The following is a 57671-nucleotide window of genomic DNA, read 5'->3' as shown; positions in this document are numbered from 1 at the left end:
AGACAATACTATCTGGACCTTTCATTTACGTCCGGGCATTACCTGGTCTGATGGCTCTGCGATTACCGCACAGGATGTTGTCTGGAGCTGGCAGCGTCTGGTCTCGCCGCAAACGGCTTCACCTTATGCTTCGTATCTGGGCAATATGCATGTTGCGAACGCGGTTGATATTGCCCAAGGGAATAAAGATCCCGCTACACTAGGGGTCAAAGCCCTGGATGATACCACGCTGGAAATTACCCTGACGCAACCGACGGCGGCGTTTCTGGCGATGCTAGCGCATCCATCGCTGGTGCCGCTGGATAAAGTTCTGATTGGGCGTTTTGGCGACAAGTGGACCCGACCAGAACATTTTGTCAGCAGTGGGCCGTACAAACTATCGCAATGGGTGGTCAATGAGCGCATCGTTGCCGAGCGTAACCCACATTACTGGGACGATCGGCATACGGTTATTAATAAAGTTACTTATTTGCCCATCAGCTCAGAGTCGGCTGACGTAAATCGCTATAAGGCCGGTGAAATCGACATTGTTTATAGCGTACCGGTCAATCAGTTCGCCCAACTGAAAAAAACGATGGGCGATGAACTGCATGTCTCTCCCCAGCTTTCAACGTATTACTATCAGTTCAATACAACCCGCGCGCCGTTTAATGATCCGCGCGTGCGCCGGGCGCTGAATATGGCGTTGGATAAAGACATCATTGCGCAAAAGGTGATGGGGCAGGGGCAGCGAGAAGCGTGGGTTATCAGCCAGCCGGAAATAGGTGGGGTGAAACTGCATGCACCGGAGTATGCGTCATGGCCGCTCGAAAAACGTATTGCTGAAGCCAAAAAACTGCTTGCTGAAGCCGGTTTTGGTCCTGAGCATCCGCTTAGCTTGAATTTGCTCTACAACACCTTCGAAACGCACCAGCGTATTGCGATTGCCGCATCGTCGATGTGGAAGAAAAACCTTGGTGTCGAGGCGAAGCTGCAAAACCAGGAATGGAAAACCATGCTTGACACTATGCACACCGGTAATTTTGACGTCGTGCGCTATGCGTGGATAGCCGATTATGATGATGCTTCAAGTTTCCTCAATATTTTCCGTACCGGTGATAGCGAGAATACTACCAAGTACAGCAATCCCGCCTTTGATGAAGCGATGCGTAATGCGGCGAAAGCAAATTCACTGGAAGAACGAGGCAAATACTATCAGCAGGCTGAAGATCTTTTAGGTGATGATGTCCCTGCGATTCCGGTTTACCACTATGTCCGCACGCATCTGGTGAAGCCGTGGGTGGGGGGATTTGCGCCGGATAACCGGGGAAATTACTACACCAAAGATATGTACATCAAAAAACATTAAGCGTTGTAGCTGGTATTTGTGCTGATTAAATGGTCAATCTGTTGTTATTTCAGTCGATTAACAATATTTTGGCTGTTTTTCAGGCAAACGAACACATTGGTGCTTTACAGGCCCGTTCGGGATGTTTATAGTGCGCCTCATTGGAAGCGTGGCCGAGCGGTTGAAGGCACCGGTCTTGAAAACCGGCGACCCGAAAGGGTTCTAGAGTTCGAATCTCTACGCTTCCGCCAAACATAAACCCCAAGCTATCAAATAGCTTGGGGTTTTTTCGTTTTGCTCGGTTTATATTTTGTCTTTCTTTACTCGTCTTAGTCGCGCAAGGGCAACAGTGCTGCTGACAGGTTGAATGCTGGTGAACTGAGTAATCCCCCGCCTCGCAAGACCTACATGAGCGAACGTCTCTTCATTCGTCGTAATATCCATAGCAGCCCCAGCATAATAGCCAGATAGCCCATAACGTAATTCCCTTGCTGTTTTCGTTCAGAGAGCGCCGGATCGGCTGTCCATGCCAGAAAGGCGGTAACATCCCTGGCGTATTGCTCCTCAGTTTCAGCTTTCTGTGACGCCGGACTCCATTGGATCTCTCCGCTATTCAGCGGTTTCGGCATGTTAATCACGCCGCCCGGAAAATAGCGGTTAGCCTTCAGTTCGGGATCGTCAGGCAGATAGCCGGTGAGTAGTGCGTAGACGTAATCAGCTCCCTGGTCCGTGTAGGGCAGAAAAGCATCTAACAGGAATTGCGGAAATCCACGATCGTATGAGCGGGCGCGGACGATATAGCTCAGGTCAACAGGTTCTGCGCCATTATTAAGGTATCGAGCTTCCCGCTCGTTTAAATATGGCGATATAAAGCTGTCATTTAGCGTCCCGTCCCGCTCACCCATCTGGCCGTCATCCTGAATCTCAGGAAACTGATAGCCGTTAGCGATACTTCTTGCTTCTTCTTCCGTAAGTTCCGGGCCGCCGGATCTGGTCAAGGTTCGAAAGGTAAGGTGCTTCATGCCGTGACAAGCGCGACACTTCTCTTCATAAACCTGCAGACCACGCCGAAGCTGCTCTTTATCATACTGGCCATTGATGCCGCTGAAACTCCATTCCTGTCGTTCAGGCGTGGTTTCTTGCGCATAGGTGGAGCCCAGTCCCAATAGAGAAAAACACAGAACACTGAATTTCAATAGTCGTTTCATTATCAGTCCTGTTTTTCCAGAAAACGACGGCAAGGTAATACGATTAAAAACCAGGCAAACCAAATCAGCGTCGAAAGCTGGGACGCGGCACGTATCCAACCTTCTTCGTTACGAAAACCGTCAAGAAGGTCGGGGCCAACCAGCGCTTTCGATCCTAACCAGCCTAAAAAGCAGGCATTGATGACCCACAGCCAGAATCCGCATTTGACCAGCTTGCTGTAATGGCGAAAACGAGCCCGGGAGGTATCAAGCCAGGGAAGAAAATAGAAAATCAGTATCGAACCGCACATCGCGGCTAGTCCTACGAATTCATTCGGGAAGCAGCGCAAGATGGAGAAGAAGGGAAGGAAATACCATTCTGGCGCAACAATTGCCGGTGTAATCGTTGGGTCTGCGGGAATAAAGTTATCGGCGCTGCTCAGATAGTGCGGAGCAAAGAATAAAAACCAGGCGAAGAGCATCATAAAAAGGGTGATTTTGATGGCATCGAGATCGGTAATTTTGTAATCGAACAACAGGCTCCTGGACTCTTTCTCGCTGAACCTCTTTTTCATCGCCTGGGCAAACGCTGACTGTACGGTTCGTATATGAAAAACCGTTGCCACGACAATCACAAAAGGAAGAATAAAGTGGATAACAAAAAAGCGGCCAAGCATCGGTGTTCCCGGCGTATGGCTACCGACTAAATATGCGTATAACGTATCACCCACTAGCGGAATGGCCTGGGCAAAGCGAGTAATGACCGTTGCCGCCCAGTAGCTTTTTTGCCCCCAGATAAGACTATAACCAAGAAATGCGGTTATCATCAGGAGGATATACAGCGTGACGCTAATCAACCACATTGTTGTCCAGGGCTTGCGGTACACGTTGTAGTACATACCGCGAAAAATATGCAGATAACAGGCAAAGAAAAAGAGCGATGCGCCAATAGCATGCATATTGCGTATCAGTTCTCCATGGCGAACCGCACGCATAATATGAATAATGGAGTCAAATGCCAGCCCGGCTGTCGGCACGTAAAACATCGCCAGTACGATACCTGTCAGGATCTGCACGCCGAGCATAACCAGCAGGATTGCGCCGATAGCGAACAGCCAGAGTCCGGCAATCGAACGAGGAAAAGGAATTCGCCAGCGAAGCGAATAGACGCGCTCACTCATCATGTCAGGCTTCCTTAGTGCCGATACGCACGATCTGACCATCAGAATGAAAGGCGTAATCCGGGATTGCCAGGTTGGCCGTTGCGGGGCCGCGCGTCACGCGCCCGGAGGTATCAAATTCCGAGCCGTGGCACGGACAAATCCAGCCCAGCCCTCCCGGCTGGGCGTTGGGGACACATCCGGCATGTGGACAGTACCCTTGAACCACTAGCCATTGGGGATGAACGGCAGAGACCCTCTCGCTGTCAGACTGTGGGTCAATAAGCGTATGCCAGTCGGTATTTCTGGCGGCGACAATCTCTTCCTGCGTGCGGTGGTGAATAAGAATCAGCTTTCCCTGCCATATGCGCCTGATGGTTTGTCCAGCAGCAACACCCGCAAGAGAAACATCAATCGGTTCATTTTCCCCTAGCGTTTTCTCATCCGGGCTTAAGGCCGAAACCAGCGGCCACACGGCAGCCGCGACGCCCGCCGCGCCGACGAATTTCGTCAGTTTACACAGGCATTCCCGACGCTGTTCCTGGATTTCGCCATCTGCAAGTTTTTTATCTGCCACCTTGTATTTCTCCCAGAGTAATGCGGATTATTGTTTGTCGATACGCGCGTAAATTTCCTGAAAGCGCTTATCAGCAATACCCGGCGCTTTGAATGCCCGATAGCTGTCCGGTAACGTGGTATCGCCAACCTTAATCATCATCACCATGCCCTGAGCGTAATGCGGTGAACATTTGATGCCGTAAAATCCAGGATTGTCATAAGTCACCTCGATCTCTTCATCTATTTTTCCCATGAAACCGGGATAGTCAGCCGGAGACAATTCAGCAATTGAAGCCGCGTTGTGGCTCTTATGCTTACGGATAAACTTCACCGTATCACCGGGTTGGATCTCCAGATAATCCGGCTCGTAGACCATCGGCCCCGCAGACCCACGATTCTTCATCAACACTTCGTGAGTTTGCGCGAAGGCTGAAGAGGCGAGGGCGAGTAAACACAAAACTTTCAGACTCTGTTTGAGGTATTTCATCGATTCTTCCTTAAAATTCATCAGGTCTTTGATAACGAATAAAACAGTTTTCACTACCCGCTTCATGTTCGACAATGGCGTCGATACCAAACCAGGCATGGAGATTTTCGCGGGTAAAAACGGTGCAAGGTTTACCCTGCATCGCCATATGTCCGGAGGTCATTACGATGATGCGATCGCAGAACATCGCGGCATGATTAAGGTCGTGCAGAGCAGCAATCACCGTGAGCTTTTCACGTTTAACCAGACTCAGCAGGCCAATCTGATGTTGAATGTCGAGATGGTTGGTGGGTTCATCCATCAGCAACAATTGAGGCTGCTGCGCCAGCGCCCGTGCGATATGCAGGCGCTGTTTTTCTCCCCCGGAAAAGGTATGCCAGCAGCGGTGCTGGAATTCACTGAGATCGACCTTCTCCAGCATCGTTTGTACGATATCGTCATCTTTGGCAGACCAGGGGGTGAGCAGGCTAAGCCAGGGGGTCCGTCCCAGAGAAACGGCTTGTAAAGCGGTAAGCCGCTCGCTGGTTTCAGCCTGTTGTTCGACCAGCGCCACCTGTTGCGCAAGATGACGCCGCGAATAGTGCTGGAGCGCTTTTTGCCGCAGAGTGATGTGCCCGGAAGTCGGCTTCAGCAAACCGGCCAGCAGTGAAATCAGTGACGTTTTGCCCGAGCCGTTGGGACCGATGATACCGACAAACTCGCCGGGAGTTACGCGAAGAGAAATATCATCAACAATCGTCTTACCCTTTACCTTCCAACGCAGATTGCAGGCTTCAATAACGGCTTGCGCAGAGGTAACAAGTGGCTGTACGAGGTTTACCGTCATTTGTTCTGGTTTCCTCTTATCAGAATGATTGAAAACGCAGGCGCGCCGACCAAAGCCGTGATCACCCCAATTGGCAGTACCTGACCGGGTAGTAACGTGCGGGAAATAACATCGGCGACAATGAGGAAAATGGCGCCGGTAAGCGCACTAACCGGCAGCAGTCGATGATGCTGGTTGCCGACCAGCAAACGAGCGGCATGAGGGATCACCAGACCGACAAAGCCGATCGCACCAACAATGGAGACCATAATCGCTGTCATACCGGTGACAGCAGCAATCAGTACTGCGCGGGTACGTTTGACCGGAATACCCAACGATGCCGCGGATTCAGCGCCAAAGGAGAACGCATCAAGGTGGCGGACATAACAGAAGCACAGCGCAATACCGACCAGAGCGGTAGGAATAGCTAAGACAACATCGGGCCAGCGTACACCGCTCAAATTGCCTAACAACCAGAACATAATACCGCGCGCTTGCTCGGCGTTTGCTGAGCGGGTGATGATAAGCGACGTAATCGCATTGAACAGTTGCGAACTGGCGATCCCGGCAAGAATGATTTGGGTTGTAATCCCGCCACCTTGTTTACCGCCAGCGGCCATCGCCAATAGTGCAACGAACAGAAATGCCGTCAGCGCACCAATGAACGCCCCTAAAGACATACTGATGATGCCAGCCCCCAGTCCCGTGAGCGCAATCAGCACCGCACCGGTAGATGCTCCGGCAGAAATCCCCAGTAGATAAGGTTCGGCGAGCGCATTGCGTAGCAACGACTGTAACACTACGCCGGAAACAGCCAGGCAGGCGCCGCAGCTGGCTGAGACCAGTGCTCGGGTCAGGCGGTAGTTCCAGACGATCCCGGCATCCAGTGCATCGACAGGATAGTGGGTATCGAAAAGATGATTTGCCAATGTGCTGAGTACGTGCTGCCAGGGGATAAACGTTTCGCCGATGGAAATCCCCGCCAGCAGTACGCAACACATCAGCGCACTGACCCAAACGGCATGACCACCGACTCTCACCGCAAGCTGACCAACAGCGCGACGCATCCTGCGAGAATCACTCATGATTATCTGCGTTCCTGAGTAACGGAGATGCGCTATACCGTGCCGTGATATAGCGCAAAATGTAGATTAATGAGCAGCCTGCGGATGCGCTAAGCCATATTCAACCAGAGCGTCAGCCAGTTTTTCCACTCCATCAATAGTTCTGATCCCGGCATTCATTGTCTGTACGTCAATGGCCGGCAGATGGTTTTCTTTGACGGCAGGAATCAGTTTGGTGACAGGATCGGACTGGAGGTATTCCATCTTGATCTTCCAGTCATCTGCCGGGAAGCGTCGGCGGCTCATCTCACCGAGCACAATGACAGAAGGGTTAGCTTTAGCGATGGTTTCCCAGCCCACCGTTGGCCACTCTTCAGCAGAATCAATGACATTTTTCACACCCAACGTTTGGGCTATCCATGCTGCTGGGCCAAACTTCCCGGCAACGTAAGGATCGAGCTGTAAATCGGCGCTTGAGAACCAGAACACGGCGGAAACATTCTTATCCATGCCGGTAATTTTATTTTTTGCTGCTGATTCACGTGCTTTAAGGCTGGCAATCAGCGCTTCGCCTTTATCCTGAACATCAAAAATTTTTGCCAGATCGGCGACTTCCTGATACACCATGGCAATATCAAACATGCCCTTACGAACACCATCACCCCCATCTTCGTTATCCTTAGCACAGTCAGCTGGTGCAGTGTAAACGGGCACCTTCAGTTCACTAAACTGTTCGTATGAGGCAACTGTGCCAGCAGGGCCGATTTGCCACTCAAATTGGCTGGCAACCAGATCTGGTTTTTTAGCCACAATTCCTTCAAAGCTGGGAATATTTTGCGCAATAACGGCAACTTTTTCATTTGCTGCTTTGTAAGCATCCAGTACTGGGCCAAACCACAACGAAGTACCCACGACACGATCGGCCAGTCCCAATGAATAGAGAATCTCGGTACTGTTCTGACCCACCGTTGCCACACGCGTTGGTGCCTGATTAAAGGTAATATCGCGGCCACAGTTTTTAATCGTCAGAGGATATTCGGTTTTTGCCGCGTTAGAAAAACCGGAAGTCAACAGTACAGTGGTTCCAACAATAGCCAGAAGCGTTTTTTTAGAAGAGAAAAATGTAGAATTAGCGTGCATTATCATCGTCCCGTTGATGCCAGAATCTTAAAGTCTGGTCATGGCTCATTTCATTCCATATATCGGGAGGAGACATGAAGATAGATGACATTGAATCGTGAATTTTAAGAATGAAGATATGCAACAAATGCAAATAAGCCTTACTTAGCCAAAATCTTATTCATAAATACACTACTGCTTGCGTCAAATAATTCATCCCATGGACCATCCCGTCCACTTAATGGTATACATCGTTGACAGCAGGTCTCCTGACTCACGGTAATCAGAATATCGGCCTTCCCATAAAGACGAGCTTTACAGTGACCTGTGGCTTATTAACCACACAAGGATATTCTGCATCCGCCTACAGTTGCGGGGGCAGTTATGGAATTGAATTGAATAATTCTCACCATATTCCTATTCATATACAAAAATGTAATGAAATGCTGTCAAAAGCGACTCTAACGGCAATTGTTAACGAGGTCAACCGTATGAATAAACAGGGAAAACCTCACACCTCTGGTAAAATTGTTATGTTTTACAGTTGGTTATGCTTAAATCCTTTATCTCGGATGTATACATGAAAATAACAATAAAAAGCTAAATGAGAATTGATTGATATTGATCAAGCTATAAACGCGGTTTTATTTTTTCAATTTAATCATATTGATCGTTATCAATAACGCAGTTAATTAGCGTTGGGTTAATTTAATAATGTGATCTCTGCATATGTACCAATTGCCATTCATCCTGCATATCCATAACGACGCTAAAATCTTTACGCAACCAAAAATGATACCCTCCAGGCAAGAAATGATGAGTATGAAGATATAAGGTTTTATATTTTTGCTGCTGGCAGAACATTTGAGCTAAAGCAAACAACCGGCTTCCGATTCCCTGTCTGCGGTAGCGCGCATCCACGTAGCAACGACAAATTTCTGCCGTTTCAGGCAAATTATAGTGCCCACGTAGCTCAGTGATACGATCATCATATTGACATACCGCAAGTGTAGCGATGAGCTCTTGTTTTTCACTCCATGCGCAAAGTAATAGATTTCTTTCTTGCAAAATATACTGCTGCCTGAGATCGAAGATATCTTCTTCAGCAGCAGGCATGACTCTCCCGGCATTGAAGAACAAATTAAGATGCTTAATAAGGAACGACTGAACAGCAGGTATATCGGCGTGAGTCATCTCACTAAACCTTAATCGGGTCATGGCAGGCATCCAAGCTTAGAGTGGAATACGATAATAACAATAAGACCATTTTCAAAACAATATTGACGCTGCTATGGCTACTCGCGCCAACGCGGTAGTCACCAGCGATTTGGGGGCTAATCTGTTCTTTTATTGTTCTGGGTCTTGCTTTTCCTAACTGTTGCCGGGGCATAGTTTTCCTCTGCATCCTAAGCCTGCAACTCTAACTCTCAGAAATGAGAGGCCGATCCTTTGAGCAGGACTTTTGTCCTCAATCCTCTGCAAACGTCTGGTTACAATCCCTGCATATCTCCAATACCCATAATTCAGGAATTGTTATGACTGCACATATTAATGCTAAAGCGGGTGATTTTGCGCCAACTGTGATTATGCCGGGCGATCCGCTGCGCGCAAAATTTATTGCCGAAAATTATCTTATGGATTACCGCGAAGTTACCAACGTGCGTAATATGCTGGGCTATACCGGTCTTTATTTTGGTCAACCTGTTTCGGTGATGGGACACGGTATGGGTATTCCGTCTATGACGCTATACGCCCATGAGCTGGTACATGATTTTAATGTGAAGAGAATTATTCGCGTCGGTAGCCTGGGGGCAACACAACCGCATGTCAAAATGCGCGACATTATTCTGGCTCTCGCTGCCGGAACGGACTCTGTCACAAATTTAAAACGTAGCGCGGGCTACACGATGGCGACATCCGCTCACTTCCCATTACTACAACAGGCGTGGATGCTGGCGCAGAAGGCCGGAATCGACATTAAGGTCGGTAATGTTTTCAGTGGCGATCTTTATTACGATCCTGACGAAAACCTCATTCCTGCACTGGAAAAGTTTGGTGTACTGGGTGTGGATATGGAGGTGGCCGGCTTATACGCCTTAGCACACCAATTTAATATTGAAGCACTGGCTATTTTAACGGTGTCCGATCATTGCCTGACAGGCGAAGAAACCACGGCAGAGGAACGACAATTAACTTTTAAAAATATGATTGAGCTGGCGCTAAATACAGCCGTTACGGCTTAGCATTGGCTTTTAATTGAACCAATCAGGGATGTCATTATATGAAGAATAAAATAGCACTTACACTGATTAGTTTTCTGGCAAATTTTATTATGGCGGGGTTTGCCAGTCAGTTTGGAATGCTGATTGAACCGATTGCGGTACGTTACAGTGCTGATGTGAATACCGTTGCCTCGATATTTTCGCTGCTTAACGGTGGGGCATTAGCCGGGACCATCGCCGCCTTTTTCCTGATAGAAAAAATTGGCGTCAAGCGAATGACGTTTATTATCTATTCGATAGTGTTCCTTTGTTCGCTGGCAATGCACTTAAGCCCCGACTTATGGCCGGTGATGGTTGCCATGACTTTGGTGGGCTTTTGCGGTGGGATTGGCCTGTGTGTGGCAGGAACGATTGTTGTTTCGGTATGGCAGGATCGCATTCAAAGTACAATGTTGGTGGTACAAGACGCCACCTTTAACGTCGCAGGCGTGGTTTTTCCGCTGATCACCACCTACGCCCTGACGCACAATATGTCATGGAGTTACAGCTATCTAAGTGTTGGCATGGTGGCCTTACTTACGTTAGGTGTGGTGGCGCTCACTCGTTTTACTGCCTGTGAAACCGCGTCTGCGGAAGATCGGACAGACGCGGTGAAGTCTGAGTGGAACCCAGGGATTATTAGCGGAGGTATTGGTCTGTTCTTAGGTATGCTGGCGCTGTATACCTTCCTGACCTGGGCACCATTATTTGTGAAGAATAAATTTGGCATTCCATTTGAAGAAGCCGGTAATATTATTACGCAATACTGGGGAGCGGCGTTGGTTGGGGCGCTAGTATCAACTGTCATTGTTTCTCGAGTGAGGATACATTATTTCCTGTTGAGTATTATTTTGCTCGCTTGCGTTATTACGACCATTATTGTAACGAAAGACAACATCTCGGGGCTTGATTATCTGGCTTATAGTTACGGATTCGTCTGTGCGGCGCTGTATAACTCCTTTATTGCCTACGGAGTTTCATTTGTGAAGCGCGCAAGTAGTCAGAATGTTTCATATATTTTAATTAGCGGTAGCGCCGGGGCTATGTTTAGTCCAGCGATCAGTGCGCTAATGGAAAAAACAATGGGCTTGCAGAAAATTATGTACGCAATACCAGTATTATATTTAATAATCTTTATCATGTTGATGGGTACATTAAAACTTAAACGTAATAAAGCACAGTAATAACACTTACCTCTCTAATTAGATAGTCAGTCGCCACACCATTTATTTGGTGGGGCGACACTCAACCTTGCTCAAAGGAATTGAAAATGATGAAGAATAAATCAATGATTAAAAAAACAGTTCTGGGCGCAATCGTTGCAATGAGCTGTACGCAAGCGCTTGCTGCTGATTATACCGATGGCAACGTCCGTAAAAATGATTTTAACTGGATGCAGATGAACTTAATGCAAAGTGTGGATGCGAAAGTGCCTTATGGTATTCGTAATGACACTTATCTGGAACTGGAGTTTGGGGCGCGTTCCGGAATTATCGATCTGTATGGTTATGTCGATTTCTTTGATATTTTTGACCGCAAGCAGGATGACCGCCATGGAGGCGATAACTTTTTCGCCAAGATATCCCCACGGTTTTCCCTGGATGCTATTTTTAATAAAGATTTATCCGTTGGGCCATTTAACGAATTCTATATCGCAACGGTAAATAACATTGGCGACCGGGAATTATTTGAACATTATGTCGGTCTGGGCACAGATGTTAAGGTTCCGTGGTTTGGTCTGGTGGGAATGAACATCTATGCGCATTATGTGCGTGAAAACTACGGTGCGGATAACGAAGGCAAGTGGGATGGCTACATGTTCTCGACTAACTGGTCGACGCCGTTCTATACCTTTGCCAACGGCAGCTACCTGAACTATCAGGGTTACTTTGACTATCAGTTCGCCGCTAATAAGATTGCTAATCAACCGTTATACAGCAATAACGCGATTGAATGGTATAACGGTATCTACTGGCATTCAGAGCATTATGCGGTGGGTTATGGCCTGAAGTATTTCCGCAATATGGCATTGATGGAAAATCACGGCGGAGCAGGGCGCACCACCGGACTCGGTCACTACTTCAACCTTACCTATAAATTCTGATTGCGCTGAACTGACACACCAACCTTCTCTACGGGGATGGTGTGTCAGTCAATGATGTCATTGCCGAGGAATTTACGCAGCCCATCCAGATCCTTAATTTCCAGTCCTTGCTTCGTGCGCGTTACCAGTCCGGCATCCGTCAGGGCTTTAACCGCCCGCCGATAGACCCGATCGGTGGTGCCGAACCGTTCTGCTTCCTGGTATTTTTTATGGAAACCATCCATCGGCTGTTTGTTCTGATGCTGGCGATACAGATCATACGCCACGTTATGAACGATAGGGTAGAGCATCCGGTGCAGGAAGATTTCCAGCATATCCTGATAATCAATCGCCATCGCACTGGCAAAAAATATCGCCAGTCTCGGGTGCTGGTTTAGCGCTTCTTCCAGACGCTCACAGCTGCACACCGCCACGGTCAACGGCTCTTCGGCCACGATATCAAGCTGGCAGCGATACCCGGTAAAAAACTCCATTTCACCAAATAGTTGCTCATCACATTCCATTGCGCCCAACTGAAAACGGCGACCATTTTCCGCGCTGTAACGCAGGGAAATTCTGCCTGATTGCACCATGATAAGTCGATCGATTACCTGTCCCTGGCGATAGAGATACTCATCTTCGTGGATCATCTGCGTTTCAGAGAGCAGTTCCTGGAATATCTTCTCAATTAAGGCATCATCTTGCTGCCAGATATTGTGAAAACGACCTTTTGTGAGGGGCTTAAGCTGCATGGCTCAACGTCTTATTGTTTGAGATAATTCTTATCTCTGACTGTATGCTATCTACTGCTTAATGTCATTAAGAGCGCGGGGCGGACAATAAAAGGGCCAGCACCATGCTGGCCCTGACGCACTAAGGATGGCTGATAAAACGGGACAGCCGCTGGCGCAGCAGGCGGTTTTCCTGACGCAGCTGCGCGTTCTCTTCCAGCAACGTCAATGCAACGGCAATCCCTGGCCAGTCAAGTTCCAGCTCCTGACGCAGGCGCACCGCGCGACGCATTACGGTCAGCGCATGATCGTCAAACGTCTCGTCTTCGTAGGGTTCTATCACCCCTAAGCCGACAACCTCATGCAGTTCTTCTTCTGACACACCAGTGTACAGACAAAATTCGGTAATGGTAAAAGTGACGGTAACGTTAGCCATTATGCTTTCCCCCACTCTTTGCGCGGATCAAAGGTCTTTTGTGCATCTGCCAGTTGTTGCCACAGGGCGGCACTGGTGTCGTCAGGTTTCGGTGGCATGACGATCTTGATCACCGCATACAAATCGCCTGTATGTTTTTTACTTACCAGACCCTTGCCTTTAATGCGTAGCCGCTGACCGGCCTGGCTGCCTGCAGGAATGGTCAGCAGGATGCTCTCTTTCAGCGTCGGAACGGTTACTTTCGCACCCAGCGCAGCTTCCCACGGCGCCAGAGGAACGACAACTTCCAGATCCTGATTAACGATATCGAACAGCGGATGCGGCGCAATATGAATCACCAGCCACAAATCACCGTTCGGCCCACCGTTTTCGCCGGGCGTACCCTGACCTTTCAGACGGATACGCTGACCGTTACCGACGCCAGCCGGAATTTTCACGTTCAGTGTTTTAGGAATTTCTCGTTCTACCATGCCAAACGCATTGTAGACTGGCAGGTTGTAACTGATAGTGCGGCTATGCTCAGTAAGCGTTTCTTCGAGGAAGACGGCAACTTCTATTTCGATGTCGTGCCCGCGGCTGGCAGGGCGCTGGCGCGACTGGTGCGCACGCTGACCAAAAATGGAGGAGAAGATATCGTCGAAATCTTCGGCGCTGTAGCTTTGCCCCTCTCCTTGCTGGAATTGACGGCTGAACTGAGGGTCGTTGCGATGCTGCCACAGTTGGTCGTACTCGGCTCGTCGCTGTTCATCACTCAGGACTTCCCAGGCTTCAGCAACCTCTTTAAACCGGGCCTCAGCGTCAGTCTCTTTGCTGACATCAGGATGGTATTTACGGGCGAGTCGACGATAGGCGGTCTTGATTGTCTTGAGATCGTCTGTCGGTTTCACGCCCATAATGGCGTAATAATCCTTTAATTCCATAGCGTTCTCTCGTGTAAATCAACACTTGAAGAAGGTGTACCCCGACAACAGGTAACACCGCTAAGTTTAGGGTAATCCTGATAACGGCGAATGCCAACCGGGAAGAAAGGATATTGGTCTAAATGATGTGATTGCGCACCACCAACAGCGCTTTTGACTGTTGTGTGGTGCGAAAAGTGAGATTAGAGAAACGTCAGGATTTGGTGATCAGATAGCGAACCGTATCCGCGTAGCTCTTCACAAAAGAGTTTAGGTCGTCAGATTTCAGTCCTTTTGGATTGATCATATATTTACCGTTGATAAAAATGGCGGGCACACCGGTTAAATCTACCGCTTTAGCCATTTCTTGTTGTTTCGCGGTCAGGGATTTCACGGCAAAACTGTTCCAGGCGGCATCATAATCACTGGCGCTGACGCCCGCGCTGATAAATACGTTACGAATATCATCCGCTGTTTTAACGGTTTGTTTTTTCTGAACGGCATCAAAAAGCAACGGTTTAACTTTATCTTGTACGTTTAACAGCATGGCGACGGACCAGGCGTGCGTCATGTCTTGCCCCAGCGGACCTAAAAAGTCGACGTGGTATTCGGTGAGTTTGACATCAGCAGGCAGTACTTTTTTCACGTTATCCGTGATTTCAAAAACTTCATCGTACTGATAACAGGAAGGACAGTAAAATGAGAAAAACTTCAGCGCAGCTGGGGCGGAAGCGACGGGTTTTTCCAGGGTGATATACTCTTTACCGTCGGTAAATGATGCTGCCTGAGCGCTAACTGTAAAAAGTAACCCAATCAGGGGTAATAAATATTTTTTCATTTTCATATACTCTAAATAACATTTGATAAACAAATTATCTGCTAATGAATACGTTATTCATTGCGTCTGGATATAATAAGGAAATCCCCTGAAAATGCGCTGACCCTTACTTTCATTTACGCATCAGTACGTAGCGGGCATTATTTGTGTGCTGACATTGAAATATTCTCTGGCATTCTTCGTAAATAGTGAATGATAACTTCCGTGATATTTTCAGGGGTATTTTTAGCAATGTTATAGTGTAATAAACAAAGACGAAAATATGATTAATTATCATTTCGCTTTTAAAGCGTGAATGGCAAGGTATTGCGCTAAGTATTTGCAAATACCCCTGTAGATTGTCTTTTTCTTGTCGCGCGTGAATGAATAGGGTAAGTGTCAGAGATGAGCAATCCAAATGGATATCACTATGATCGACCACCTGGATCACCTGGTACTAACCACCAATCATGAAGAGGCTTGCGTTCGTTTTTATGTCGAGCTTTTAGGCATGAGGTTGGAAACTTTCGCACAAGGTCGGAAAGCCTTCGTCTTTGGCAATCAGAAAATCAATCTCCATATTCGGGGAAAAGAGTTTGAACCTAAAGCCTACGCGCCAACGCCGGGGGCGCTGGATTTGTGTTTTATCACCACGCGTACACTGGAAGAGGTGACAGAGACGTTTCAAACCCACGGAGTCGAGATTATTGAAGGGCCCGTTGCACGAACCGGTGCGACAGGACCGATTCGCTCGGTTTATGTCAGGGATCCCGATCTCAATCTGATTGAAATCGCGGTATATCCAGCAGATGCCAGGACATAACTTTACAGCGCAAAGGTTGCCAAAAACCGGCGAGTGGTTAAGATAACTCGCATCAATGAGTGAGGGTATAATGGCGAAACGTCAACGGATGGGATGGTGGTTCCTCTGTCTGGCATGTGTTGTGGTGATGGTTTGCACCGCACAACGCATGGCGGGTCTGCACGCGTTGCAGATGGATACCGCCGTTACAAGCGTTGTCGCCAGCGCACAAGTGCAGGCCGATGAGGCTTCACCCGTTACCCCTTGTGAACTGAGCGCGAAGTCATTACTGGCTGCGCCACCCGTACTGTTTGAAGGTGCTATTCTGGTGCTGTGCCTGCTGCTGTCGTTGCTGGCGCCAGTGCGGGCGTTTCGTCTACCTTTTTTCCCACCGCGAGCCATCTCGCCGCCCACTCTCCGGGTGCATCTCCGATTTTGCGTCTTCCGTGAATGACAGAACAGCCGTTGCTGACTGTTAGATAATTATTCACGGAGAAAAACTATGATGACTGTTTTCAGGCAGACACTGCTCTGTCTGTTATTGCTATGGCTGCCCGTATCCTGGGCGGCTGAACCCGGCTGGCTGCGTTCACCCGATAACGATCACGCCAGCGTGCGGTTACGCGCTGATACGTCCGCTGGCGGTGAAACTCGTCTGTTGTTGGATGTCAAACTGGAGGACGGCTGGAAAACCTACTGGCGTTCTCCGGGCGAGGGGGGCGTTGCGCCTGCTATCGCCTGGAAAGAGGAAATGCCTGCGGTCGACTGGTTCTGGCCAACCCCAGCTCGTTTTGAGGTCGCCAATATCACTACCCAGGGGTATCACGATAAGGTGACGTTCCCGATGGTGGTGCGAGGTAGAGCGCCCGCCACGCTCAGCGGCGTTTTGACGCTATCCACCTGTAGCAACGTTTGCCTGTTGACGGATTTTCCTTTTTCCGTAACGCCCACAGCCCAGGACCCGACTTTTGCACATGACTATGCTCAGGCGATGGGACAGATCCCACTTGCCAGCGGCCTGACCGATGCTCTGAGCGCCGGCGCACGGGCGGGAGAGATAGTCGTCGAGGCTCACCGTGCGGGAGGCTGGACTGCACCAGGGCTGTATCTGGATGCTGTTGATGATGCGGATTTTGGCATGCCGCAAATCCATGTTGAGGGGGAGACATTACGCGCCACGGTACCTGTACATGACGGTTGGGGAGAAGGCGCGCCGGATCTGCGTGGTAAGTCAGTCACCCTGGTGCTGGCAGATAACGGTGTTGCCCAGGAAAGTCGTCTTGCGATTGGCGAAGCCCCGGTTGTTGAGAACGCCTCACTCCCACTGTGGCAAGTGGTGCTAATGGCGCTGCTGGGCGGTTTGATCCTCAATCTGATGCCCTGTGTGTTACCGGTTCTGGGCATGAAGCTGGGCTCGATTTTGCTGGTCGAGGAAAAAAGTCGTCGCCAGGTCCGTCGTCAGTTCCTCGCATCGGTAGCCGGAATACTTGTCTCATTTATGGCTCTGGCTCTATTGATGACGGTGCTGCGTTTAACCAATCAGGCGCTTGGCTGGGGGATCCAGTTTCAGAATCCATGGTTCATTGGCGTGATGGTACTGGTGATGCTGACGTTCAGCGCCAGCCTGTTCGGGTGGTTTGAATTCCGACTCCCTTCTGCGATGACTACCACGCTGGCGACTCACGGCGGCAACGGTCTGTCGGGACATTTCTGGCAAGGTGCATTTGCGACGCTGCTTGCTACGCCGTGTAGTGCCCCGTTCCTTGGAACGGCGGTGGCGGTGGCATTGACCGCTTCGCTGCCGACATTGTGGGGATTGTTTATCGCACTTGGGCTGGGAATGAGCTTACCGTGGCTGCTGGTGGCTCTGCGTCCCGGTCTGGCGCTGCGTTTGCCGCGGCCAGGACGCTGGATGAATATGTTGCGGCGTCTGCTCGGCGTGATGATGCTGGGTTCCGCTATCTGGCTTGCGACGTTGCTGCTCCCGCATTTCGGGTTCGTAGGGCAAAGCACCGGCAAAGAGAGCGTGAACTGGCAACCGCTAAGCGAGCAAGCTATTGAGGATGCGCTGGCGCAACATAAGCGCGTGTTCATTGACGTCACAGCAGACTGGTGCATCACCTGTAAGGTAAACAAGTTCAACGTCTTGCATAAAGATGACGTACAGGCCGCATTGCAACAGCCGGATGTGGTGGCGCTGCGCGGCGACTGGACACTCCCTTCTGAAGCCATTACCGAATTTCTAAAAAAACGCGGCCAGGTTGCTGTGCCGTATAACCAAATTTATGGCCCCGGTCTGCCGGAAGGCCAGGTGTTACCCACGTTGTTAACCCGCGATGCGGTACTGCAAACGTTGAACGATGCCAAAGGAGTTACCCCATGAAGATGATGATTGTTCTGCTGTTAACCCTGTTTTCTGCCGTCAGTATCGCGAAAGAGCCTGCACCGTTTACCCCGGAACAGGAAAAGCAAATTGAAGCATTAATTCAGGAAGCCCTGTTTAACGATCCCAACAGCCCGCGGATTGGCGCAAAGCAGGCAAAACTGACCCTGATAAACTTCACCGATTACAACTGCCCATACTGCAAGCAGTTGGATCCAATGCTGGAAAAAATTGTGCAGAAATATCCTGACGTGGCGGTAGTGATCAAACCGTTGCCGTTTAAAGGTGAAAGCTCGGAACTGGCGGCGCGGACCGTGCTGACGACATGGCATCAGCATCCGCAGCAGTTTCTGGCGCTACATGAAAAACTGATGCAGAAGAAGGGCTACCATACCGATGTCAGTATCAAACAGGCGCAGGAAAAAGCGGGGGCCAGTCCGGTGACGCTGGACGCCCAAAGTGCTGAAACGCTGAGCACTAACCTGCAACTGGCGCGACTGGTGGGTGTACAGGGAACCCCCGCAACGATCATTGGTGATGAACTTATTCCCGGTGCGGTGCCGTGGGAAACCCTTGAGGAAGTGGTAAAAGAAAAACTGGCGGCGGCCAATGCTCAGTAAACTGCGCCGCTGGTTGCGCGAAGGGCTGATCTTATTGGCACTGTTGGCGGGGGCGATGCTGCTGATGGATGCCTGGCGCGCGCCGCAGCTCCCTGCCTCTTTTGACAGCACGCCTTTACAAACGCTGGATGGTGAAACCGTCACGCTGGCGGCGCTCAGCAAAGACGAGCCAGTGTTGCTTTATTTCTGGGCGAGCTGGTGCGGCGTATGCCGCTTCACAACGCCGGAAGTCGCCAGGCTGCGCTCGGAAGGGGAAAATGTGATGACCATTGCGTTACGCTCCGGAAATGAAGCTGAGGTATCTCGCTGGCTGTTGCGTAAAGGCGTGGAATTTCCGGTCATCAATGATGCGAACGGGGCTATTTCCCGCAGTTGGGCGATTAGCGTCACGCCCACGTTGGTGGTGATGTCAGAAGGTCGGGTGGTATCAACCACCAGCGGCTGGACCAGCTACTGGGGCATGAAACTTCGGCTGTGGTGGGCGAAAATATTCTGATATTTGTGCCGGGGGAGCCCGGCATTTTTTTACGATAAAAAGGTAAGAAAAACATGTTGTTCTGATATTTGATCCTAAAGCTACACACTAATAGTTATATATTTTTGATTTTTTTCTGTAGTTGCAAATTCACAAGGATAATGGCATATCTGATGATGTTTTAAATATCTTATTTCTCGCAGGGATTATAGAATAATGCGCAAGGGTAAAGTTATTGTTATATCAATGATGTTTTTTTGTATCCTTATTTTTATTGCTGCTATTGTCTGGTTTATGATGTATCAGGGGGAACTCACTGAACCTACCAGTGAAGAGAAATATGCCGCCATTCTGCATGCTTCAGGCCTGTTGAAATCAGATGAGCACGATAAAAAAACAATTAAAAATTTGTATCAACGTTATATTTTAGCGCGTAAGGTTAATCTGGATTCCGGTGAATGGGTAGCTGATGACGTCCAGACGCAGGGATGTAAAAAACTCGCTCCGGAACATGATCCCGCGAAGATCCATCAGCGCTGTACTATTGCAGATGTATATCTTGTAAAAGATAAAAGTAATAAAATTCAACAAATTATACTCCCTGTTTTCGGTGGGGGTGCGAAGTCAATGATGTATGCCTTTCTGGCTCTTGACCCAGACGGACGTACGGTTAAAAGCCTGTATTACTATCAGCAGCGGGAAACTCCTTTTTTGGGAGCCAGAGTGGAAGATGAAAGTTGGCGCAAGCAATGGCCGGGTAAAAAAGTGGTTGATAATAACTGGATGCCAGCGCTAAGAATAACTCAGGAGAAACCAGAGAATATCGATGAATATACAGTGGATGGTATTTCTGGCGCGACCCTGACATCGAATGGGGTTGAGAGAAGCATCAACTACTGGACAGGCGAACAGGGTTACGGCCGTTTTTTGCAACGGATTACTAGTGGTCCTGATATAATAGTTCCCTGATCACTTTTGTCTTAAATAACGTTTATCTTCATACTCACTGTTGGCCTCATTTGCGTCAGTGAGTATGGGGCAACTCTATTCCATATCACCGATAAATTCTCCTGTATTGACGGCATCACTAATCAATCCCAAATGTCTCAGTTTCGTATTCATCACATTTTCATGAGATAAATTTACATAACTTGTTACCCGTTGACATTTTTATGATCCAGGTCATGTACAACGCAAGCTAAAATCGATAATGATAATAATTATCATTTGTATTTTACGGGATGCGTACCGTGCGTAAGTTCTGTGTTTTCCTGCTGACCACTTTGTGTAGCTTGCTTGTAAGCCTTCATGTATGGGCCGCAACAAACTATGCTCCATTCATTGAGGATATTGAGCAACGTCTTGATAAAACAGCAGAACTTTACTCTCAGCAACAAACTGATGAAGCGCGGCGAACGGTGCAAATGGCCTACTTTGAGGTATTTGAAAACCTTGAAGGTCCTATTCGAATCAACATTTCCGCCAGCAAAAGTTATGAGATGGAAAGCGCTTTTGGTGAGATCCGTCGCATGATTGGCGCAAAAAAATCGCTCTCTGACGTGCAGTCTAAAATCGACTGGCTCAAAGCCTCGCTGCGCGAAGTTGAACCTGTGTTAGATGGCGGACATCGCCTGGTTGCCGAAGAGCAGCACAATGCGTTTTCCAGGACAGATATCGCCGTACACTGGCAAGAGAGTTTTCGTGTTATCGACGATTTGTTGGCCCAGGCAGTAAATAACTATCAGGCCGGGAATTTAAGCGTAGCCAGCCAAAACGTTCAACAAGCGCACTATCAGGGTTTTAAAAACTCAGAGATGGAAATGTCGGTCAGACAGAATCGATCGGCAAAAGACGCTGCTGCGATTAACCAGCAATTTTCTGCGTTGATTGCGCTCACCGCAGAGCCAGATCGCCTTAATGATGTCTCTTATCAGGTCACTACGTTGTTACAGGATATTGAGGATCTTCTGCCTGGTTTGCCTACTACCCGTGACGAACAGCAGGTCACGGCGGTGCAAAATACGGGGAATACGCCCACGACACAGGATGATATAGCCCGCGCAGACTGGGCTGCCGTCTCGTTGGGTATCCATCAAAGTATTCAGAAAGCGATTGCCCGTTACCAGGAGGGCGATGCGAAGAATGCCATTCTGGATGTGCAAGACAGTTATTTTGACCGCTTTGAAGCTAGCGGTATGGAAAACAAAATCGGTTCTCGCGATTCGGCGTTTAAAACCTCGCTGGAGGCTTACTTCACGCGTCTGGTTAGTCTGATGAAAGCGGGTCAGCCAGTGGAAAGACTCAACGCCGAAGCCAGCGCACTGGAGCAGGATTTACAAAAAGCGGTGGTGATGTTGGGAGAAGGAGTAGAAACCCAGTGGAGCCTGCTGCTCTACAGCCTGATGATCATTGTCCGCGAAGGACTGGAGGCCCTGCTTATTGTGGCGGCCATCGTGGCTTATATGGTGAAAAACAATCACCAGGATAAGCTTCCGTTAATTCGCCAGTCGGTGATTGTTGCATTATTCGCCAGCGTCATTACCGCTGTGATATTCCAACTCCTGTTCACGAATTCCGGCGCCAGCCGAGAACTGCTGGAAGGCGTAACGATGCTGATTGCCGTCGTCATGCTGTTCTTCATGAGCTACTGGTTACTGTCTAAAGTCGAGGCTCGCCACTGGAAAGCATGGCTGGAAGGGAAACTGTCCCACTCACTTTCCCGTGGTTCACTGGTTGGACTGTGGCTTACCAGTTTCCTGGCGGTTTACCGCGAAGGGGCGGAGACCGTGCTGTTTTACTACGCCCTGATCGGGGATGCGAATGATATTTCTGGGCATATGGCGATTGCGGCAGGTTTTGTTATCGGCTGTGTTGTTCTGCTGGTCGCCTGGCTCATTATGCGCTACTCGGTTGTACGCCTGCCTTTGAAGCCGTTCTTTATGTTTACCGGCAGTTTTATGTACCTGATGGCCTTTGTATTTGCGGGCAAAGGGGTTCTGGAACTGGTGGAAGGTAAGCTGTTCCAGCCAACGTTGATTAACGGCTTCCCCGAAATCAGTTGGTTGGGAATTTATCCCTACGTGGAAACGTTATTACCGCAGGCCATATTGCTACTTGCGGCGCTGGCGGCGCTGTGGGTGATGCGGAGGAAAAGCACTGTTCCTGGGGAAACGATAAAAACTAATCTATAGCTGTTATTTGAGACGAGAGGATATGTCTGATGACCATGAAGAAAACCCTGATTGCCAGTGCAGTGATGGCCGGTATTTTCACTGCTCCGGCAGCGTTTGCCTTTAAGGAGTATCCGGCAGGTGAGCCTGTCACCATGAATGAGATGGAACTGGCCGCTGTTTACCTGCAGCCAATCGATATGGAACCGCGTGGCATGGGATTACCGGCAGCAAAAGCCGATATTCACCTTGAGGCGGATATTCATGCCGTGGAAGGCAGTAAAAATGGTTTTGGCGCAGGCGAGTGGATCCCTTATCTGACTATCAGTTACACCTTGATTAACAGTGATACGGGTGAAAAACAAGAAGGTACGTTCATGCCGATGGTTGCCAGCGATGGCCCTCATTACGGTGCGAACATCAAAATGATGGGGGTGGGTAACTATAAAGTGACCTATCACATCGAACCGCCGTCAAAAGCAGGTATGCACCGTCATACAGACAGTGAGACCGGCGTTGGTCGTTGGTGGAAACCATTTGACGTGAGTTATGAATTTAAATACGTCGGCCTGAACTAAGCGCTTTTCCATCAGGCTGCTTGATTTGCCATTTTGGACCGGGCAGTGCTCACAATCTTACGTACGAAGTGTACCCACGATTTGTTTTGCGCTGCTCATGTCTTAACTGACCGCGAACTTATCCCCCTGATGGGCTGGCTCTAAATTATCGATGTACCTGGATAGTTACATCATTCAATCCGCCGTACAGAGTCGATGTTATGAGTTATTTTTTTGTCACGACGCTACAGGTTTTTTTCTGCATTGCGCTGCTCTCCGGGGTTCTCTGGAGTCGCATCGATCCCCCTTCTTTGCGCCCACTCGTCTGGACCTTACTCACAGGTTTAATCGTTGGCGTGCTGGTGGGACTTACCCTCCGTGGCTCGCAGCCAGTGCAATTGTTGCTGGTTGGAACAGAAGTGATGATTACGCTGCTGTTTGTGTTGAGCTTCTGGTGGGTATCAAAGCGCATTCGCTACCTGTGGCAGGGGATTTTGGTGTTTGGCGCAGCCCGACATTGGGCTTTGGATCCCAATCTCGGCGGATTAACCAGCACCCATGTGCTAAATACCGATCTGCTGTTGAATCTGACGGCAATGCTATTGGCATTTGCGATCCTCTGCCTGGTTGGGGTACTGAGCGCCATGCTGTTGCGTCGTATTCGTGGACTCTACTGGCCGTTGACGCTGATTCTGATGGTCATGATTTGGCTGCCATTAAGCGGTAATTTGTTGCTACTGCTAATGAAACTGCAGGTGCTACCGCTGGCGAAATCGCTATTGAGTTTCGTGGCCAAAGTGACAAACAACGCGGCGATGTATAACTGGTTGGGGGCCGCCCTATTACTTGCTCTGGCACTGTGCTGGGTACCGGCGTTGTTATGCGCGTTCCGCCAGACGCGTAAAGCCGATGAGCCGATTGCTTATCGACTGGCGCTGGCGCATCGTCGAAATGCGTTTCGTCTTTGGCTGGTCACGCTAGGTTGTGCGGTGGTGGTGATCGCCGGACAACTGTGGTGGGAAAAAGTCGCCTCTCAACCGCCGCAGTTGTCAGAAGCCATTCCGGTACAACTTGCCAGTGATGGCATGGTTCATCTGCCAATAGAACGACTCCGTGATGGCAAGCTGCACCGCTTTGTTTGGGTGGCTGATGATGGTAAAGCGGTACGTTTTTTCGTGATTAACCGTTATCCCGACAAGTTGCGTTTGGGGGTAGTTTTTGATGCCTGTCTACTGTGCGGCGATCAGGGTTACGTGATGGAAGGTAATCAGGTTATCTGCGTGGCATGCGGGGTACACATTTTCATTCCTTCGATTGGTAAACCTGGTGGTTGCAATCCTGTGCCAATTGAAAACTGGCGTAATGATGAGAAAGAGCTGGTGATCCCAGGTAAAGAGCTGGCTGCTGGCGTGAATTACTTCTCGACGGTCATGACCATCAAGGTGACCGACCCGGTTGATGGTTCCACATTGACCAATACTTCTGCTGACTACAAATACAGCTATGGTGGCAAAACCTGGTTTTTCTCGTCCGAGGCCAATTACGATCGCTTCCGTAAAACCCCGGAACAGTTCGTCCCTGCTGAATTGAGGGAGGAGTAACAATGCTGTGGAGAATGTTACGACAATCCTGGGGGCGTAATCTCCGACGCAAGGGGCTGGCTATTATGACCGTCTTTCTTGCGTCCAGCCTTATCTCCGCCCTGCTGGCGGTGTCGATTGATATTGGCGATAAAATGTCCAGAGAATTGAAGTCCTATGGTGCCAATATTTTGATTGAACCTGCCGGACAGGCGGCGCTTCCTGCACTTTTCAGTGAAAACAGTAATCCACTATCAGGACAGGATTTCCTTGATGAAGCGGAACTCCCCAACATTAAGGATATCTTCTGGCGCAACAACATTGTCGGCTTTGCCCCTATGCTTGGCGGTGATGTCGACGTTAACGGCAAAGAAGTACGTATTCTCGGCACCTTCTTCAGCCAACCGGTAGATATTCCAGATGAAGAAGGGTTTGAGACGGGGCAAAAAACGGTAAGCCCGTTCTGGCAAGTGACAGGCCACTGGCCGCAAGAGCCTGCTGGTGATGCTCCTCAAACACTGGTAGGGCATGCGTTGGCACGACAAACGGGCTGGAAGCCAGGCGATAAACTGGTGATCCGTACCAGCAATACAACGTTGAATGTGGCCGTCAGCGGCATTCTCTCCAGCGGCGGGGACGAGGATAACCAACTGGTTATGCCGTTGAGCACGGCGCAAACGTTGCTGGATTTACCCGGCAAAGTACAGGCCATTCGTGTCTCAGCGCTGACGGTGCCGGAAAATGAATTGTCGCGTAGGGCGCGTGAAAATCTCGATGCACTGAATGCTGAAGAGTACGACCTTTGGTACTGCACTGCCTATGTCTCGTCCATTGCTCATCAACTGGAGGAGGCTATTTCCGGTGCAGAAGTTCGCCCTGTGTGGCAGGTTGCTGCATCTGAGGGGGTTGTAATCGATAAAATTCAGTTGCTGATGGCCGTAGTGACCGTCGCAGCACTGGCAGCTTCGGCTATGGGAATTGCGTCACTTATGACCAGCACCATTATGGAACGCGCTAAAGAGATCGGCCTGATGAAGGCGCTTGGCGCGCATCAGTGGCAAATCATGCTGTTGTTCTATCTTGAAGCCGCGTCCAGTGGACTGGCCGGAGGGGCATTGGGATGTGTTGCTGGATGGGGAATGGCGAAAGCGATTGGCCTGATGCTATTTGATGCGCCATTGAATTTTGCCTGGATTGTGGTGCCATGTGTATTGGTTATTGCGGTCCTGATTGCCCTGATTGGCACCTGGTTCCCGGCCCGCCGTATTGCCCGCCTGTATCCTGTGGAGGTGCTGTATGGCCGCTAAACGTACGATGCTCTGGTTGCTGGTATGGCGGGCACTGCGTCTGCGTTTTCAGCGAGTTAGCGTAGTATTTGCCGCATTGATGGTCGGGGCGACCATTGTGACCGCGCTATCTGCGGTGTGGTTCGACATCAATACCAAAATGAGTGAAGAATTGCGGACCTTTGGCGCAAATTTCTACATCGGGCCAGGCCATGGCTCCGGCATGCCGCAGCAAGCGTTGCAGACTATTTTAGATCAGGCACCGCAAGGCCTGGTTCACGGAGCCAGTCCTTGGCTTTACGGTATGGCGCGTACCGAGCTGGAGAAGGTGGTGATTGTCGGCGTGTGGTTTGAATCCTTGCAAAAGCTGGTGCCGTACTGGCAGGTTCAGGGGAATTGGATTGGTGTCAGCTTTGACGATCGCAATGCGATGATTGGCATCAAATTGGCTGAGCGTCTTAACGTCCAACCGGGCGATAACATCATCCTGGTGGATCACAATCAGCGCAAAAACTTACAGATAAAAGGCATTGTTGAAGCCGGTGATGCGACAGATAACATGCTAATTGTGAGTCTTGAAGTGGCGCAGGCGTGGTTGCATCAGCCCGATAAAATCAGCCATGGGCTGCTGAGTGTCAGTAACGATGTCGGTCAGGTGGAAAACTATGCCAGCCGATTGCAGGCTCAATACCCGGATCTGGAGATCCGTCCAATACGGAAAGTCTCCGCATCAGAAGGACAGGTACTGGATAAAATAAAAGGGTTAATGGGGCTGGTATCGGTTGTGATCCTTGCGCTGTCATCTTTGTGTGTGAATACCACGTTGATGGCCATTGTGGGTGAGCGGGCAAGGGAATTTGCGCTGCAAAAAGCGTTGGGGGCCAGCAACGGTGATATTGTCCGGCAAATTCTCCTTGAAACCTGCATTATCGCGCTGGCTGCAGTGGTTTGTGGGTGGATCTTAGGGTACATGTTGGCCCAACTACTGGGACTGACTGTATTCAATGCCGCAATATCGCTACGCTGGCCAGTGCTGCCCATCACCCTGACATTATCTTTACTGGTCGCCATTCTGGCGGCGATTGTTCCGGTCCGTCGCGCGGTTAGCATCGAACCCGCAAAAGTGTTGAAAGGAGAGTAACGCCATGTCCGTTGTGCAGACCCCATCAATGGCGATTGAAACCCGCCATTTATATAAACGGTTCGGCGATGTTACCGCCTTAGATGACATCAACCTGCAAATAGTGCAGGGGGAGTTTGTCGCGATTATGGGCGCTTCTGGTTCGGGTAAAACGACACTGATGAATATTCTGACCTGCCTGGACACCGCGACAGAAGGTCAGGTGTTTTTAGATGGGATTGATGCTGCCGCACTGGATGAAGAGGGGCGTCGCCGTTTTCGCGCTGAGAAAATAGGGTTGGTATTCCAGCAGTTTCATCTGATCCCGTTTTTAACCGCGCTGGAGAATATCATGCTGGCGCAACACTACCATAGCGTGGTAGATGAAGCGGCGGCCAGGAAGGTTCTGGAACAAGTCGGTCTTGGGCATCGAGTAACGCACCTGCCGAGTCAACTTTCTGGGGGAGAGCAGCAACGGGTGTGCATTGCCCGGGCGCTGGTCAATGAGCCGCCGGTGATTTTTGCCGATGAACCTACGGGTAACCTCGATGAAGAGAATGAACAGCGGGTGTTGGATCTACTCACTGACCTGCATCGGCAGGGGCGCACGATTGTGATGGTGACGCATAATCCGGCGCTGGGGTTATTTGCCGATCGTATTATCCGTTTGCAGCATGGCAAATATCACGGTGAGGAGGCTAATCAACATGCGCTGGATTAACGTATTAACTTTCGCCATTTTGGTTCTGATTAGTGGATGTAAAGAAGAGAAGTTGGTGGTTGGGCAGCAAGCCCCGGCGCTGGCAACATTCGACCTGCAGGGGGGGAAGGCTGGGCTTGAGCGCTGGCGTGGAAAGGCTATTTATCTAAACTTTTGGTCGGCGGGATGCGGTGGCTGTCTTGCCGAAATGGACGCGCTGGAAGCGCTAAGTAAAAAGTGGGGCGATAACGTTGTGGTCGTGGCTGTGAATACCGATCCGGCAACGGTTAACATAGATGACTTACTGGCGAAACATCAGGTTTCTTACCCGGTACTCCGCGATCAGCTTAAGATTTCCCAGGAACGCTATCAGGTCATCGGCACGCCAACCTCTGTGTTAATTGACAGGGATGGTCGTGTACTGGAATTACACCAGGGGATGCGGAAACCGCCTGAGTTAGATGCAACGTTTGCGCGACTGGCCGCCCGATGAACGCGATACAAAGAGAAACACTATATGGCATTCAGGTGGAATAAAGAGAGTCTGGCCGTCCTGCGTGAAAACGCAGGCGTTCTCACGACGGAGCAGATTGCGGGGATGCTTCACACTAATATTACGGTTGTGCGCAATATGGCGTATCGACTGAAACTCAGCCTGCGGGTATCCGCCTACAATCAAAAACGTATTGAACAGGTACAAACACTCTATACGTCTTCTGAACCACTAAATCTGAAAGAGATTGCTGCAAAAACTGGACTGACATTCAGTACGGTGCAATACATTGTGTATGTGAAATTAAAAAGTAAACCATATACCAAACGGGAATACGTTTCCTTTGAAACTGATGATGCGGTTCATTATCGGATACAACGAGAGTTCATTGATACTGAGCGTTCCCTTTTACACAACATCCCAGATAACACGCGCTTTCATCAATTGTATTTGACAGATGGAACCTTATATTGTGCACGCAATATCCGCAGCGAAGTGATTATCTGCGAATAATTGAATGGCATATTTCGTCAACCGACGAAGCAAGTATTCATAGTTGCGTTTAATCTGGCTTATCTTTTTTTGTGGGAAAATAAAGAATGGCCAATGTATACGCATTTGAATCCTCCCTGGTGATGATGATTGCCGCCACATTTGTCCTCGCCGGGATGGTGAAAGGCGTTACGGGTATGGGGTTACCTACCGTGGCGATGGGGATCCTCGGATCGCTTATTTCACCGGTTGCGGCGGCGGCTATGCTGCTATTGCCTTCGCTGATAAGCAATTTGTTCCAGTTTGGCGGTGGTGGAAATACACGCCAATTACTCAAACGACTGTGGCCAATGCTGCTGACAGTGGTAGTGGCGACTCTGCTTGCCAGCGCCTGGATTACCGGGGGCGACACCACCCGAACTCAGTTTGCGCTCGGCGTGGCGCTGGTGGCCTACGCTATCTGGACGCTGGCGGGAAAGAAAATCACGGTGGCCCCGCAGCGTGAAAAACCGTACTCCTTCGTTATTGGATTTGTGACCGGCTTATTGACCGGCGGAACCGGGGTGTTTGTGATACCCGCCGTACCCTGGATCCAGTCCCTGGGCTTTGAGAAAGATGAACTGGTACAGGCGCTCGGGATCTCTTTTACCTTTTCGACCCTGGCATTGGCGCTGGGTCTGTGGTGGCACAACGCGCTGCCCGTACAATCTTTAAGCTTGTCGGCTTTGGCCATTGTTCCTGCACTTATTGGCCAGTGGATAGGAACCCGTGTGCGAAGGGTTATTTCTCCGCTCGTGTTTAAACGCTGTTTTCTGTTTTGTCTGGTCGGGTTGGGTACAGAGATGATGCTGCGTGCTATGTGACCGGTTCGGTGACTTTGCGCGACTTTCATGGCATCGTTAATTCAGTGATTCAGGGGCAATGAGGTCGTTATGGCATCCGTGATGTTACATGAAGAAGAGGGCGATCTGGAGTCGAGAATGGCGCTTACTGCGGCGGCAATGGCCGATAAGTCGCGCTCGCGTATGCTGTGCGCCCTGATGGATGGCCGTGCCTGGACCGCGACCGAGCTCAGCGCTGTGGCGGATGTGTCCGCGTCGACCGCCAGCGCGCATCTCGCGCGTCTGTGCGAACAACGCTTTGTTGTGGCGTTGGCGCAGGGCAGGCATCGTTATTTTCGCCTTGCGAGTCCCGATATCGCCGAACTGCTGGAGCGCCTGATGGGCGTGGCGTGGTGCACATCCGTACCACGAAAAATTACTACGCCGCTAAGCTTGCGGCATGCCCGCACCTGCTACGACCATCTCGCCGGAGAGGTGGCGGTAAGGCTGTTCGATACGCTGGTTTCCCGCCAGTGGTTAACGCCGGATGGCGAAACGCTGACGTCACTTGGACGGGAAAAGCTGGCGCTGATGGGGATTGTCCTCACTGCTGGCTCATCCCGGCGGAAGTTAACCTGCGGTTGTCTGGACTGGAGCGAGCGACGTTATCATCCTGGTGGTGTGCTTGGCGCAACGTTGCTGCGCTGGTTCAGTGAACAGCGATGGATAAAAACAGTACAGGGCAGCCGCCACGTCATCTTCACACCTCTTGGCATTCGTAAACTCGAAACCGAGTTTGGTGTTAAAACGACACGCTAGATGGTCTGTTTTGCGAAAGCGTTCCCGGAAATATGTCATATTTCTGTCACACTCTATTGTGATTGATAACAACAAGAGGTCGTAGGGATGAATAAATCGTTAATCGCCGCAGCCGTGGCAGGGGCTGTATTATGGTCAACCGCCGCGCAGGCGCAGACCGCGCCGGAAGGGTATCAGCTTCAACAAGTATTGATGATGAGTCGGCATAACTTACGTGCACCTTTAGCCAATAATGGCAGCGTTCTTGAACAGTCCACCCCCAAGCAATGGCCAGAGTGGGATGTCCCCGGCGGACAACTCACCACCAAAGGCGGTGTGCTGGAAATCTATATGGGTCACTACATGCGAGAGTGGCTGGCAGAGCAGGGGATGGTGAAATCGGGCGAATGTCCGGCACCGGATACGGTTTATACCTATGCTAACAGCCTGCAGCGCACTGTTGCTACGGCGCAGTTCTTTGTCACCGGCGCTTTCCCTGGTTGCGATGTTCCGGTCCATCATCAGGAAAAAATGGGCACCATGGATCCTACCTTTAATCCGGTGATCACCGATGATTCCGCCACCTTCAGCCAGCAGGCCGTTCAGGCCATGGAGAAAGAGCGTAGTAAAATGCAACTCAACGATAGCTATCAGTTGCTTGAGCAAATGACCGACTACAAAGACTCTCCATCCTGTAAAGAAAAACAGCAGTGTTCCCTGACCGATGCCAAAGATACGTTCAGCGCGAAATATCAGCAGGAGCCAGGCGTATCGGGGCCGCTGAAGGTGGGGAATTCGCTGGTCGATGCCTTCACGCTGCAGTATTACGAAGGCTTCCCGATGGACAAGGTTGCCTGGGGCGAGATTAAATCGGATCAGCAGTGGAAGGTTCTGTCGAAGCTGAAAAATGGCTATCAGGACAGCCTGTTCACCTCCCCGGAAGTGGCGCAGAACGTCGCCAAACCTCTGGTGAAATATATTGATAATGCGCTGGTTACTGAACGCGCGAAAGCACCGAAAATAACCGTGCTGGTGGGACATGACTCAAACATCGCTTCGCTGCTCACCGCGCTGGATTTCAAACCATACCAGCTTCACGATCAGAACGAGCGTACACCGATTGGCGGGAAGATTGTCTTTCAGCGCTGGCATGACAGCAACGCAAATCGTGATCTGATGAAAATCGAGTATGTGTATCAGAGCTCGCTGCAGTTGCGTAATGCAGACGTTCTGACGCTGAAATCCCCAGCGCAGCGCGTAACGCTTGAGCTGAAAGGATGTCCGATAGATGCGGATGGTTTTTGCCCGATAGATAAGTTCGACAGCGTGCTGAATGAGGCGGCTAAATAAAAGAAAAACTCCCCCGTGTTCGCGGGGGAGTCTGAGCGCTAGACGTTTTTACGTTCGATAGTCTGTTCACCCCAAAAGAGCGAATCTTTGTCTGTTTTTTCAAAGGCTTTGATGAGTACCTCATCGCTACCTTCTTCCCAAATTTTTTCCGCCAGTTTCTCGTCATAATGTGCGACTTCAAAAATGGCTTCGGCTATTTCCGGCGATGTATTGCGCAGACTTGCCCATTCGCCGACGCGATGGGCTTTCGCTTCTTGAGTTGGCATTCGAATCCTCCTGTTGAAGATTAGCCGTTGAGTTTTACTGCCAGACCTGCGACATATTCACCCTGATAGCGGGCGATAGATAATTCTTCCTGACTTGGCTGGCGGGAGCCGTCGCCTCCGGCAATGGTGGTTGCACCGTAAGGGGTACCGCCGCGAACTTGAGAGACATCAAACAGCTCTTGCGCCGCGTAACCGATAGGCACAATCACCATCCCATGGTGGGCAAGCGTAGTCCAGGTTGAGGTAATGGTTTGTTCCTGACCGCCGCCGGTTCCCGTTGAGCTGAATACGCTGGCGAGTTTGCCGTACAGAGCACCAGAGGCCCACAGCCCGCCAGTCTGATCGAGGAAGGTACGCATCTGACCGGACATATTGCCAAAGCGCGTGGGGGTACCAAAAATGATGGCGTCGTAATCAGCCAGTTCTTGCGGGGTTGCGACTGGTGCGTTTTGTGTTTTGCCGCCAGCCTTAAGGAAAATCTCAGGCTGCATGGTCTCTGGTACGCGCTTAATAATCACTTCCGCGCCATCTACCTTATTTGCGCCTTCTGCGACTGCATGGGCCATAGTTTCAATGTGTCCGTACATGGAATAATAAAGCACCAGAACTTTTGCCATTTTACACTACTCCTCGAGTTAACCGTGTCCGTAGCGACTCGCTACCTACCTTTAAAGATATGACGTACTGTCAGGAGTGCAAATTTCACAATCACTTCTTTGATTTATAACAATTTTTACAACAACCTGCTTTGTAGCAAAATGATACATATTTAACTGGGGTGAATTCGGTAGTCATAAGAAAGACTTATTGATTTCTTAGGGTGATTATTTCTTTGGCACTCCTGATCCTGTTGCAGGATATTACAGTTAGCGTCTGCCCAGTCCACGCTTCACTATGCTTAATCCCACGCAGTTATTTTCAGGGCCTCGCCCGTAACGCTGCGTGAGGTATCACTCCTCAGTACCTATGCAATATGATGTCTAATCAATGACGGAGGTCAGTAATGGCAAACCATCGGGGCGGTTCCGGCAACTTTGCGGAAGACCGCGAAAGAGCATCAGAAGCAGGTCGAAAAGGTGGCCAGCACAGCGGGGGCAACTTTAAGAATGACCCGCAACGCGCTTCAGAGGCAGGCAAAAAAGGGGGCAAAAATAGCCACGGCAACAACAAATCGTAATTGTCGGGCTATCTGTCAGATATGTCGTGACGCCTGAGCGTCAGAGACAGACGTTACGTAGCCACCGCCGCCGGATCCTTCCGGCGGTTTTTTTTGTCTGCAAGGTTGAACTGTAACAAAACGCAACGCAGACTAATGACATTCAGTTAATCGGGTGTCTCATGTCATTACTCTCTCGTTATTCCTTTTCTGTTAAACCTCAGGAAGCGATCCTCATTGTGATCACCATGTTCTGGGGTGGCACGTTTCTGGCGGTGCAATATGCCGTTACCCTGAGCGGGCCTTTTTTCTTTGTCGGTGTGCGTTTTGCCACTGCCGCGCTGGCGGTCGCGATTTTGTCGTTACACACACTGCATAAGCTGACATGGCTGGAAGTCAAAGCAGGGGTGGCAATCGGTATCGCCATTGCGCTGGGCTATAGCCTGCAAACCTGGGGGCTACAGTTTATTCCCAGCAGTAAATCGGCGTTTATTACCGCGATGTACGTTCCGTTGGTACCGCTTTTACAATGGCTGTGTCTGGGGCGCATGCCTGGACTGATGCCGTGCGTCGGTATTGTACTGGCCTTTATCGGATTGATTTTTCTTGCCGGACCGGGAGGTAATTTACTGGCTTTAGGCGAAGGCGAGTGGATCACGCTCGCCGGTGCGGTGGCGATTGCGGCAGAAATTATCCTGATTAGCGCGTGGGCGGGAAAAGTGGATGTACGGCGGGTAACGGTAGTGCAACTGGCAACGGCTTCGATAGTGGCGTTTATTGCGATGGGACCAGCCGGAGAGACCGTGCCGCCAATGTCTACCGGATTGCTGGTGGTGGCACTGGGGCTGGGGATTTTCAGCGCGATTATTCAGGTCACCATGAACTGGGCGCAGCGTAGCGTTTCGCCGACGCGCGCGACGGTTATTTATACCGGTGAGCCGGTGTGGGCGGGGATCTTTGGCCGTCTGGCGGGTGAACGCTTACCGCTACTTGCATTGCTTGGTGCGGCATTCATTATTGTTGGCGTGCTGGTCAGCGAGCTAAAGTTCAAAAAGAAAAAAGCGCAGCCGCAAGAGGCGCCTCCGGAATCGCTTTAATTTAACCATTCACCGCGTGATTTGGTATGCTGACGCCCTCACAAGAAGGAGAGGGCGCATGGTCCAACGCGCAGAGAAAAAAACAGGTAAGCGTTCGCAGGCCGTCAGTGCAAAACGCCAGGCCATATTAACCGCGGCATTAAATATCTTCTCCCAATATGGGATCCACGGCACGCGCCTGGAACAGGTGGCAGAACAGGCTGGCGTGTCAAAAACCAATTTACTTTATTACTACCCGTCAAAAGAGGTGCTTTATATTGCCGTTTTACGGCAGATCCTCGACATCTGGCTGGCTCCATTGAAAGCTTTTCGCGAAGATTTTGCGCCGCTGGTGGCCATTAAAGAATACATTCGCCTTAAGCTGGAAGTGTCGCGCGATTACCCTCAGGCATCACGGCTGTTTTGTATGGAGATGCTGGCCGGAGCGCCTTTATTGATGGCAGAATTGGAGGGGGATCTCAAAACGCTAATTGATGAGAAATCCGCGCTGATTGCCGGTTGGATCAAAAGCGGAAAACTGGCTCCGGTCGATCCGCATCATCTGATTTTTATGATTTGGGCTTCAACTCAGCACTACGCCGACTTTGCCCCACAGGTAGAGGCGGTGACAGGCGCAACGCTGCGTGATGAAGCCTTTTTTAACCAAACGGTCGAGAGCGTACAGCGGATGATTATTGAAGGGATCCGCGTGCGTTAACTGGCCGGTGGTAAAGGGCAGCTTAAATCGCCTTCTTCACACTGCAAGAGCGAGGCGAGAAACGCTTCGCGCTCGTTGGTCTTATCCGTCAGGCACTGGCTGGTAATCATCGCCTGAACGCTACCGCCTTCGGTGCCAGAACTGAGTAATGCACAGTCCGCATCGCGCAAAGTTATCCAGGATATTTGCGCTTTTTTCAGTAAATCGCGCTGGGTTGGAGCGGCGCGCTTCAGCGCATTCTGATAAGTTTCATTAAGTTTGGCGTCGGCCGCCTTATACTGCTCTGCCGCACAGGTGTTCATCTCAATCTGCGTGTTCGCGTTGGCGCAGTCATCCGCCAGCGCCTGGCCGCTCAGCAGCAGCGCTGCACATGTCAGTACGATTCGTTTCATGCTTCCCTCTGGCTTCATAAAAAAAGGCCCCGTTACCGGAGCCTTAATTAACCACAACCTTAGCCGATTGTCATCAGGCTGGCGTTCCCGCCGGCTGCGGCGGTATTGACGCTCAGAGAGCGTTCAATGTACAGCCTCTCCAGCAGAATATTGCTCTCGCCACGGGCAAAGCCCTGGACCGACACAATCGCCCCTTCGCGGGCCGCCACTGCTTCACACAGTGCGCGAAGCTGATCGGAATCGCCGTGGAAAATAACGGCATCAAACGGCTGCGTGGCGATGTTGTCCGCTTTGGCAAATTGAATGCGCCCGGAGACCGCGGCTGGCAGGCGTTTTGCCAGGTCGCGATGGAACGTATCATCTGGCCACAGGATTAAGCTACCAACGGAAGTTACAGCGGCAACCTGTACCAGTGCATCCTGCTCATCATCGGCGATACACAGCACGCGTTCGCGCGGCAACAGCGTCCAGGTATTGCGCTCGCCGGTGGGTCCTGGCAGCAGGCGTTGCGTTCCGGCCTGCGCCAGTTCGCCAAACTGCTGGCAGAGCGCACGCAGTGCTGGACGGTCGGTTGCCCATTCGCTGAGCGCTTCCAGTGGTTGAACCAGTGCGGCTTTAAGCTGCGCATCGACCGGGTAGTCTGCATCCTGGCGGGCAAGGGTAATGCCTAACGCATTTTCCGGTCGGTTTGCCAGCAGGCGGTACAGATACAGCGGCCCACCCGCTTTTGGCCCGGTTCCTGACAAGCCTTCGCCACCGAATGGTTGCACGCCGACGACGGCGCCGACCATATTGCGGTTAACATACAGGTTCCCCACATGTGCTGAGCCCGTGACCTGGGCGATGGTTTCATCGATACGGGTGTGTACGCCCAGCGTCAGACCGTAGCCGGAGGCATTAATTTGCTCAATCAGGCTGCCCAGATTATTACGGGTGTAACGCACGACGTGCAGTACCGGACCAAACACCTCTTTTTGTAATTCATCGAAGCTTTCCAGCTCAATAAGCGTCGGGGCGATAAAGGTACCGGTTTGCCATTCCCGCGCATCGTCGCTATTTTCGCGCACGGCCTGGAACACCGGACGCCCTTTGGCGCGCATGGCCTGAATATGGCGCTCAATATTGGCTTTGGCTTCTTCATCGATAACCGGTCCAATATCGGTGGTCAGGCGGCCCGGGTTACCCATGCGGCATTCCGCCATCGCGCCGCGCAGCATTTTCAGCGTATGGTCGGCTACATCGTCCTGCAGACACAGGACGCGAAGCGCGGAGCAGCGCTGCCCGGCGCTGTCAAAGGCAGAAGCCAGGACGTCGACCACCACCTGTTCCGTCAGCGCGGAGGAGTCGACGATCATGGCGTTCATCCCGCCGGTTTCGGCGATAAGCGGGATTGGACGTCCCTGAGCATCCAGGCGGGTCGCGATATTGCGTTGCAACAGCGTGGCAACTTCCGTTGAGCCAGTAAACATGACGCCGCGTACGCGCTCATCGGAAGTGAGCTGCGCCCCGACCGTTTCGCCCTGACCAGGCAACAGTTGCACCACGCCTGGCGGTACACCTGCTTCGAGTAAAATGGCAATACCCTGGGCGGCAATCAGCGGGGTTTGTTCCGCGGGTTTTGCCAGCACGCTGTTGCCCGCCGCCAGCGCAGCGGCAATCTGCCCTGAGAAAATAGCCAGCGGGAAGTTCCAGGGGCTGATACAGACTACCGGCCCTAACGGACGATGGGTTTCATTATCGAAGTCATCGCGGACCTGACCGGCATAATAGTGCAGGAAATCTACCGCTTCGCGCACTTCCGCAATGGCGTTGCTGAAGGTTTTACCTGCTTCGCGCACCAGAATGCCAATCAATTGCTGCATCTGGCCTTCCATTAGAACGGCGGCGCGATGCAAAATAGCGGCGCGCTCTTGTGGCGGTGTGGCGAACCAGATCGGCGCGTTATTTACTGCGTTCTGCAATGCCTGTTCCACTTCGCTGTGAGTCGCTTCACGCACGTAACCGACAATATCTTTCGGTTCGGCCGGGTTGACGACTGGCGTCATTTCACCGTCAGCAACCGGATGTTCGAGTATTGGCTTAGCGTGCCATTTTTGCAGCGCGCTGTTGAGCAGGGCGGAGGACAGCGAGGCCAGACGATGTTCGTTAGCTAAATCCAGTCCGCCTGAGTTTTCGCGGCCTTTACCGTACAGGTCACGCGGCAGGGCAATCTTCGGATGTGGCAGACCAGCCTGGCCTTCCTGCTGCACCAGTTTTTCAACGGCTTCGACCGGGCAGGCTACCAGTTCATCCAGCGGCAGGGTCGTGTCTGCAATGCGGTTGACGAATGAAGTGTTGGCGCCGTTTTCCAGCAGACGACGCACCAGATACGCAAGCAGCGTTTCATGCGTGCCTACCGGTGCATAAATGCGGCATGGACGGTTCAGTTTGCCATCGGCAACTTTACCGGTGACCTGCTCATATAGCGGTTCGCCCATACCGTGCAGGCACTGGAACTCGTACTGACCCGGATAGTAGTTTTGACCGGCTAATTGATAAATCGCCGCCAACGTATGGGCGTTGTGGGTGGCGAACTGCGGGTAGATCAGATTCGGTACCGCAAGCAGTTTTTTCGCACAGGCCAGATAGGAAACGTCGGTGTACACCTTACGGGTATAGACCGGATAACCTTCCAGACCGTCCATTTGCGCACGTTTGATTTCGCTATCCCAGTAGGCGCCCTTAACCAGGCGGATCATCAGGCGACGGCGGCTGCGCGTGGCGAGGTCAATCAAGTAGTCGATAACATACGGGCAGCGCTTCTGGTAGGCTTGAATAACAAAGCCGATACCGTTCCAGCCCGCCAGTTCAGGTTCAAAACACAGTTTTTCCAGCAGATCGAGGGAGATCTCCAGTCGGTCTGCCTCTTCAGCATCGATATTGATACCGATGTCGTACTGGCGGGCCAGCAGAGTAAGCGACTTCAGACGCGGATAGAGTTCATCCATCACGCGGTCATACTGCGCGCGGCTATAACGCGGATGCAACGCCGACAGCTTGATAGAAATACCCGGCCCTTCATAGATGCCGCGACCATTTGAGGCTTTACCAATGGCGTGGATTGCCTGTTGGTACGAAACCATATAAGCCTGGGCATCAGCGGCGGTTAGAGCCGCTTCACCCAGCATGTCATAAGAGTAGCGGAAACCTTTTTCTTCCAGTTTACGCGCGTTAGCCAGCGCTTCGGCGATAGTCTCTCCGGTGACGAACTGCTCGCCCATCAAGCGCATTGCCATGTCGACGCCTTTACGCACCAGTGGTTCACCGCTCTTGCCGATAATACGGTTGAGTGAGCGTGAAAGGCTGGCTTCATTATGCGTAGAAACCAGACGACCGGTAAACAACAGTCCCCAGGTCGCCGCGTTGACGAAAAGTGACGGACTGCGTCCAATGTGCGACTGCCAGTTGCCGTTGCTGATTTTGTCGCGGATTAACGCATCGCGGGTTGCCTTATCAGGAATACGCAGCAAGGCTTCCGCCAGACACATCAGTGCGACGCCTTCCTGTGAAGAAAGGGAGAATTCCTGCAATAAACCTTGTACCATCCCGGCGCGGCCGCTGGCGGTCTTCTGGTTACGCAGTTTGTCGGCCAGGCTGTACGCCAGCTTGTGCGCTTGCTCAGCGATGGGTTGCGGCAGACGAGCCTGCTCCATCAGCATCGGCACTGCATCGGTTTCGGCGCGGCGGTACGCGGCGGTGATTGCTGCGCGGGAAACTGACTGCGGCAGGATCTGTTCGGCAAATTCCAGGAAAGGCTGATGCGCTTCATTCTGCGGCGTGGTTGACTCCTCACCCTCATTCGCGGCACCCGCCAGCAGGGCCGGTAGTTCAGGAAGCGCGTCGTTATTTTCCAGTCTTTCGAGATAATTAAAGATGGCTTGTTTGATCAGCCAATGTGGCGTGCGATCGATTCGTGATGCTGCTGTTTTAATACGCTCGCGAGTGGCGTCATCCAGCTTAACCCCCATCGTGGTGGTTCCCATGCCGTTTACTCCTGTTGTACTGAAATACGGGTCTGATAGTTACCGAGAAATATCCACTATGTTGCAACTTTGTGCAACCGTGTTAAATGTGACTTGGTTTGCAAGCTTGGAAATGAATGAGATGTTAATAAATATGAGTCTTATGATGTGGGCTGTAAAAATTACAGAATCTTTTTCTCTGCGGTAGTTAACACTTTTAAAAGGTGCAACCGAAAAAAATGTGAGAGAGTGCAACCTACAGAAAAATGCTATCTACTCTGGATCAAATTTGATGTAAATGGTGTGTTAAATCGATTGTGAATAACCATCGCTTCCGGCAGGATACGGTCGCCCTGGTCAACATAGATATCTTTGCCACGTTCCGGCAGGGTAATAAAACGGCAAGCCACGACATTGCTGATACATAATTTTGGAGAGTTTTGATGGCTATTAGCACACCGATGTTAGTGACATTCTGTGTCTATATTTTCGGCATGATATTGATAGGGTTTATTGCATGGCGTTCAACCAAAAACTTTGACGATTACATTCTGGGGGGACGCAGTCTGGGTCCGTTCGTGACCGCGTTATCCGCTGGGGCATCTGACATGAGCGGCTGGTTGCTGATGGGTCTGCCTGGCGCAATTTTCCTGTCGGGCATTTCAGAAAGCTGGATCGCCATCGGCCTTATTTTGGGCGCCTGGATCAACTGGAAGCTGGTGGCCGGACGTTTACGCGTACACACCGAATACAATAACAATGCGCTGACGTTACCGGATTACTTTACCGGTCGCTTTGAAGATAAAAGTCGAATTCTGCGTATTATCTCCGCGCTGGTTATTTTGCTGTTTTTCACCATCTATTGTGCTTCAGGGATTGTGGCAGGGGCGCGTCTGTTTGAAAGTACCTTTGGCATGAGCTACGAAACAGCACTGTGGGCGGGCGCGGCCGCGACGATCATTTACACCTTTATCGGTGGTTTCCTGGCAGTAAGCTGGACCGATACCGTCCAGGCCAGCCTGATGATCTTTGCTCTGATCCTGACGCCGGTGATGGTTATTATTGGTGTGGGTGGGTTCGAGGATTCGCTGGAAGTGATTAAACAAAAGAGCATTGAGAACGTGGACATGTTCAAAGGGCTGAATTTTGTTGCCATCATTTCCCTGATGGGCTGGGGTCTGGGCTACTTTGGTCAGCCGCATATTCTGGCGCGCTTTATGGCTGCAGATTCCCACCATAGCATCGTTCATGCTCGCCGCATTAGCATGGCCTGGATGATCCTGTGTCTGGCAGGTGCCGTGGCTGTGGGCTTCTTTGGTATTGCTTACTTTAACAACAACCCACAGCTTGCCGGTGCCGTTAACCAGAACGCCGAGCGTGTGTTTATTGAACTGGCGCAAATCCTGTTTAACCCGTGGATTGCCGGTATTCTGCTGTCTGCGATCCTCGCTGCGGTTATGTCGACCCTGAGCTGCCAGCTGCTGGTGTGCTCCAGCGCAATCACCGAAGACTTGTACAAAGCATTCCTGCGTAAAAATGCCAGCCAGAAAGAGCTGGTATGGATTGGCCGCATCATGGTGCTGGTCGTGGCGCTGGTGTCTATCGCGCTGGCGGCGAACCCGGAGAACCGCGTGCTGGGTCTGGTAAGCTACGCCTGGGCGGGCTTCGGCGCGGCGTTTGGCCCGGTGGTTCTGTTCTCGGTAATGTGGTCGCGTATGACCCGCAACGGCGCGCTGGCAGGGATGATCATCGGTGCGGTGACGGTAATCGTCTGGAAGCAGTTCGCCTGGCTGGGTCTGTATGAAATCATCCCGGGCTTTGTTTTCGGCAGCATCGGTATTGTGGTCTTCAGCCTGTTGGGTAAAGCACCTTCAACTGCTATGCAGCAACGTTTTGCCGAGGCTGACGCGCATTATCACTCAGCTCCGCCATCGCGTTTACAGGCAGAATAATTTATCTCCTGTCCCTGAAGCCCGCCGTGCGCGGGCTTTTTATTGCGCCCCCGCAAACCTGCATAACCATTACCCGCCTAACTGTTTACATTAAGTCATCATTCTCAAAACATTCTGCTTGAGTTTTTCTTTGCTGTAATGATAATCACTATCACTGTAATTTACTTTTCTTTTCATCAATTGACCGAGAATAACGTTTAAGGGTTCTTCGCATGTTTGTTCCATTTCTAATTATGTTGCGCGAAGGGTTAGAGGCCGCGCTGATTGTCAGCCTGATTGCCAGCTACCTGAAACGGACTCAGCGTGGTCGATGGATTGGTGTGATGTGGATTGGTGTTCTGCTGGCGGCGGCGTTATGCCTGGCGTTAGGGATTTTCATCAACGAAACCACCGGTGAATTTCCGCAAAAAGAACAGGAGCTGTTTGAAGGCATCGTGGCGGTCATTGCCGTGGTGATCCTCACCTGGATGGTGTTCTGGATGCGTAAAGTTTCCCGCAACGTCAAAGTCCAGCTTGAACAGGCTGTCGATAACGCGTTGCAACGCGGTAATCATCACGGCTGGGCGCTGGTGATGATGGTCTTTTTTGCTGTTGCGCGAGAAGGGCTGGAATCGGTGTTCTTCCTGCTGGCGGCATTCCAGCAGGATGTAGGCATCTGGCCGCCGTTAGGCGCGATGCTGGGACTGGCTACCGCAGTGGTTCTGGGATACCTGATTTACCTCGGCGGCATTCGCCTCAACCTCGGGGCATTCTTTAAATGGACCAGCCTGTTCATTTTGCTGGTAGCTGCCGGTCTTGCCGCAGGGGCGATCCGCGCTTTCCACGAAGCCGGGTTGTGGAATCATTTTCAGGATGTGGCGTTTGACCTGAGCAGTGTGCTGTCGACGCATTCGCTGTTTGGCACATTGATGGAAGGCATTTTCGGCTATCAGGAAGCGCCAAGCGTTAGTGAAGTCGCTGTCTGGTTTATCTACCTGATTCCGGCGTTGATTATGTTTGCACTACCGCCGCGTTCAGGCACTACGGCATCGCGTACCGCACCTTGATAAAAACGCGATGCAGAATACTTTTTAGTTACAACATACTTATTTATAGGGATAGGTTATGACGTTTAATTTTCGCCGTAGTGCGCTGCAGTTGGGTATTGCCGCGCTGTTTGCATCCGCTTTTTCTGCACAAGCCGCCGATATTCCGCAGGTGAAAGTCACGGTTAACGACAAACAGTGTGAACCGATGACGATCACGGTTAACGCCGGGAAAACGCAGTTCATCATCCAGAACCACAGCCAGAAAGCGCTGGAGTGGGAAATTCTTAAAGGCGTTATGGTGGTTGAAGAGCGCGAAAACATTGCACCAGGCTTTAGCCAGAAAATGACCGCTAACCTGCAGCCTGGCGAATATGATATGACCTGCGGTCTGTTGACTAACCCGAAAGGCAAACTGATCGTAAAAGGCAGCGCAACGGCGGATGCCGCACAGAGCGATGCTCTGCTGAGTCTGAGCGGCGCGATTACCGAATATAAAGCTTATGTGACAGCTGAAACCGCGCAGTTGGTTGCGGGCACTAAAGCCTTCACTGATGCGATTAAAGCAGGCGATCTGGAAAAAGCGAAATCGCTGTATGCGCCAACCCGTCAGCATTATGAGCGTATTGAACCGATTGCTGAACTGTTCTCCGATCTCGACGGCAGCATCGATGCGCGTGAAGATGATTATGAGCAAAAAGCCGCCGATCCTAAATTCACCGGCTTCCACCGCCTGGAGAAAGCGCTGTTTGGCGACAATACCACCAAAGGTATGGATCAGTACGCCGACCAATTAAATAGCGATGTTCTTGACCTGCAAACGCGTATTAGCGAGCTGGCTTTCCCACCGTCAAAAGTTGTTGGCGGGGCAGCAGGACTGATTGAAGAAGTTGCTGCCAGCAAAATCAGTGGGGAAGAAGATCGCTACAGCCATACCGATCTGTGGGATTTCCAGGCCAACGTCGATGGCGCGCAGAAAATTGTCGATCTCCTACGTCCTCAGTTGCAAAAATCCAATGCTGAGCTGCTGGCGAAGGTGGATGCGAACTTCAAAAAGGTTGATACCATTCTGAGCAAGTACCGTACCAAAGACGGTTTTGAAACCTATGACAAACTGACTGATGCCGATCGTAATGCGCTGAAAGGGCCAATCACGACGCTGGCGGAAGACTTGTCGCAATTACGCGGTGTTCTGGGTCTGGATTAAGCACTATGCAGCAAGATAATGAAAACGGCGTGAGCGAACCGTCACGCCGACGTTTACTGAAAGGGATGGGCGCCCTGGGTGGGGCGCTGGCGCTGGCGGGTGGGTGTCCGGTTGCCCACGCGCAAAAACCACAAAGCGCGCCGGGAACGCTGTCTCCGGATGCGCGTAGTGAAACGCAGCCGTTTTATGGTCAGCATCAGGCGGGGATCCTGACGCCGCAGCAGGCATCAATGATGCTGGTGGCATTCGATGTTCTCGCCAGCGATAAGGCCGATCTTGAGCGTTTATTTCGGTTGTTGACTAGCCGATTTGCGTTTCTGACCACCGGTGGACCGGCACCGGATACGCCCAATCCGCGTCTCCCTCCTATGGATTCAGGTATCCTCGGCGCATACATTGCGCCAGACAACCTGACGATGACGTTGTCGGTTGGTTCATCGCTGTTCGATGAACGTTATGGCCTGAAATCGCAGATGCCGAAAAAGCTGCAAAAAATGACCCGCTTCCCGAATGATTCGCTGGATGCGGCGCTGTGCCATGGCGATTTGCTGCTGCAGATTTGTGCCAACACCCAGGACACGGTCATCCACGCGTTGCGCGATATTATTAAACATACGCCCGATCTCCTCAGCGTGCGCTGGAAACGTGAAGGGTTTATTTCTGACCACGCCGCGCGCAGCAAAGGCAAAGAGACCCCGGTCAACCTGCTTGGCTTTAAAGACGGCACCGCGAATCCGGACGCTACGGATGCGAAGTTGATGCAAGACGTGGTGTGGGTGACGGATGGGCAGGGCGAACCTGCCTGGGCGCAAGGTGGCAGTTATCAGGCCGTCAGGCTCATTCAGTTCCGCGTTGAGTTCTGGGATCGTACGCCGCTGAAAGAGCAGCAAACGATTTTTGGTCGTGATAAACACACCGGCGCGCCGCTGGGTATGCAGCATGAGCATGATGTGCCTGACTATGCCAGTGATCCTGAAGGTGAGGTGATTGCGCTCGACAGTCATATCCGCCTGGCAAACCCGCGCACGAAAGAGACCGACTCGAGCCTGATGATGCGTCGTGGCTACAGTTATTCGCTCGGTGTGACTAATTCCGGTCAACTGGATATGGGGCTGTTGTTTGTTTGCTATCAACACGATCTGGAAAAAGGATTTTTGGCGGTGCAGAAACGTCTGAATGGTGAAGCGCTTGAAGAGTATGTCAAACCGATTGGCGGGGGATATTTCTTTGCTTTGCCGGGCGTTAAAACTGCAGACAATTATCTGGGACAGTCTCTGCTCGAAGCCTGATGATGATGCCCCGCAGTACAGCGGGGTTTTTCCTGACATCTTGATGAAGGAACAAACTATTTTTTATGATCGGTATGCGACTGAAATAATTCTGTCATCTCTCTGCAAGAGACTGTCTCTGGTGATAAGATAGAATTTAAGTTAACAATAAGTAAAAATATTGTTGCATTAGCGAAAGGTTATGATGTAATTATAAGTAATAGCGGTAGTTCCCGGCGGTGATAGTCATTCACTATGGAGATCGCGAATGGAAAAGTCCTGTACTGGACACGTTTTTCACAGTAACAGCAGTACCTTACGCGGACGTTTCTCTTCCGGTAGCCACCTCGTCACCGCTAAATCTCTCTCTCATTCACTTCTTATCCTTGTTACTGACGCCCTGTACGGTGCGCGTAGCCGTGTGTGGCGTCTTATCCGAAAGCAAGCAATGGCTTACAAGGAAGCCAACCCTCAGATGTTCGTGCGCATAATCGTGCCGCCAACGGCGCGTGTGATGTATACCTACAACTCAAGGTGCTATCCATGGGAAGACAAAAAGCAGTGATCAAAGCTCGTCGTGAAGCAAAACGTGTGCTGAGGCGGGATTCGCGTAGTCATAAGCAACGTGAAGATGAATCGGTCACCTCGCTTGTGCAGATGGGCGGCGTAGAAGCGATCGGTATGGCGCGTGACAGTCGCGACGCCACGCCAATCACGGCGCGGAATGAAGCTCAGGCGCACTACCTGAATGCTATCGAGAGTAAACAGCTGATCTTCGCCACCGGTGAAGCCGGGTGTGGTAAAACCTGGATCAGCGCGGCAAAAGCTGCAGAGGCTCTGATCCACAAAGACGTGGACCGGATCATTGTAACCCGTCCAGTTCTGCAAGCTGATGAAGACCTCGGCTTCTTACCTGGAGATGTTTCCGAGAAGTTCGCTCCTTATTTTCGCCCCGTGTATGACGTGCTGGTGAAACGGCTGGGAGCCTCCTTCATGCAATATTGCCTGCGACCTGAGATTGGTAAGGTGGAAATCGCGCCGTTCGCCTATATGCGTGGACGTACATTTGAAAATGCAGTGGTCATTCTTGACGAGGCTCAGAACGTCACTGCTGCGCAAATGAAGATGTTTTTGACCCGCCTCGGGGAGAATGTGACGGTGATTGTGAATGGGGATGTGACCCAGTGCGATCTTCCAGCTCACGTTCGCTCAGGGCTTAGCGATGCGCTGGCCCGTTTCGAAGAAGATGATATGGTTGGGATTGTTCGTTTCAATAAAGACGATTGCGTCCGCTCTGCGCTCTGTCAGCGGACGCTCAACGCTTACAACTGATAAGTACTCCGTCTTCAAGGCCCGGGAAACCGGGCTTTGTTATTTGTGTGTTATTAAGTAAATTTTAGAAATTGAAATAGTATGCTCTGATGAAATAGAACATCGAAAACGAGTAGAAACCAGGATATCTGAAGTCGAGGGGGAACCTTGCCTGACTTGAGATATGTCAAAAGCTTGATTTATGAACTGTGGAATAGAGAACACCTTATTTTAGACTCATGCGTTTATCCAGTGATGAATGCGTCTCGCGGATCAGCGACCCGTTGAGCTCACAGCACTCAGCGGACGTTCGTGTAATGATTCGCCAACGCGGAACGATAGCTACGCTTTTATCGAGATGTCGCATTCATCAGCCAGTTTCTGAGCTAAGTTACGACATTATGTTACATCTGATTTTGCAGAAGAATCATGATTTCCTCATTAATATGATCCAACAGGTCATACCGTCTCCGGTATTCCGCGCGTTTTTTACTGGCAAGCTCATTAAATGACTTACGCTCTACATAAATTGGCAACTTATACCAATTACCGTATGGACGACCAGCAACTGATTCCCAAAAATCACTGTACAGGGCAACAAAGTATTTACGTTTCTTGTACCGGTATCGCCATTGCCTGAAAACATGGCTCTGTTCACTAACTGCTAAAATATTAGTGATATCACAGCAACGCATCAATGAACAAAGAACCTCAAAAACGATCCGCTTAGGGAATAGTCCATAGCAGGCTTTAGTAGCGTCACGAATAATGTCTGGGCCAATATTTTTTGGTGCCCCCTGCAGACCGCCAATAAATGCACAATGTCCTTTTTTTGACGGGATAACCGAGAAGGACAATCGGGCCACCGGGGTGTTGTTAAAACTCAGAGATAACATCAGTTCTCCTTCACGATCAAAACCGCCTGAAGAACAGTGAATATCAAAATCCTCACCATTTTTTCCGGTGAAATGGACCAATAGCACATCTCTGTCGGGTAATAATAACGCCTGGTGTTTCACTGGTAAACTCTGGACAAAACGGTAGTGACCAATAATGTTTTTCCTTCGATTCCATGCCAGCCCTCCTTTATGTAAATAGGGACGATGAATTTTGGCTGGTAACGTAGGTTGCATCTCCAGAATCTTATCAATTGATTTAAGGGAATGTAATTCTTGATAATACCGAATACTGGAGACAGGGCTTATCATAGATCGTAAAAGATACATGAGTCGAAATTTTTTGTTCTTCCATTTGCTATGCAAAGGGCCACGTGCCAATAGAATTTGGTTAAAGAAACTTAGATATGATGTATTTTTCATAAGTATCATTATTAATTCAGGGTGTTTAAATTTATTTACGTGCAAGGTGTAAATACTGGAATCTCTGACGCTGTTTTGTTAATGCGAAACATTTTGAAAATAAATTCATGTCTGACATGCCAGTTTTGTTGAAAATCATTAGGCGCTCTCTCGTTCGCATATCCTGATGAAAACAAATTTTTTTCATTCTACAGAGAAGAACATATATATTTGTTAAACAAAGTATACTTTACAAACATACCGATGTTCATTGAGTAAACTGGTAGGTTGACTTGTCAACCACATAACGAAGTAAATCATGTGATTCAGCGAGCCATGGGTGTTTGGAAAACGCACGACTTTGAGCGTCAGGACAAATTTTGAACGATGACAGCTATCACAATTGGCTGTATTCCCGCGCAATACGCCGGTTTTCGTGGATTATTGTCAAATTGAATAACTTAAATTGGGATATACACATTCCTGACTTTCTTTCCAGATATAATGCCCAGTATATTTTTGGTAACCTTTTGTACTGAAAAGGAGTTTGCATTGTATGGTTATGAAACAGGCCCGCAAAACAATACCAAGGGGAACCTGATTCGCTGGCTGACGCACGAATAGGGTACTGCCGTTAAGAATATTTCCGGATACAGAGACTTTACCGATCGGCCGCAACATTCTCTGGTCACTCACGTTCTCAGAGAAATGCACTAGCTCGATGCTTGGTTGCAGTGCGGCAGTGTTCCGGGGGATTCACCGGTGATGAACAGTGCCAATCTGTATAAAGGTATCGGAAAAATTTTTTTGTCCGGCTTTAACCATGAACATGCAGTCAACTGTCCTATGTACCTAAATGACGTGGTAATCTTGAATAAACAAACTCGAATTGTTTACTCATTCATACCTGAGCGCGTGTTCCAGGGAAACGAATAAGCGTACTGAGTTTTATATTCTGCATGTACATCACCGTAAAGTGCCTGCAGGATGATTACTTTCAGACCGTGGAGGATTACGTCGGTAATGATAGTAAAGACTCTCAAATATACATAGCAACAATCCAAACCATACCGCTGAAAAACAAAATAGCTCGGAGTAATTAATAACTTCTCCAAATATAAGTATGGCAATGAGAAATTGCAAGGATGGTTCTATATACTGAGCAAGACCTGTCACAATAAGAGATGTACGATTTAGCGCTACTGCAAATAACACTAACGGAATTACTGTAACGGGAGCGGTTAATATATAAAGGAACAGAGAGATGTCAGATGATGTAGTTATACTCGAGCCAGTATAGATAAAGATGAAAAGAGCAACAGGTAGAGCCCAGAATGTTTCAAGCGTGATTGAGGTTATTGCATCGTAATGGATAAATTTTCGCGCCAGTCCGTACAATGCAAATGAAAACCCCATGATTAACGCTAGTGAAGGAAAACTGTTTGCGGAAATAATCTGATAGCCAAGACCACATACGCCGGATATTACTGCTATAAGTTGAAATAATGATGGTTTTTCTTTAAGAAAAATACAGCCAAGGCAAATGACAATAAGTGGGTTGATAAAATATCCCAGACTGGCGTCGAGTACCTTATGATTTGTTAATGCATAAATAAAAGCTGACCACGAAATTACCATTAGCAAGCCTGCTATCATGCAGGATATGAAGGAGGTTTTATCTTTCAGTAAATCGCGAAAAAACGTTCTCTTACGAAATAATAATCTTATTGGCAGTAATAGAGGTATAGACCAGAAAACTCTGTACATCAAAATTTCAGCGAGGGCTCCGCCAGATAGATATTGATAAAACAATGGGATCAGGCCCCATAATATAAATGCCAGAACAACAACTGCGGGTCCATTTCGCAGAAACTTTACCATTTATGTGTATCCTTGCTTGCCATACCGACATGTTCTTCTGAAGAGCATTGTCAACCCTTCACTCTGGCATGTACCTGCTCTTAAGAGAAACGTGTGCTGTTACAGTACTCAATCTCATTTACAGTCAGGGTGATATAAAAAACAAGGTGAAATTTATCATAATCGTATCTATAAAATGATGATAAAAATCAAGGGGAAGACTTCCGATTTGTATTGCGGGCTGGATCATCTTTCAGACGTCTGACGGGGAGTATTTGCCTTTCCCTGATTTCCTCGTCAATATCAAATAAGCACTCGTCGCAGAATTCTTTATCGAGTGAGAGCCACTATTCAAAGACGCTCCTTTTCTTATTATACCGTGCGCATCTCTTCATCACATCATCCTTTATGCTATTTCCCTGCCGAGCTTCCAGGACAAAAGGTGTTCGCTCCTAAATAAGACAGGAATTAGATTTATAAACAATCAGTTAAATTCGTTTTAGAGATTGTGGCACAGGGACAATCATGCGGGATAATTCATTTTGCAGATCAATTTTTACGTAATCGATCGACGAAATCGATCGATGCTTACACCCCTGTATTACACACCATTCGAGATGCTGCCGGACTCACAACACCTGGCCAGCATTCCTTGCTTAAGCGCATCATTACCGGGTGCAATGCCGCGCTGGAATAAATTAAAGCGATGCTCCACCAGCTTGCTGATATCTCAGCACAACCGGGAGTATTGGCGGGCAAACTGCGCAGGACTAGGCAATGGGTGATGGCTTCCGCTGCTGGTTGCTTGAGAAAGAGTAAACCGCTATGAAGGTCATTACCTACAATCTGGACCGGAGGATCTGGCGTGATTTGATGAAGAAATCCGGCATGATAAGTCTCATGCATGCCGCTACCAGCGATAAGTAGAGCAGAAACCTTGAGCGGGGCGATATCCCCGCCATGCTGTGCAACATACGAAAAAAAAGCCCGTACTTGCGTACGAGCTCTTCTTTAAATATGGCGGTGAGGCGGGGATTGACTCGCTTCGCTCGCCCTGCGGGCAGCCTGTTCGCTGTGCTCACAGTCTGTCCAACTGGCTGCGCCAGTAGTCGAACCCCGGTCCGGGCTTCTCATCCCCGCCAGGCTGTGCAATATGCGAAAAAAAAGCCCGTACTTGCGTACGAGCTCTTTTTTAAATATGGCGGTGAGGCGGGGATTGACTCGCTTCGCTCGCCCTGCGGGCAGCCTGTTCGCTGTGCTCTCAGTCTGTCCAACTGGCTGCGCCAGTAGTCGAACCCCGGTCCGGGCTTCTCATACCCGCCAGGCTGTGCGACATACGAAAAAAAGCCCTTACTTGCGTACGAGCTCTTCTTAAAATATGGCGGTGAGGCGGGGATTGACTCGCTTCGCTCGCTCTGCGGGCAGCCTGTTCGCTGTGCTCACAGTCTGTCCAACTGGCTGCGCCAGTAGTCGAACCCCGGTCCGGGCTTCTCATACCCGCCATGCTGTGCAACATGCGAAAAAAAAGCCCGTACTTGCGTACGAGCTCTTCTTAAAATATGGCGGTGAGGCGGGGATTCGAACCCCGGATACGTTGCCGTATACACACTTTCCAGGCGTGCTCCTTCAGCCACTCGGACACCTCACCATATTGTTGTTCCTGTGCTACCGGAACGGGCGCTAATGTAGGGGAAACACCGCCCCGTCGTCAATCAACTTTTTGAAAAAAATGTGCATTTACACAAACTTCAAGCAACATGGAGCATAAATAAGCGGGAATTGTTTTTTTTGCCAGCATCCTAAAATTTGCTACTCTGATGTTCCCTCGGAAAATGATGATAATAAGTGCGAGAAAGTTCCGCACAACAATGTTCAGGAGATAATGTGGATATAATTTTCTATCACCCAACATTCGATACGACCTGGTGGATTAATGCGTTGGCAAAGGCAATACCTGGTGCAAACGTACGTGAGTGGAAAGCGGGTGATAATGCACATGCTGACTATGCGCTGGTCTGGCATCCGCCGGTTGAAATGCTCGCAGGACGAAAATTAAAAGCCGTATTTGCGCTAGGCGCGGGCGTCGATTCTATTCTCAGTAAACTCAATGCTCATCCGGAAATGTTGGATGCGTCGATCCCGCTTTTCCGTCTGGAAGATACGGGTATGGGCCTGCAAATGCAGGAATATGCGGTTAGTCAGGTGCTGCACTGGTTTCGTCGCTTTGATGATTATCAGGCATTGAAAAATCAGGCGAAATGGCAACCGTTGCCAGAATATACTCGTGAGGAGTTTACCGTCGGGATCATGGGGGCAGGTGTATTGGGCGCAAAAGTTGCCGAAAGCCTGCAAGCATGGGGATTCCCACTGCGCTGCTGGAGCCGTTCGCGTAAATCCTGGTCTGGCGTGGAAAGCTTCGCCGGTACTGAGGAACTGGGCGCGTTTTTGAGCCAAACTCGTGTGCTTATCAACCTCCTGCCTAATACGGCAGAAACCATAGGTATTATTAACGCTGATTTACTTAGCCAATTGCTGGATGGCGCCTACGTGCTGAACCTGGCGCGTGGCGTTCATCTCAATGAAGACGATCTTCTGGCATCGCTGGACAGCGGCAAGGTGAAAGGTGCCATGCTGGATGTCTATAGCCGTGAACCGCTGCCGGAAACCAGTCCTCTGTGGAAACATCCGCGTGTGGCAATGACGCCGCATATTGCCGCGGTAACGCGCCCGGCGGAGGCGGTGGACTATATCTCCCGCACGATTTTGGATCTTGAGAGCGGGAAATCCGTTACGGGTCAGGTCGATCGCGTTCGGGGATACTAATGCTAACCCGGCGGATGCCGGGTTTCAGCTAATAAATAGCGGCGATACCTGCTATCCTTGACGAAAAATGACTACAGGAGAGAGTTATGTATCCCGTTGACCTGCATATGCATACCGTCGCCAGCACCCACGCCTACAGCACCTTAAGTGATTACATCGCTGAAGCCCGTCGCAAAGGCATCAAGCTGTTTGCTATTACCGATCATGGACCGGACATGGCGGACGCGCCTCACCACTGGCACTTTATCAATATGCGTATTTGGCCACGTGTTGTAGATGGCGTAGGGATCCTGCGCGGCATTGAGGCGAATATTAAGAATATTGAAGGCGAAATTGACTGTTCAGGTCCGATGTTTACCTCTCTGGACCTCATTATTGCGGGCTTCCATGAGCCAGTTTTTGCACCTCACGATAAAGAAACCAATACCCAGGCAATGATAGCCACGATGGCCAGCGGTAATGTGCACATCATTAGCCATCCGGGAAATCCCAAGTATCCGGTTGATATTACTGCAATTGCCCAAGCGGCGGCAAAGTACCAGGTTGCACTGGAAATCAATAACTCTTCGTTTTTGCATTCGCGTAAGGGCAGTGAGGATAATTGTCGTGCGGTTGCTGCGGCTGTGCGCGATGCTGGCGGCTGGGTGGCGTTAGGGTCGGATTCACATACTGCTTTCACGCTGGGAGAATTTGGCGAATGCCGTAAAATCCTGGATGATGTTAATTTCCCTGAAGACAGAATTTTAAACGTCACACCTAAACGCCTGTTGGCGTTTCTGGAATCGCGAGGCATGGAGCCGATCGCGGAATTTGCTGAACTGTAATTGTTACTAACTGGAATATATCAATGAACGAGTTTTCTATCCTGTGTCGTGTACTGGGCTCGCTGTTTTATCGCCAACCGCAGGACCCTTTACTGGTTCCCCTGTTTACCTTAATTAGTGAAGGTAAACTGTCCGCCAACTGGCCGTTGGAACAGGACGAACTGCTCACTCGTCTGCAGAAGAGCTGCGATATGCCCCAACTGGCTGCAGATTACAACGCGCTGTTTGTCGGTGAAGAGTGTGCTGTGCCGCCTTATCGTAGCGCCTGGGTAGAAGGGGCGAAAGAATCGGATGTTCGTGCATTTCTTTCTGCCCGCGGCATGCCGCTGGCAGATACGCCGGCAGATCACATTGGTACGCTGTTGCTGGCGGCTTCATGGCTTGAAGACCAGTCTGCGGAAGATGAAAGTGAGGCGCTTGAAACCTTGTTTGTAGACTACCTGCTGCCCTGGTGTGGTACGTTCCTTGGCAAAGTTGAGGCGCACGCAAACACGCCGTTCTGGCGTACCATGGCGCCGCTAACACGTGATGCTATTAGTGCAATGTGGGACGAATTGCAGGAAGATACTGACGAATAAATGTGATTTAAATCACTTTAAACTGCAACGCAAATTATATGCTTGCATAAATTGTGTGCACGATCTCATTCCTATGCCGTTTTTCTGCTAAGATACGCGGCATGAACATACTTCTCTCAATTGCAATCACAACGGGCATTCTCTCTGGGATCTGGGGATGGGTGGCCGTTTCTCTTGGCTTACTCAGTTGGGCTGGCTTTCTGGGGTGCACGGCCTATTTCGCCTGCCCGCAAGGTGGGCTAAAAGGACTGTGGATCTCGGCGTGTACGCTGCTAAGCGGTGTGGTGTGGGCGTTGGTGATTATTAACGGTAGCGCGCTTGCCCCGCATATGGACATTATTGGTTATGTCATGACGGGAATTGTCGCGTTTCTGATGTGTATCCAGGCAAAGCAATGGTTGTTTTCATTTGTACCGGGCACGTTTATTGGCGCATGTGCAACATTTGCAGGGCAGGGCGACTGGCGACTGGTTGTACCGTCACTGGTACTGGGCCTGGTATTCGGCTATGCGATGAAAAACAGTGGTCTGTGGCTGGCGTCTCGCCGTGAAAATCGAATATCGCCGACGCTGACCAGTAAATAAAAAAGCGTGAGGGTTTTCCTCACGCTTTTTATGCAGTAAAGATCCATCAGGATTCTGGCGGTACCGACATATGGCGGTATTTAACCAGAATGTCATTATCAACTTGTTTCTTATCCTGCAAATCCCACAATCCGCGATCGATGCCGTCATTAATTAAGAAGATAACGCCTGTTTCAATCGCTGACATCAGACAAAGCATAACCGGTTCGTTAGAGGTGTAGCCAATTTCACCTTCCAACAGACGCTGGTAGTCAATAAAGCGGAACACTCCAGCCTGTACTTCATAAGACAAAATGGTTTTACTGGTGTTCACTGACGACAGGATCTCACCGGTGCTGACGTTAACTACGCGCAGGTTTACCGCTATCTGGTCGAGCTGGTATTGCGTATCGGCGCCAATACCGAAATAACGCGCACCGACACCACCCGATTTAACGTTGCTTTCATAACCGATAATTGACCCTTCCACCATGACGTTTGCCGCGGTCAGGGACTGTAGCGGGATCCGGTTATTAATCGCAACCGTACCGTTTTCCTGAGCCGCACGAATGATTTTACGTTCGTTCAGCAAGTTCTGTAGCCCCTGACGTTCCAGAGGGACGAACCAACGAGAATCTTTCAATGCGGTGACAAGCATAGCCGTGGCGCTTTGCGGGACGGCGGTAGAGAAGTTACTTGCCGGGTAAGGTTTAAATTGGCCAGTCTCATCCTGAATGTTGTATACCGACACAAAGATCTTACCTGTAGGCATAGGCAGATGCGTCAAATCTTTATAGCTTTGGGCCCGGGGCATTAATGTCGGCTTAGCGGCTTCTTGAGGCGGAGCTGTTAAACATCCGCTGAGTAAAATTACTGCCACCATGATAAGTAAGCGCTGCATGATTTTTTCCTTTCGTGGCTATAATTTAAAAATCGGTCGACTGATTTTGTAAACCCGACACTTCAATAGTCGACGTTCTCCCCGTTTTCCTGTCCGTGACATTCAGTTGCAGTTGCCCATCCCGGTTGGCGATATCAACGATAAAATCGCTGGTTACCATCCTCCCCGGTTTACCGGTATTGATATTGGTGAGCAAGCCACCGAGTATTTGCGACTGTATTGCCTGGGTAAAGTTATCCAGTGCTGATGGGGTTTCAATCCCGTAATCGCCAGCACTCGGATCCTTATACGAGTTTTGCGCCTGAGCGCTGTTCAGTAAAAAAGAGCCGTTGTTTGGGTTGCCACCAAAGTTAGGGTTGCGGAACTGGAACGTCATATTTCCGGCCCAACTTAATGGTGAAATCAGCATGAGTAAAACCACTGCATGTTTGACACGCATGAAAGCCTCCGGACAAAATCATGTTTTAGAATTCATCGCGCGCTAAATCGCTCGTACTTAATAGCGTTTGATCTATTTGCCGACGATTTAATGCTTCCTCAGTTTCTGCCAATGCGAAGACCACAATTTTGTCGAAGTCTCTTTTCGTCGGGAATAAAAAAGTCTGGAAGATAACGTCCTGATTGACAGTTATGGTGATCCAACTTCCCCAACGTGCACTGGGCCTTTCATTAATGGTTAAGTTTCCTGTGTACTTACTTTCCCACTTGTCACTAAAGGCACGATAAAAATCATGGCCAATGGAAGAGACAGTGTGGTCAGTCAACAGTCCGGGAACCTCCACCTCTACAGCAGCGTGTAGATTCCCGGCAGCAAGGAACAAATTTGCTGCCACAATCCAGGACAAATAGCTTTTCATGGCTTTATCGCCTGAGGTTATCATTGGCCCACGAGACCGCCTGCGTACGATTTTTGACAGCTATCTTTTTGAAAAGATTATAAAGATGTGTTTTAACCGTATTTTCACTAATAAATAGTGAACGCGCGATTTCAATATTTGAGGCGCCAATACGCAGTTTATTAAGGATCTCTTTTTCACGGTGCGTAAGTAATGCCGACTCCGTGCTGTTATAGCGGTAGTTCCCGGAATGCGTGATCAGGTAGCTGGCGAGCTTTTGTGAAAAGTAGCATTCGCCACGCAACACACCTTGCAATCCGCTGACGACACGCTGCTCATCTTCTGTTGCGTAGAATACGCCATTGATATGCGGCCAGTTTTCAATATCCCGATAAGGATAATCATCTGGGGTATTCAACAATAACGTCTTTATATTGTTGTTTTTTCTGCTCAAATTATCTTGCCAGTAATGGATCAGTTTTTTGTCTGCCTCCATCATGTCCAGTAGAACAATGCAGCTGGAGGAAATATCATCCAGAGAACGTTGAATATTATGTAGTTTTCCGGTTAACGCCAGCGATTGTTTTAAATGCTGTAATAATGCAGTTGCCTGCAGGGATGGTTTAGTGATCAACAATAATGTATGACCATGAATACTATGGACTTCATTAAACATGATGAAACTCCACTTTTTTAGTCGCACACCTGACAGCTGTCTCTACTAAAATAGAGGCACCAGAAGTACTGACAGATGTTGCACTGCTGTGTAGAAATAAAATATCGACCCAACGGGGTGAAAATATTAAAACAAATGGACTTCAACTGATTTCAATCTAGGGAAGGTGCGAATAAGCAGGTCATTTCTTCCCAAGCTGACTCGCTGATTAAAATTTCGCGGATCTGGGCCGATTTTTTTCCCGCAAACACATCGAATCAGCCTATTTAGGCTATTTTTTCCACCATTTCTGGCGTTATTTCCGGTTTTTACTGAGATCTCTCCCACTGACGTATCATTTGGTCCACCCGAAACAGGTTGGCCAGGGTGAATAACATCGCCAGTTGGTTATCGTTTTTCAGCAGCCCCTTGTATCTGGCTTTCACGAAGCCGAACTGCCGCTTGATGATGCGAAACGGGTGCTCCACCCTGGCACGGATGCTGGCTTTCATGTATTCGATGTTGATGGCCGTTTTGTTCTTGCGCGGATGCTGCTTCAAGGTTTTTACCCTGCCGGGACGCTCGGCGATCAGCCAGTCCACATCCACCTCGGCCAGCTCCTCGCGCTGTGGCGCTCCTTGGTAGCCGGCATCGGCTGAGACAAATTGCTCCTCTCCATGAAGCAGATTACCCAGCTGATTGAGGTCATGCTCGTTGGCCGCGGTGGTGACCAGGCTGTGGGTCAGGCCACTCTTGGCATCGACACCAATGTGGGCCTTCATGCCAAAGTGCCACTGATTGCCTTTCTTGGTCTGATGCATCTCCGGATCGCGTTGCTGCTCTTTGTTCTTGGTCGAGCTGGGTGCCTCAATGATGGTGGCATCCACCAAAGTGCCTTGGGTCATCATGACGCCTGCTTCGGCCAGCCAGCGATTGATGGTCTTGAACAATTGACGGGCCAGTTGATGCTGCTCGAGCAGGTGGCGGAAATTCATGATGGTGGTGCGATCCGGCAGGGCGCTATCCAGGGATAATCGGGCAAACAGGCGCATGGAGGCGATTTCGTACAGGGCATCTTCCATGGCACCGTCGCTCAGGTTGTACCAATGCTGCATGCAGTGAATACGCAGCATGGTCTCCAGCGGATAGGGCCGTCGGCCATTGCCCGCCTTGGGATAAAACGGCTCGATGACAGCGGTCATATTCTGCCATGGCAGAATCTGCTCCATGCGGGAGAGGAAAATCTCTTTTCGGGTCTGACGGCGCTTAGTGCTGAATTCACTATCGGCGAAGGTGAGTTGATGGCTCATGATGTCCCTCTGGGATGCGCTCCGGATGAATATGATGATCTCATATCAGGAACTTGTTCGCACCTTCCCT

57 protein-coding genes, 2 tRNA genes, 1 other RNA gene and 1 riboswitch (1 of these 61 running past the window's edge) are annotated in these 57671 nt (G+C 50.2%); of the genes, 35 read left to right on the top strand and 25 right to left on the bottom strand.

The genetic code is table 11. The annotated features are described in order from the left end of the window. Both OGV85_RS20915 and OGV85_RS20910 read left to right on the top strand, forming a co-directional pair. Positions 1–1348 carry the 3' portion of an ABC transporter substrate-binding protein gene (locus OGV85_RS20915; protein WP_061547836.1) on the top strand. Its footprint begins 281 nt before the window's first position, so 1348 of the gene's 1629 nt are visible here — the last part of the coding sequence; the start codon falls outside the window, past its left edge; its stop codon occupies positions 1346–1348. Between the two features lie 142 nt (positions 1349–1490). Next, positions 1491–1578: transfer RNA gene (locus tag OGV85_RS20910), tRNA-Ser, on the top strand. 153 nt (positions 1579–1731) lie between these two features. Here OGV85_RS20910 and OGV85_RS20905 read toward each other — a convergent pair. The 8 genes from OGV85_RS20905 to OGV85_RS20870 form a co-directional block, all read right to left on the bottom strand. Further along, positions 1732–2535, bottom strand: coding sequence for a cytochrome c1 (locus tag OGV85_RS20905; protein WP_061547837.1), 804 nt, complete (start codon positions 2533–2535; stop codon positions 1732–1734). 2 nt (positions 2536–2537) lie between these two features. Beyond that, complete coding sequence (locus OGV85_RS20900; protein WP_061547838.1) at positions 2538–3698, bottom strand: cytochrome b; 1161 nt, start codon at positions 3696–3698, stop codon at positions 2538–2540. 1 nt (position 3699) lies between these two features. Further along, positions 3700–4251: a ubiquinol-cytochrome c reductase iron-sulfur subunit gene (petA, locus tag OGV85_RS20895; protein WP_003846882.1), complete on the bottom strand. Its 552-nt coding sequence runs from the start codon at positions 4249–4251 to the stop codon at positions 3700–3702. A gap of 27 nt (positions 4252–4278) precedes the next feature. After that, the gene (locus OGV85_RS20890; RefSeq protein ID WP_003035925.1) at positions 4279–4719 is read right to left on the bottom strand and encodes a pseudoazurin; all 441 of its coding nucleotides are present in this window, start codon (positions 4717–4719) and stop codon (positions 4279–4281) included. A gap of 10 nt (positions 4720–4729) precedes the next feature. Continuing rightward, entirely contained in the window at positions 4730–5545 is an 816-nt protein-coding gene (locus OGV85_RS20885; RefSeq protein ID WP_032948950.1) for an ABC transporter ATP-binding protein, read from the bottom strand. Next, on the bottom strand, positions 5542–6609 hold the full coding sequence (locus OGV85_RS20880) for a FecCD family ABC transporter permease (RefSeq protein WP_032948951.1): 1068 nt from the start codon (positions 6607–6609) through the stop codon (positions 5542–5544). The genes OGV85_RS20885 and OGV85_RS20880 overlap by 4 nt, the downstream gene beginning before the upstream one ends. Positions 6610–6675: 66 nt before the next feature. Then, a complete protein-coding gene (locus OGV85_RS20875; RefSeq protein WP_003035934.1) occupies positions 6676–7728 on the bottom strand; it encodes an ABC transporter substrate-binding protein in 1053 nt (350 codons plus the stop codon). Between the two features lie 221 nt (positions 7729–7949). After that, positions 7950–8173: riboswitch (cobalamin riboswitch) on the bottom strand. Positions 8174–8415: 242 nt separating this feature from the next. Further along, on the bottom strand, positions 8416–8925 hold the full coding sequence (locus OGV85_RS20870; protein WP_008320248.1) for a GNAT family N-acetyltransferase: 510 nt from the start codon (positions 8923–8925) through the stop codon (positions 8416–8418). A gap of 317 nt (positions 8926–9242) precedes the next feature. Between OGV85_RS20870 and deoD the strand changes: the two genes are divergently transcribed. From deoD to OGV85_RS20855, 3 genes are all read left to right on the top strand, one after another. After that, positions 9243–9950, top strand: a complete 708-nt coding sequence (deoD, locus tag OGV85_RS20865; RefSeq protein WP_003035940.1) for a purine-nucleoside phosphorylase — start codon at positions 9243–9245, stop codon at positions 9948–9950. A gap of 38 nt (positions 9951–9988) precedes the next feature. Next, on the top strand, positions 9989–11152 hold the full coding sequence (tsgA, locus tag OGV85_RS20860; RefSeq protein WP_061547839.1) for an MFS transporter TsgA: 1164 nt from the start codon (positions 9989–9991) through the stop codon (positions 11150–11152). An 86-nt stretch (positions 11153–11238) separates the two neighbouring features. Further along, positions 11239–12072: an outer membrane protein OmpK gene (locus tag OGV85_RS20855; RefSeq protein WP_003035947.1), complete on the top strand. Its 834-nt coding sequence runs from the start codon at positions 11239–11241 to the stop codon at positions 12070–12072. Between the two features lie 44 nt (positions 12073–12116). On the opposite strand, the gene OGV85_RS20850 is transcribed toward OGV85_RS20855, so the two are convergent. The 4 genes from OGV85_RS20850 to dsbA all read right to left on the bottom strand — a co-directional run bounded on the left by OGV85_RS20850 (position 12117) and on the right by dsbA (position 14955). After that, positions 12117–12803: a Crp/Fnr family transcriptional regulator gene (locus OGV85_RS20850; protein ID WP_061547840.1), complete on the bottom strand. Its 687-nt coding sequence runs from the start codon at positions 12801–12803 to the stop codon at positions 12117–12119. A 121-nt stretch (positions 12804–12924) separates the two neighbouring features. Next, on the bottom strand, positions 12925–13218 hold the full coding sequence (cbpM, locus tag OGV85_RS20845) for a chaperone modulator CbpM (protein ID WP_003035954.1): 294 nt from the start codon (positions 13216–13218) through the stop codon (positions 12925–12927). Continuing rightward, positions 13218–14138, bottom strand: a complete 921-nt coding sequence (cbpA, locus tag OGV85_RS20840) for a curved DNA-binding protein (RefSeq protein WP_003035957.1) — start codon at positions 14136–14138, stop codon at positions 13218–13220. The genes cbpM and cbpA overlap by 1 nt, the downstream gene beginning before the upstream one ends. A gap of 193 nt (positions 14139–14331) precedes the next feature. Then, positions 14332–14955 (bottom strand): thiol:disulfide interchange protein DsbA, encoded by a 624-nt coding sequence (dsbA, locus tag OGV85_RS20835; RefSeq protein WP_003035960.1) that lies wholly within the window; start codon positions 14953–14955, stop codon positions 14332–14334. 397 nt (positions 14956–15352) lie between these two features. On the opposite strand from dsbA, the gene OGV85_RS20830 reads away from it, so the two are divergent. The 17 genes from OGV85_RS20830 (at position 15353) to agp (ending at position 31581) form a co-directional block, all read left to right on the top strand. Next, positions 15353–15757 (top strand): VOC family protein, encoded by a 405-nt coding sequence (locus tag OGV85_RS20830; protein ID WP_003035964.1) that lies wholly within the window; start codon positions 15353–15355, stop codon positions 15755–15757. A gap of 70 nt (positions 15758–15827) precedes the next feature. Next, positions 15828–16190 carry a hypothetical protein gene (locus tag OGV85_RS20825; protein ID WP_003836824.1) on the top strand — a complete coding sequence of 121 codons (363 nt, stop codon included), beginning with the start codon at positions 15828–15830 and terminating at the stop codon, positions 16188–16190. A gap of 48 nt (positions 16191–16238) precedes the next feature. Beyond that, entirely contained in the window at positions 16239–18119 is a 1881-nt protein-coding gene (locus tag OGV85_RS20820; RefSeq protein WP_061547841.1) for a protein-disulfide reductase DsbD family protein, read from the top strand. Continuing rightward, entirely contained in the window at positions 18116–18739 is a 624-nt protein-coding gene (locus OGV85_RS20815) for a DsbA family protein (RefSeq protein WP_003035975.1), read from the top strand. Before OGV85_RS20820 ends, OGV85_RS20815 begins: the two co-directional genes overlap by 4 nt. After that, a complete protein-coding gene (locus OGV85_RS20810) occupies positions 18729–19235 on the top strand; it encodes a protein disulfide oxidoreductase (RefSeq protein WP_048219147.1) in 507 nt (168 codons plus the stop codon). Before OGV85_RS20815 ends, OGV85_RS20810 begins: the two co-directional genes overlap by 11 nt. 195 nt (positions 19236–19430) lie before the next feature. Next, positions 19431–20183 carry an NADH:ubiquinone reductase (Na(+)-transporting) subunit C gene (gene nqrC, locus OGV85_RS20805; RefSeq protein WP_061547842.1) on the top strand — a complete coding sequence of 251 codons (753 nt, stop codon included), beginning with the start codon at positions 19431–19433 and terminating at the stop codon, positions 20181–20183. 272 nt (positions 20184–20455) lie between these two features. Next, positions 20456–22405, top strand: a complete 1950-nt coding sequence (locus OGV85_RS20800) for an FTR1 family iron permease (protein WP_048219145.1) — start codon at positions 20456–20458, stop codon at positions 22403–22405. 29 nt (positions 22406–22434) lie between these two features. Next, positions 22435–22962 (top strand): iron transporter, encoded by a 528-nt coding sequence (locus OGV85_RS20795; RefSeq protein ID WP_003035987.1) that lies wholly within the window; start codon positions 22435–22437, stop codon positions 22960–22962. 200 nt (positions 22963–23162) lie between these two features. Next, positions 23163–24542 (top strand): Fe-S-containing protein, encoded by a 1380-nt coding sequence (locus tag OGV85_RS20790; protein WP_016149897.1) that lies wholly within the window; start codon positions 23163–23165, stop codon positions 24540–24542. A 2-nt stretch (positions 24543–24544) separates the two neighbouring features. Then, entirely contained in the window at positions 24545–25828 is a 1284-nt protein-coding gene (locus OGV85_RS20785) for an ABC transporter permease (RefSeq protein WP_003836819.1), read from the top strand. Then, positions 25818–26948, top strand: a complete 1131-nt coding sequence (locus OGV85_RS20780; protein WP_003836818.1) for an ABC transporter permease — start codon at positions 25818–25820, stop codon at positions 26946–26948. The genes OGV85_RS20785 and OGV85_RS20780 overlap by 11 nt, the downstream gene beginning before the upstream one ends. Before the next feature lie 4 nt (positions 26949–26952). Next, positions 26953–27648 carry an ABC transporter ATP-binding protein gene (locus OGV85_RS20775; protein ID WP_003836817.1) on the top strand — a complete coding sequence of 232 codons (696 nt, stop codon included), beginning with the start codon at positions 26953–26955 and terminating at the stop codon, positions 27646–27648. Further along, positions 27635–28120, top strand: a complete 486-nt coding sequence (locus OGV85_RS20770) for a TlpA family protein disulfide reductase (protein ID WP_003036003.1) — start codon at positions 27635–27637, stop codon at positions 28118–28120. Before OGV85_RS20775 ends, OGV85_RS20770 begins: the two co-directional genes overlap by 14 nt. A gap of 24 nt (positions 28121–28144) precedes the next feature. Then, entirely contained in the window at positions 28145–28633 is a 489-nt protein-coding gene (locus OGV85_RS20765; RefSeq protein ID WP_003036005.1) for a hypothetical protein, read from the top strand. A gap of 86 nt (positions 28634–28719) precedes the next feature. After that, complete coding sequence (locus OGV85_RS20760; protein ID WP_061547843.1) at positions 28720–29475, top strand: sulfite exporter TauE/SafE family protein; 756 nt, start codon at positions 28720–28722, stop codon at positions 29473–29475. A gap of 69 nt (positions 29476–29544) precedes the next feature. Continuing rightward, positions 29545–30252 (top strand): ArsR/SmtB family transcription factor, encoded by a 708-nt coding sequence (locus tag OGV85_RS20755; RefSeq protein ID WP_048219141.1) that lies wholly within the window; start codon positions 29545–29547, stop codon positions 30250–30252. Positions 30253–30339: 87 nt separating this feature from the next. Then, positions 30340–31581, top strand: a complete 1242-nt coding sequence (gene agp, locus OGV85_RS20750; protein WP_048219139.1) for a bifunctional glucose-1-phosphatase/inositol phosphatase — start codon at positions 30340–30342, stop codon at positions 31579–31581. A 38-nt stretch (positions 31582–31619) separates the two neighbouring features. Here agp and OGV85_RS20745 read toward each other — a convergent pair whose 3' ends face one another. Together OGV85_RS20745 and wrbA are read right to left on the bottom strand one after the other, a co-directional pair. Continuing rightward, positions 31620–31847 carry a YccJ family protein gene (locus tag OGV85_RS20745; RefSeq protein WP_003036015.1) on the bottom strand — a complete coding sequence of 76 codons (228 nt, stop codon included), beginning with the start codon at positions 31845–31847 and terminating at the stop codon, positions 31620–31622. 20 nt (positions 31848–31867) lie between these two features. Then, on the bottom strand, positions 31868–32464 hold the full coding sequence (gene wrbA, locus OGV85_RS20740) for an NAD(P)H:quinone oxidoreductase (RefSeq protein WP_003036019.1): 597 nt from the start codon (positions 32462–32464) through the stop codon (positions 31868–31870). Between the two features lie 386 nt (positions 32465–32850). On the opposite strand from wrbA, the gene OGV85_RS20735 reads away from it, so the two are divergent. The 3 genes from OGV85_RS20735 to rutR all read left to right on the top strand — a co-directional run bounded on the left by OGV85_RS20735 (position 32851) and on the right by rutR (position 34797). Further along, positions 32851–33024, top strand: coding sequence for a con-10 family general stress protein (locus OGV85_RS20735; RefSeq protein WP_003036022.1), 174 nt, complete (start codon positions 32851–32853; stop codon positions 33022–33024). A gap of 161 nt (positions 33025–33185) precedes the next feature. Next, a complete protein-coding gene (locus OGV85_RS20730; protein WP_003036024.1) occupies positions 33186–34100 on the top strand; it encodes a DMT family transporter in 915 nt (304 codons plus the stop codon). Positions 34101–34158: 58 nt separating this feature from the next. Next, positions 34159–34797, top strand: coding sequence for an HTH-type transcriptional regulator RutR (rutR, locus tag OGV85_RS20725; protein ID WP_003036026.1), 639 nt, complete (start codon positions 34159–34161; stop codon positions 34795–34797). Here rutR and OGV85_RS20720 read toward each other — a convergent pair. Both OGV85_RS20720 and putA read right to left on the bottom strand, forming a co-directional pair. Further along, a complete protein-coding gene (locus OGV85_RS20720; RefSeq protein ID WP_003836811.1) occupies positions 34794–35189 on the bottom strand; it encodes a lysozyme inhibitor LprI family protein in 396 nt (131 codons plus the stop codon). The genes rutR and OGV85_RS20720 overlap by 4 nt on opposite strands. A 59-nt stretch (positions 35190–35248) precedes the next feature. After that, a complete protein-coding gene (gene putA, locus OGV85_RS20715) occupies positions 35249–39211 on the bottom strand; it encodes a trifunctional transcriptional regulator/proline dehydrogenase/L-glutamate gamma-semialdehyde dehydrogenase (protein WP_061547844.1) in 3963 nt (1320 codons plus the stop codon). 422 nt (positions 39212–39633) lie between these two features. Here putA and putP point away from each other — a divergent pair, with 422 nt between their 5' ends. From putP to phoH, 6 genes are all read left to right on the top strand, one after another. After that, positions 39634–41142, top strand: a complete 1509-nt coding sequence (gene putP, locus OGV85_RS20710) for a sodium/proline symporter PutP (protein ID WP_003036036.1) — start codon at positions 39634–39636, stop codon at positions 41140–41142. Between the two features lie 212 nt (positions 41143–41354). Next, positions 41355–42188, top strand: coding sequence for an iron uptake transporter permease EfeU (gene efeU, locus OGV85_RS20705; protein WP_003036041.1), 834 nt, complete (start codon positions 41355–41357; stop codon positions 42186–42188). Positions 42189–42246: 58 nt separating this feature from the next. Then, positions 42247–43374 (top strand): iron uptake system protein EfeO, encoded by a 1128-nt coding sequence (gene efeO / locus OGV85_RS20700; protein WP_003036044.1) that lies wholly within the window; start codon positions 42247–42249, stop codon positions 43372–43374. Between the two features lie 5 nt (positions 43375–43379). Further along, positions 43380–44663 (top strand): iron uptake transporter deferrochelatase/peroxidase subunit, encoded by a 1284-nt coding sequence (gene efeB / locus OGV85_RS20695; RefSeq protein WP_003836807.1) that lies wholly within the window; start codon positions 43380–43382, stop codon positions 44661–44663. 247 nt (positions 44664–44910) lie between these two features. After that, on the top strand, positions 44911–45207 hold the full coding sequence (locus OGV85_RS20690; RefSeq protein WP_008320287.1) for a hypothetical protein: 297 nt from the start codon (positions 44911–44913) through the stop codon (positions 45205–45207). After that, a complete protein-coding gene (gene phoH / locus OGV85_RS20685) occupies positions 45186–45974 on the top strand; it encodes a phosphate starvation-inducible protein PhoH (protein WP_003036052.1) in 789 nt (262 codons plus the stop codon). The genes OGV85_RS20690 and phoH overlap by 22 nt, the downstream gene beginning before the upstream one ends. 383 nt (positions 45975–46357) lie before the next feature. Here the strand turns inward: phoH and OGV85_RS20680 are convergent, their stop codons facing one another. From OGV85_RS20680 to OGV85_RS20665, 4 genes are all read right to left on the bottom strand, one after another. Continuing rightward, the gene (locus OGV85_RS20680; protein ID WP_003036056.1) at positions 46358–47281 is read right to left on the bottom strand and encodes a VirK/YbjX family protein; all 924 of its coding nucleotides are present in this window, start codon (positions 47279–47281) and stop codon (positions 46358–46360) included. Between the two features lie 936 nt (positions 47282–48217). Next, positions 48218–49132, bottom strand: a complete 915-nt coding sequence (rarD, locus tag OGV85_RS20675) for an EamA family transporter RarD (RefSeq protein ID WP_003036060.1) — start codon at positions 49130–49132, stop codon at positions 48218–48220. Positions 49133–50129: 997 nt separating this feature from the next. After that, a non-coding RNA gene (locus OGV85_RS20670) (RtT sRNA) lies at positions 50130–50266 on the bottom strand. 405 nt (positions 50267–50671) lie between these two features. Beyond that, positions 50672–50759 (bottom strand) — tRNA-Ser (locus OGV85_RS20665). Between the two features lie 236 nt (positions 50760–50995). On the opposite strand from OGV85_RS20665, the gene ghrA reads away from it, so the two are divergent. From ghrA to OGV85_RS20645, 4 genes are all read left to right on the top strand, one after another. Further along, entirely contained in the window at positions 50996–51934 is a 939-nt protein-coding gene (gene ghrA / locus OGV85_RS20660; RefSeq protein WP_032948969.1) for a glyoxylate/hydroxypyruvate reductase GhrA, read from the top strand. Positions 51935–52020: 86 nt separating this feature from the next. Then, a complete protein-coding gene (locus OGV85_RS20655) occupies positions 52021–52758 on the top strand; it encodes a phosphatase (protein WP_003836800.1) in 738 nt (245 codons plus the stop codon). 23 nt (positions 52759–52781) lie between these two features. Next, positions 52782–53336, top strand: coding sequence for a TorD/DmsD family molecular chaperone (locus OGV85_RS20650; protein WP_003836798.1), 555 nt, complete (start codon positions 52782–52784; stop codon positions 53334–53336). Positions 53337–53437: 101 nt separating this feature from the next. Then, positions 53438–53920, top strand: coding sequence for a DUF1097 domain-containing protein (locus OGV85_RS20645; protein WP_061547846.1), 483 nt, complete (start codon positions 53438–53440; stop codon positions 53918–53920). A 46-nt stretch (positions 53921–53966) separates the two neighbouring features. Here the strand turns inward: OGV85_RS20645 and csgG are convergent, their stop codons facing one another. The 5 genes from csgG to OGV85_RS20620 form a co-directional block, all read right to left on the bottom strand. After that, positions 53967–54800: a curli production assembly/transport protein CsgG gene (gene csgG, locus OGV85_RS20640; RefSeq protein ID WP_003036082.1), complete on the bottom strand. Its 834-nt coding sequence runs from the start codon at positions 54798–54800 to the stop codon at positions 53967–53969. Between the two features lie 25 nt (positions 54801–54825). Then, positions 54826–55239 carry a curli production assembly/transport protein CsgF gene (gene csgF, locus OGV85_RS20635; RefSeq protein ID WP_003036084.1) on the bottom strand — a complete coding sequence of 138 codons (414 nt, stop codon included), beginning with the start codon at positions 55237–55239 and terminating at the stop codon, positions 54826–54828. A 25-nt stretch (positions 55240–55264) separates the two neighbouring features. Continuing rightward, complete coding sequence (csgE, locus tag OGV85_RS20630) at positions 55265–55657, bottom strand: curli production assembly/transport protein CsgE (RefSeq protein ID WP_003036087.1); 393 nt, start codon at positions 55655–55657, stop codon at positions 55265–55267. A gap of 4 nt (positions 55658–55661) precedes the next feature. Beyond that, on the bottom strand, positions 55662–56312 hold the full coding sequence (gene csgD, locus OGV85_RS20625) for a biofilm master transcriptional regulator CsgD (protein WP_003036091.1): 651 nt from the start codon (positions 56310–56312) through the stop codon (positions 55662–55664). A gap of 308 nt (positions 56313–56620) precedes the next feature. Continuing rightward, positions 56621–57601 (bottom strand): IS5-like element ISKpn26 family transposase, encoded by a 981-nt coding sequence (locus OGV85_RS20620; protein ID WP_000019450.1) that lies wholly within the window; start codon positions 57599–57601, stop codon positions 56621–56623. Positions 57602–57671: the final 70 nt, after the last annotated feature.

The organism is Citrobacter sp. Cf132, from assembly GCF_030333885.1.
In the GTDB taxonomy this organism is placed as follows: Bacteria; Pseudomonadota; Gammaproteobacteria; order Enterobacterales; family Enterobacteriaceae; genus Citrobacter; species Citrobacter freundii.
This window is presented reverse-complemented; position numbering and strand designations above follow the sequence as displayed.

Bases quoted from the DNA above. Each gene is read 5' to 3' on its own strand.
- csgF (WP_003036084.1), bottom strand. From the start codon at position 55,239: ATGCGTGTCAAACATGCAGTGGTTTTACTCATGCTGATTTCACCATTA.
- OGV85_RS20875 (WP_003035934.1), bottom strand. From the start codon at position 7,728: ATGCACGCTAATTCTACATTTTTCTCTTCTAAAAAAACGCTTCTGGCT.
- OGV85_RS20855 (WP_003035947.1), top strand. From the start codon at position 11,239: ATGATGAAGAATAAATCAATGATTAAAAAAACAGTTCTGGGCGCAATC.
- OGV85_RS20820 (WP_061547841.1), top strand. From the start codon at position 16,239: ATGATGACTGTTTTCAGGCAGACACTGCTCTGTCTGTTATTGCTATGG.
- OGV85_RS20890 (WP_003035925.1), bottom strand. From the start codon at position 4,719: ATGAAATACCTCAAACAGAGTCTGAAAGTTTTGTGTTTACTCGCCCTC.
- OGV85_RS20880 (WP_032948951.1), bottom strand. From the start codon at position 6,609: ATGAGTGATTCTCGCAGGATGCGTCGCGCTGTTGGTCAGCTTGCGGTG.
- cbpM (WP_003035954.1), bottom strand. From the start codon at position 13,218: ATGGCTAACGTTACCGTCACTTTTACCATTACCGAATTTTGTCTGTAC.
- efeO (WP_003036044.1), top strand. From the start codon at position 42,247: ATGACGTTTAATTTTCGCCGTAGTGCGCTGCAGTTGGGTATTGCCGCG.
- efeU (WP_003036041.1), top strand. From the start codon at position 41,355: ATGTTTGTTCCATTTCTAATTATGTTGCGCGAAGGGTTAGAGGCCGCG.
- putA (WP_061547844.1), bottom strand. From the start codon at position 39,211: ATGGGAACCACCACGATGGGGGTTAAGCTGGATGACGCCACTCGCGAG.
- OGV85_RS20870 (WP_008320248.1), bottom strand. From the start codon at position 8,925: ATGACCCGATTAAGGTTTAGTGAGATGACTCACGCCGATATACCTGCT.
- OGV85_RS20690 (WP_008320287.1), top strand. From the start codon at position 44,911: ATGGAAAAGTCCTGTACTGGACACGTTTTTCACAGTAACAGCAGTACC.
- csgG (WP_003036082.1), bottom strand. From the start codon at position 54,800: ATGCAGCGCTTACTTATCATGGTGGCAGTAATTTTACTCAGCGGATGT.
- OGV85_RS20760 (WP_061547843.1), top strand. From the start codon at position 28,720: ATGGCCAATGTATACGCATTTGAATCCTCCCTGGTGATGATGATTGCC.
- OGV85_RS20775 (WP_003836817.1), top strand. From the start codon at position 26,953: ATGTCCGTTGTGCAGACCCCATCAATGGCGATTGAAACCCGCCATTTA.
- wrbA (WP_003036019.1), bottom strand. From the start codon at position 32,464: ATGGCAAAAGTTCTGGTGCTTTATTATTCCATGTACGGACACATTGAA.
- OGV85_RS20830 (WP_003035964.1), top strand. From the start codon at position 15,353: ATGGATATCACTATGATCGACCACCTGGATCACCTGGTACTAACCACC.
- rutR (WP_003036026.1), top strand. From the start codon at position 34,159: ATGGTCCAACGCGCAGAGAAAAAAACAGGTAAGCGTTCGCAGGCCGTC.
- OGV85_RS20825 (WP_003836824.1), top strand. From the start codon at position 15,828: ATGGCGAAACGTCAACGGATGGGATGGTGGTTCCTCTGTCTGGCATGT.
- OGV85_RS20790 (WP_016149897.1), top strand. From the start codon at position 23,163: ATGAGTTATTTTTTTGTCACGACGCTACAGGTTTTTTTCTGCATTGCG.
- OGV85_RS20800 (WP_048219145.1), top strand. From the start codon at position 20,456: ATGCGTACCGTGCGTAAGTTCTGTGTTTTCCTGCTGACCACTTTGTGT.
- dsbA (WP_003035960.1), bottom strand. From the start codon at position 14,955: ATGAAAAAATATTTATTACCCCTGATTGGGTTACTTTTTACAGTTAGC.
- OGV85_RS20885 (WP_032948950.1), bottom strand. From the start codon at position 5,545: ATGACGGTAAACCTCGTACAGCCACTTGTTACCTCTGCGCAAGCCGTT.
- phoH (WP_003036052.1), top strand. From the start codon at position 45,186: ATGGGAAGACAAAAAGCAGTGATCAAAGCTCGTCGTGAAGCAAAACGT.
- OGV85_RS20810 (WP_048219147.1), top strand. From the start codon at position 18,729: ATGCTCAGTAAACTGCGCCGCTGGTTGCGCGAAGGGCTGATCTTATTG.
- OGV85_RS20815 (WP_003035975.1), top strand. From the start codon at position 18,116: ATGAAGATGATGATTGTTCTGCTGTTAACCCTGTTTTCTGCCGTCAGT.
- OGV85_RS20730 (WP_003036024.1), top strand. From the start codon at position 33,186: ATGTCATTACTCTCTCGTTATTCCTTTTCTGTTAAACCTCAGGAAGCG.
- OGV85_RS20735 (WP_003036022.1), top strand. From the start codon at position 32,851: ATGGCAAACCATCGGGGCGGTTCCGGCAACTTTGCGGAAGACCGCGAA.
- OGV85_RS20795 (WP_003035987.1), top strand. From the start codon at position 22,435: ATGACCATGAAGAAAACCCTGATTGCCAGTGCAGTGATGGCCGGTATT.
- OGV85_RS20745 (WP_003036015.1), bottom strand. From the start codon at position 31,847: ATGCCAACTCAAGAAGCGAAAGCCCATCGCGTCGGCGAATGGGCAAGT.
- OGV85_RS20720 (WP_003836811.1), bottom strand. From the start codon at position 35,189: ATGAAACGAATCGTACTGACATGTGCAGCGCTGCTGCTGAGCGGCCAG.
- nqrC (WP_061547842.1), top strand. From the start codon at position 19,431: ATGCGCAAGGGTAAAGTTATTGTTATATCAATGATGTTTTTTTGTATC.
- efeB (WP_003836807.1), top strand. From the start codon at position 43,380: ATGCAGCAAGATAATGAAAACGGCGTGAGCGAACCGTCACGCCGACGT.
- tsgA (WP_061547839.1), top strand. From the start codon at position 9,989: ATGAAGAATAAAATAGCACTTACACTGATTAGTTTTCTGGCAAATTTT.
- OGV85_RS20655 (WP_003836800.1), top strand. From the start codon at position 52,021: ATGTATCCCGTTGACCTGCATATGCATACCGTCGCCAGCACCCACGCC.
- OGV85_RS20780 (WP_003836818.1), top strand. From the start codon at position 25,818: ATGGCCGCTAAACGTACGATGCTCTGGTTGCTGGTATGGCGGGCACTG.
- OGV85_RS20650 (WP_003836798.1), top strand. From the start codon at position 52,782: ATGAACGAGTTTTCTATCCTGTGTCGTGTACTGGGCTCGCTGTTTTAT.
- OGV85_RS20765 (WP_003036005.1), top strand. From the start codon at position 28,145: ATGGCATTCAGGTGGAATAAAGAGAGTCTGGCCGTCCTGCGTGAAAAC.
- putP (WP_003036036.1), top strand. From the start codon at position 39,634: ATGGCTATTAGCACACCGATGTTAGTGACATTCTGTGTCTATATTTTC.
- OGV85_RS20620 (WP_000019450.1), bottom strand. From the start codon at position 57,601: ATGAGCCATCAACTCACCTTCGCCGATAGTGAATTCAGCACTAAGCGC.
- OGV85_RS20680 (WP_003036056.1), bottom strand. From the start codon at position 47,281: ATGATACTTATGAAAAATACATCATATCTAAGTTTCTTTAACCAAATT.
- rarD (WP_003036060.1), bottom strand. From the start codon at position 49,132: ATGGTAAAGTTTCTGCGAAATGGACCCGCAGTTGTTGTTCTGGCATTT.
- deoD (WP_003035940.1), top strand. From the start codon at position 9,243: ATGACTGCACATATTAATGCTAAAGCGGGTGATTTTGCGCCAACTGTG.
- OGV85_RS20905 (WP_061547837.1), bottom strand. From the start codon at position 2,535: ATGAAACGACTATTGAAATTCAGTGTTCTGTGTTTTTCTCTATTGGGA.
- OGV85_RS20900 (WP_061547838.1), bottom strand. From the start codon at position 3,698: ATGATGAGTGAGCGCGTCTATTCGCTTCGCTGGCGAATTCCTTTTCCT.
- agp (WP_048219139.1), top strand. From the start codon at position 30,340: ATGAATAAATCGTTAATCGCCGCAGCCGTGGCAGGGGCTGTATTATGG.
- OGV85_RS20755 (WP_048219141.1), top strand. From the start codon at position 29,545: ATGGCATCCGTGATGTTACATGAAGAAGAGGGCGATCTGGAGTCGAGA.
- csgD (WP_003036091.1), bottom strand. From the start codon at position 56,312: ATGTTTAATGAAGTCCATAGTATTCATGGTCATACATTATTGTTGATC.
- cbpA (WP_003035957.1), bottom strand. From the start codon at position 14,138: ATGGAATTAAAGGATTATTACGCCATTATGGGCGTGAAACCGACAGAC.
- OGV85_RS20850 (WP_061547840.1), bottom strand. From the start codon at position 12,803: ATGCAGCTTAAGCCCCTCACAAAAGGTCGTTTTCACAATATCTGGCAG.
- OGV85_RS20785 (WP_003836819.1), top strand. From the start codon at position 24,545: ATGCTGTGGAGAATGTTACGACAATCCTGGGGGCGTAATCTCCGACGC.
- csgE (WP_003036087.1), bottom strand. From the start codon at position 55,657: ATGAAAAGCTATTTGTCCTGGATTGTGGCAGCAAATTTGTTCCTTGCT.
- OGV85_RS20770 (WP_003036003.1), top strand. From the start codon at position 27,635: ATGCGCTGGATTAACGTATTAACTTTCGCCATTTTGGTTCTGATTAGT.
- OGV85_RS20645 (WP_061547846.1), top strand. From the start codon at position 53,438: ATGAACATACTTCTCTCAATTGCAATCACAACGGGCATTCTCTCTGGG.